General features: G+C 55.4%; 48 protein-coding genes (1 of these 48 cut by a window edge). 5 read left to right on the top strand and 43 right to left on the bottom strand.

The window, feature by feature from the left end; all coding sequences use genetic code 11:
- Positions 1–113: 113 nt before the first annotated feature.
- Entirely contained in the window at positions 114–1007 is an 894-nt protein-coding gene (locus tag AB5Y98_RS03715; RefSeq protein WP_368231363.1) for a DNA replication terminus site-binding protein, read from the top strand.
- Between the two features lie 114 nt (positions 1008–1121).
- On the opposite strand, the gene AB5Y98_RS03710 is transcribed toward AB5Y98_RS03715, so the two are convergent.
- The 36 genes from AB5Y98_RS03710 to AB5Y98_RS03535 form a co-directional block, all read right to left on the bottom strand.
- The gene (locus AB5Y98_RS03710) at positions 1122–4961 is read right to left on the bottom strand and encodes a DEAD/DEAH box helicase (RefSeq protein WP_368231362.1); all 3840 of its coding nucleotides are present in this window, start codon (positions 4959–4961) and stop codon (positions 1122–1124) included.
- A gap of 222 nt (positions 4962–5183) precedes the next feature.
- Positions 5184–5837: a YceH family protein gene (locus tag AB5Y98_RS03705; RefSeq protein WP_042051956.1), complete on the bottom strand. Its 654-nt coding sequence runs from the start codon at positions 5835–5837 to the stop codon at positions 5184–5186.
- A 151-nt stretch (positions 5838–5988) separates the two neighbouring features.
- Positions 5989–7698 (bottom strand): Wzy polymerase domain-containing protein, encoded by a 1710-nt coding sequence (locus AB5Y98_RS03700; RefSeq protein ID WP_368231361.1) that lies wholly within the window; start codon positions 7696–7698, stop codon positions 5989–5991.
- A gap of 17 nt (positions 7699–7715) precedes the next feature.
- On the bottom strand, positions 7716–8996 hold the full coding sequence (locus AB5Y98_RS03695; RefSeq protein WP_336290962.1) for a sugar transferase: 1281 nt from the start codon (positions 8994–8996) through the stop codon (positions 7716–7718).
- A 12-nt stretch (positions 8997–9008) separates the two neighbouring features.
- Entirely contained in the window at positions 9009–10148 is a 1140-nt protein-coding gene (locus AB5Y98_RS03690) for a glycosyltransferase family 4 protein (RefSeq protein ID WP_368231360.1), read from the bottom strand.
- Positions 10145–11239 carry a glycosyltransferase gene (locus tag AB5Y98_RS03685; RefSeq protein ID WP_368231359.1) on the bottom strand — a complete coding sequence of 365 codons (1095 nt, stop codon included), beginning with the start codon at positions 11237–11239 and terminating at the stop codon, positions 10145–10147. The genes AB5Y98_RS03690 and AB5Y98_RS03685 overlap by 4 nt, the downstream gene beginning before the upstream one ends.
- 1 nt (position 11240) lies before the next feature.
- Positions 11241–12008 carry a glycosyltransferase family A protein gene (locus AB5Y98_RS03680; RefSeq protein WP_231504380.1) on the bottom strand — a complete coding sequence of 256 codons (768 nt, stop codon included), beginning with the start codon at positions 12006–12008 and terminating at the stop codon, positions 11241–11243.
- A gap of 8 nt (positions 12009–12016) precedes the next feature.
- Positions 12017–13273, bottom strand: a complete 1257-nt coding sequence (locus AB5Y98_RS03675) for a lipopolysaccharide biosynthesis protein (RefSeq protein WP_368231358.1) — start codon at positions 13271–13273, stop codon at positions 12017–12019.
- A 30-nt stretch (positions 13274–13303) separates the two neighbouring features.
- Positions 13304–15289 (bottom strand): polysaccharide biosynthesis protein, encoded by a 1986-nt coding sequence (locus AB5Y98_RS03670; RefSeq protein ID WP_368231357.1) that lies wholly within the window; start codon positions 15287–15289, stop codon positions 13304–13306.
- Entirely contained in the window at positions 15286–16311 is a 1026-nt protein-coding gene (locus AB5Y98_RS03665) for a glycosyltransferase family 4 protein (RefSeq protein ID WP_368231356.1), read from the bottom strand. The genes AB5Y98_RS03670 and AB5Y98_RS03665 overlap by 4 nt, the downstream gene beginning before the upstream one ends.
- On the bottom strand, positions 16311–17267 hold the full coding sequence (locus AB5Y98_RS03660; RefSeq protein WP_005302830.1) for an NAD-dependent epimerase/dehydratase family protein: 957 nt from the start codon (positions 17265–17267) through the stop codon (positions 16311–16313). Before AB5Y98_RS03660 ends, AB5Y98_RS03665 begins: the two co-directional genes overlap by 1 nt.
- Positions 17267–18073: a glycosyltransferase gene (locus AB5Y98_RS03655; protein ID WP_368231355.1), complete on the bottom strand. Its 807-nt coding sequence runs from the start codon at positions 18071–18073 to the stop codon at positions 17267–17269. Before AB5Y98_RS03655 ends, AB5Y98_RS03660 begins: the two co-directional genes overlap by 1 nt.
- 1 nt (position 18074) lies before the next feature.
- Positions 18075–19136: an acyltransferase gene (locus AB5Y98_RS03650; RefSeq protein ID WP_005302832.1), complete on the bottom strand. Its 1062-nt coding sequence runs from the start codon at positions 19134–19136 to the stop codon at positions 18075–18077.
- A gap of 4 nt (positions 19137–19140) precedes the next feature.
- Positions 19141–22497, bottom strand: a complete 3357-nt coding sequence (locus AB5Y98_RS03645) for a hypothetical protein (RefSeq protein ID WP_368231354.1) — start codon at positions 22495–22497, stop codon at positions 19141–19143.
- A 17-nt stretch (positions 22498–22514) separates the two neighbouring features.
- Positions 22515–23831, bottom strand: a complete 1317-nt coding sequence (locus AB5Y98_RS03640; protein ID WP_017782292.1) for an ABC transporter ATP-binding protein — start codon at positions 23829–23831, stop codon at positions 22515–22517.
- Positions 23821–24639, bottom strand: a complete 819-nt coding sequence (locus tag AB5Y98_RS03635; protein WP_017783935.1) for an ABC transporter permease — start codon at positions 24637–24639, stop codon at positions 23821–23823. The genes AB5Y98_RS03640 and AB5Y98_RS03635 overlap by 11 nt, the downstream gene beginning before the upstream one ends.
- Positions 24640–24840: 201 nt before the next feature.
- Positions 24841–26217 carry a hypothetical protein gene (locus AB5Y98_RS03630; protein WP_017783934.1) on the bottom strand — a complete coding sequence of 459 codons (1377 nt, stop codon included), beginning with the start codon at positions 26215–26217 and terminating at the stop codon, positions 24841–24843.
- A 43-nt stretch (positions 26218–26260) separates the two neighbouring features.
- Positions 26261–26455, bottom strand: a complete 195-nt coding sequence (locus AB5Y98_RS03625; RefSeq protein WP_139397901.1) for a hypothetical protein — start codon at positions 26453–26455, stop codon at positions 26261–26263.
- 665 nt (positions 26456–27120) lie between these two features.
- Positions 27121–29373 carry a secretin N-terminal domain-containing protein gene (locus AB5Y98_RS03620; RefSeq protein WP_368231353.1) on the bottom strand — a complete coding sequence of 751 codons (2253 nt, stop codon included), beginning with the start codon at positions 29371–29373 and terminating at the stop codon, positions 27121–27123.
- Between the two features lie 19 nt (positions 29374–29392).
- Positions 29393–29893 carry a hypothetical protein gene (locus tag AB5Y98_RS03615; RefSeq protein ID WP_368231352.1) on the bottom strand — a complete coding sequence of 167 codons (501 nt, stop codon included), beginning with the start codon at positions 29891–29893 and terminating at the stop codon, positions 29393–29395.
- Positions 29890–30486, bottom strand: a complete 597-nt coding sequence (locus AB5Y98_RS03610; RefSeq protein WP_336290971.1) for a GspMb/PilO family protein — start codon at positions 30484–30486, stop codon at positions 29890–29892. The genes AB5Y98_RS03615 and AB5Y98_RS03610 overlap by 4 nt, the downstream gene beginning before the upstream one ends.
- Positions 30483–31229, bottom strand: coding sequence for a hypothetical protein (locus AB5Y98_RS03605; protein ID WP_240183820.1), 747 nt, complete (start codon positions 31227–31229; stop codon positions 30483–30485). The genes AB5Y98_RS03610 and AB5Y98_RS03605 overlap by 4 nt, the downstream gene beginning before the upstream one ends.
- Before the next feature lie 193 nt (positions 31230–31422).
- Positions 31423–32445, bottom strand: coding sequence for a general secretion pathway protein GspK (locus AB5Y98_RS03600; protein WP_005302850.1), 1023 nt, complete (start codon positions 32443–32445; stop codon positions 31423–31425).
- Positions 32445–33047, bottom strand: coding sequence for a prepilin-type N-terminal cleavage/methylation domain-containing protein (locus tag AB5Y98_RS03595; RefSeq protein ID WP_005302852.1), 603 nt, complete (start codon positions 33045–33047; stop codon positions 32445–32447). Before AB5Y98_RS03595 ends, AB5Y98_RS03600 begins: the two co-directional genes overlap by 1 nt.
- Positions 33037–33450 carry a prepilin-type N-terminal cleavage/methylation domain-containing protein gene (locus AB5Y98_RS03590; RefSeq protein WP_336290972.1) on the bottom strand — a complete coding sequence of 138 codons (414 nt, stop codon included), beginning with the start codon at positions 33448–33450 and terminating at the stop codon, positions 33037–33039. The genes AB5Y98_RS03595 and AB5Y98_RS03590 overlap by 11 nt, the downstream gene beginning before the upstream one ends.
- A complete protein-coding gene (locus AB5Y98_RS03585) occupies positions 33444–33815 on the bottom strand; it encodes a prepilin-type N-terminal cleavage/methylation domain-containing protein (protein ID WP_005302856.1) in 372 nt (123 codons plus the stop codon). The genes AB5Y98_RS03590 and AB5Y98_RS03585 overlap by 7 nt, the downstream gene beginning before the upstream one ends.
- 2 nt (positions 33816–33817) lie before the next feature.
- Complete coding sequence (gene gspG / locus AB5Y98_RS03580) at positions 33818–34252, bottom strand: type II secretion system major pseudopilin GspG (protein WP_005302859.1); 435 nt, start codon at positions 34250–34252, stop codon at positions 33818–33820.
- Between the two features lie 18 nt (positions 34253–34270).
- Positions 34271–35470 (bottom strand): type II secretion system F family protein, encoded by a 1200-nt coding sequence (locus AB5Y98_RS03575; RefSeq protein WP_368231351.1) that lies wholly within the window; start codon positions 35468–35470, stop codon positions 34271–34273.
- A complete protein-coding gene (locus AB5Y98_RS03570) occupies positions 35470–37125 on the bottom strand; it encodes a GspE/PulE family protein (protein WP_368231350.1) in 1656 nt (551 codons plus the stop codon). The genes AB5Y98_RS03575 and AB5Y98_RS03570 overlap by 1 nt, the downstream gene beginning before the upstream one ends.
- Before the next feature lie 270 nt (positions 37126–37395).
- Positions 37396–37944 (bottom strand): dTDP-4-dehydrorhamnose 3,5-epimerase, encoded by a 549-nt coding sequence (rfbC, locus tag AB5Y98_RS03565; RefSeq protein WP_368231349.1) that lies wholly within the window; start codon positions 37942–37944, stop codon positions 37396–37398.
- 59 nt (positions 37945–38003) lie between these two features.
- A complete protein-coding gene (gene rfbA / locus AB5Y98_RS03560; RefSeq protein WP_368231348.1) occupies positions 38004–38882 on the bottom strand; it encodes a glucose-1-phosphate thymidylyltransferase RfbA in 879 nt (292 codons plus the stop codon).
- 112 nt (positions 38883–38994) lie between these two features.
- Complete coding sequence (gene rfbD, locus AB5Y98_RS03555; RefSeq protein ID WP_368231347.1) at positions 38995–39882, bottom strand: dTDP-4-dehydrorhamnose reductase; 888 nt, start codon at positions 39880–39882, stop codon at positions 38995–38997.
- On the bottom strand, positions 39882–40967 hold the full coding sequence (rfbB, locus tag AB5Y98_RS03550; RefSeq protein ID WP_139753527.1) for a dTDP-glucose 4,6-dehydratase: 1086 nt from the start codon (positions 40965–40967) through the stop codon (positions 39882–39884). The genes rfbD and rfbB overlap by 1 nt, the downstream gene beginning before the upstream one ends.
- 780 nt (positions 40968–41747) lie before the next feature.
- Complete coding sequence (locus AB5Y98_RS03545; RefSeq protein WP_368231346.1) at positions 41748–43157, bottom strand: efflux transporter outer membrane subunit; 1410 nt, start codon at positions 43155–43157, stop codon at positions 41748–41750.
- Complete coding sequence (locus AB5Y98_RS03540) at positions 43150–46299, bottom strand: efflux RND transporter permease subunit (protein WP_044800392.1); 3150 nt, start codon at positions 46297–46299, stop codon at positions 43150–43152. Before AB5Y98_RS03540 ends, AB5Y98_RS03545 begins: the two co-directional genes overlap by 8 nt.
- A 17-nt stretch (positions 46300–46316) precedes the next feature.
- Positions 46317–47510, bottom strand: a complete 1194-nt coding sequence (locus AB5Y98_RS03535) for an efflux RND transporter periplasmic adaptor subunit (protein ID WP_005302879.1) — start codon at positions 47508–47510, stop codon at positions 46317–46319.
- Between the two features lie 143 nt (positions 47511–47653).
- Here AB5Y98_RS03535 and AB5Y98_RS03530 point away from each other — a divergent pair, with 143 nt between their 5' ends.
- The 3 genes from AB5Y98_RS03530 to AB5Y98_RS03520 all read left to right on the top strand — a co-directional run bounded on the left by AB5Y98_RS03530 (position 47654) and on the right by AB5Y98_RS03520 (position 50411).
- Entirely contained in the window at positions 47654–48295 is a 642-nt protein-coding gene (locus AB5Y98_RS03530; RefSeq protein ID WP_029305789.1) for a TetR family transcriptional regulator, read from the top strand.
- A 238-nt stretch (positions 48296–48533) separates the two neighbouring features.
- Positions 48534–49037 (top strand): class I SAM-dependent methyltransferase, encoded by a 504-nt coding sequence (locus tag AB5Y98_RS03525; RefSeq protein WP_324039594.1) that lies wholly within the window; start codon positions 48534–48536, stop codon positions 49035–49037.
- A gap of 195 nt (positions 49038–49232) precedes the next feature.
- Positions 49233–50411 carry a dicarboxylate/amino acid:cation symporter gene (locus AB5Y98_RS03520; protein WP_017786286.1) on the top strand — a complete coding sequence of 393 codons (1179 nt, stop codon included), beginning with the start codon at positions 49233–49235 and terminating at the stop codon, positions 50409–50411.
- A gap of 48 nt (positions 50412–50459) precedes the next feature.
- On the opposite strand, the gene AB5Y98_RS03515 is transcribed toward AB5Y98_RS03520, so the two are convergent.
- The 7 genes from AB5Y98_RS03515 to AB5Y98_RS03485 all read right to left on the bottom strand — a co-directional run bounded on the left by AB5Y98_RS03515 (position 50460) and on the right by AB5Y98_RS03485 (position 56051).
- Positions 50460–50828, bottom strand: a complete 369-nt coding sequence (locus AB5Y98_RS03515) for a glyoxalase superfamily protein (RefSeq protein ID WP_043169768.1) — start codon at positions 50826–50828, stop codon at positions 50460–50462.
- Between the two features lie 113 nt (positions 50829–50941).
- Positions 50942–51814: an acyl-CoA thioesterase II gene (gene tesB, locus AB5Y98_RS03510; protein ID WP_139725897.1), complete on the bottom strand. Its 873-nt coding sequence runs from the start codon at positions 51812–51814 to the stop codon at positions 50942–50944.
- Positions 51815–52003: 189 nt separating this feature from the next.
- Positions 52004–52927, bottom strand: coding sequence for a 23S rRNA pseudouridine(2605) synthase RluB (rluB, locus tag AB5Y98_RS03505; protein WP_005302885.1), 924 nt, complete (start codon positions 52925–52927; stop codon positions 52004–52006).
- A complete protein-coding gene (scpB, locus tag AB5Y98_RS03500) occupies positions 52920–53516 on the bottom strand; it encodes an SMC-Scp complex subunit ScpB (protein ID WP_005302888.1) in 597 nt (198 codons plus the stop codon). Before scpB ends, rluB begins: the two co-directional genes overlap by 8 nt.
- Positions 53517–53548: 32 nt before the next feature.
- A complete protein-coding gene (locus tag AB5Y98_RS03495; RefSeq protein ID WP_368231345.1) occupies positions 53549–54439 on the bottom strand; it encodes a ScpA family protein in 891 nt (296 codons plus the stop codon).
- The gene (locus AB5Y98_RS03490; protein ID WP_005302891.1) at positions 54432–55052 is read right to left on the bottom strand and encodes an L-threonylcarbamoyladenylate synthase; all 621 of its coding nucleotides are present in this window, start codon (positions 55050–55052) and stop codon (positions 54432–54434) included. The genes AB5Y98_RS03495 and AB5Y98_RS03490 overlap by 8 nt, the downstream gene beginning before the upstream one ends.
- A gap of 117 nt (positions 55053–55169) precedes the next feature.
- Positions 55170–56051, bottom strand: a complete 882-nt coding sequence (locus AB5Y98_RS03485) for a PHP domain-containing protein (RefSeq protein WP_368231344.1) — start codon at positions 56049–56051, stop codon at positions 55170–55172.
- Between the two features lie 437 nt (positions 56052–56488).
- Here AB5Y98_RS03485 and AB5Y98_RS03480 point away from each other — a divergent pair, with 437 nt between their 5' ends.
- A protein-coding gene (locus AB5Y98_RS03480) for an anthranilate synthase component 1 (protein WP_368231343.1) crosses the window boundary here: on the top strand, positions 56489–57671 show its 5' portion. Its footprint extends 452 nt past the window's final position; the window shows 1183 of its 1635 coding nt (coding positions 1–1183); its start codon is at positions 56489–56491; its stop codon lies beyond the right edge, outside the window.

The following is a 57671-nucleotide window of genomic DNA, read 5'->3' as shown; positions in this document are numbered from 1 at the left end:
CTCTCGCCCCACTTGGCACGCATACACAGGGCTGATATGGTTATTTATACAGTACCTTTACCGCCTTGCCGTTTCCCGCCCCATGGCCGGCAAGGGCGACACAGGATATGCCGATGGAGACATTCACCCCCACCGCCGCCTTGCGCCAACAGATGGAGCGGCTCGAAGAGGCGCTGGCCAGGCTGGCGGATCAATTGACGCAGCTGGAGCTGCTGGAAGCCCACGTCTATCCCCTGCCCGCCGTCGCGCAGGGAGCGGAGCACGAGCCCATCGACACCATCACGGTGGGCTACCTCGATGGTGAAGAGGCGCTGGCCGCCACCCTGGCCGCTTATCGGGATCACAGTGCCCGCGCCGGCTGCTCCACCAAGGCCACCCATCGCCTGCCGGGCTGGCTGCGCTTGCCCGCCGCCAGCGCCCCGCTGCTGCGACCGCTGATCGACGAGATCAATGAGTGCAAGCTCACCTTCAAGGCCCTGGTACAGCAGGCGGGCAGCCGGGACGAGAAGTTCGAGCTGGTGCACAGGGCGCTGCCCGGGGTCATCACCCTGCAGGTCTATCGCAAGCTGACCCTGCTGGAGGGTGACCTGCATTCGCTGGGCTTTACCTGGGCCGACAAGCAGAGCATCAACCGCCTCAGCCGCGAGCAGGTGCTGGAGATGCTGGAGCGCAGCCGCCGCTATGTCCCGGCGCTGTCGGACAACGAGGAGTGGAGCAAGATGGTGGATCAGGAGGTCTACGATATCCGCCGCCTGCCGGCGGATGCAGAGCTTAGGATCCGCCGCCCGGTCAAGACCCACCCCATGATCAACCTGCTCTGGCTGGATCGGGAGCCCCGCAAGCAGCAGATCAAGGCAAGCCTGCCACTGCTGCTCTGCGCGGACAGCCAGCCGGCCGTCACCCATCTTGGCCACTATCCGCCCAAGCTGCGCCAGGCCAGGCGGGATCGCAAGATTGGCGGCGAGCCCATCATAGAGCGGCTCCACCTCTACCTCTATCAGGGCTAAGGGGCCCTTGTCCACCAGGCACAACCCACTCACCTCACAACACGTATCGCCCAACAACAAGGGGGAGCATCACAGGATGCTCCCCCTTGTTTCTTGCGCCGTGTCAGCCCCTCGTCAGCTCATCAGCAGGGCCCGCAGGCTCTCCACATCCAGCCCGCGCACTTCCGACTGGCCGCTCAGCAGGCCATCGGCCAGCGCCCGCTTCTCGTCGTGCAGGGCGACAATCTTCTCCTCCACCGTCTGCTCGCACACCAGGCGATAGACGGTCACCGGCTGGGTCTGCCCCATGCGGTGGGCCCGGTCGCTCGCCTGATCCTCCACCGCCGGGTTCCACCAGGGATCGAGGTGCAGCACGGTATCGGCCTGGGTGAGGTTGAGCCCTGTGCCCCCCGCCTTGAGGCTGATGAGAAACAGCGGCACCGCTTCGTGGCGAAAGCGCAGGATGGAGTCCTGCCGCGCCTTGGCCGAGCAGCCACCATCCAGATAGCAATAATCCCACTGCCGCTGCTCGATGCGGGTGCGCAGCAGGCTCAGCAGATCGACGAACTGGCTGAACACCAGCACCCGATGACCGCCGTCGATGGCCTCCTCCAGCAGCGCCATCGCCTCGTCCAGCTTGCTGCTGGCCTCGGCCCACTCCGGCATCACCAGCTGGGGCGAGCAGCAGAGCCGGCGCAGCCGGGTCAGGCCGCTCAACACGTGCATCAGGGCGCGGCCATCGGCACTTTGCACCTGCTGCACCACTTCGCGCCGGGTCGCCTCGTAGAGCTGGCGCTCCGCCGGGGAGAGGCTGATGTGGTGGATGATCTCGGTCTTGTCCGGCAGCTCGGTCAGCACCTGGTGCTTGAGCCGGCGCAGGATGAAGGGGCTGATCACCGCCCGCAGCAGCGCCATGTGCTGGGGATCCTTGACCGCTTTGCCAAAGCGGCGCTTGAACTCGCCGAGGCTACCCAGCAGCCCCGGATTGATGAAGGTGAAGAGACTCCACAGCTCCCCCAGATGGTTCTCGATGGGGGTGCCGGAGAGGGCGAGCCGAAAATCACCGTCGAGCTGGAACAGCAGCTTGGCCCGCTGGGTACCGGCGTTCTTGATCTGCTGCGCCTCATCCAGCACCATGCTGGACCAGCGGCGCGACTTGAGCGCCTCCGCCAGGCTGCCGAGCATGCCGTAGTTGAGCAGGATGATCTGCCCCGCCTTGGCCTCGCGCACCATCCCCTCCCGCTCGGCGGGGTTGTCGAACACCACCACCTCCAGCTCGGGGGCGAAGCGGGCTACTTCCTCCTGCCAGTTGGTGACCACTGACTTGGGTACCACCACCAGGGCCGGCCCCAGATGCTGGCGCATGCGCAGCACGATGAGGGCCTGCAATGTCTTGCCCAGCCCCATGTCATCGGCCAGACAGGCACCGAAACCGTGATGGGCCAGGGTCGCCAGCCAGCGCACCCCCTCCTTCTGATAGTCCCGCAGCGGCCCCATCAACTCGTCCGGGCACGCCACCTCCTGTTGCCACTCCTGCTGAAGGTTCTGCCAGGCGGCATCCCCCTCGGTGGTGATGACGGAGAGCAGACGGGTGAGCGGATAGGCCAGCTTGTTGTTGATGCGTTGCTCGTCATCCAGCATGGCCCCCAGCATGGTGAGCCGCTCCACCAGCTTGTCGCTCAGCATCAGGCTGGTCTTCTCGTCGAGCTGGACGGTGCGCTGGCCCGGCGTCAGCTGGCGCAGGATCAAGCGCAAATCGAGGATCTGGTGCTCATCGAGGGAGAGGGCCCCCTCCACCTGGAACCAGTCCTGACGCCGCTCGATGCGCAGGCTCAGCGCCGCCTCATCGAGGCTCTTCAAACGCGCGCTGTCCTGATGCCAGTGAATGACCACGCCGGCATCCACCAGCTCCGGCAAGGCGTTGACCAGCGCCAGTGCCTGCTCCCCTTCGAGCCGCCATTCGCTGCCCGGCAGCTCGATGGGCAACTGGTTGCGCAGCAGCTGGGCCTCGCCCCGCTCGGCCGCCAGATCCCGCTGCCAGTAGTGATCATCCTTGATCCCCTGGCGCACGATGGCCTCTCCCTTGCCAAGGGGCAGCGGCGGCAGCTCCTCGAACCGGGTTACCAACCTGACCGCCAGCTGGCCATCCTGCCAGTCGAGCTGCACCGAGGCCACACCGGGCCAGGGCGTCAGCTCGGCGTTGCCATGCAGCCCCGCCACCTGGCTGTGCCAGGGCAGATCCGGGATGGCATCCAGGGTGCGTTGCAGCTCCGCCAGCCCCTCGGCCGGCAGGTCGGGAATGGCCTCCAGCGCCGGCAGGCGATCCTGCAGGGCCTGGGGGGTGAGGATGAGCTGCCACAGATCCTGCGCAAGCGGTAGTATATGCGCCCCTCGCGCGGCCGCGGCCGGGCTCAATACAGCCCCCATGCCCTGCTCGGTGGCCACGATCTGCAGCAGTGGCGCCGTGATGGCGAGCTGCAGCTTCTGCCCTCGGGCATTGAACAAACGGGAGTGGTTGGCCAGCGGCGCCCACACCTCGCGCGGCAGCCGCCCCATGTTGCGCGGCAGAGTGCGCACCAGCGCCCAATCCTCTTCGTCGAGCAGGGCGGCGTACTGGGTGGAGAGCAGGGCGGGATCGACCCTGCGACCGGCGGTCCACTCCCCCTTGGTGCTCTGTTTCTGGATCTTGCACTCGAGCTCGGGCCCTTCGGCGTGAAGCAGCCAGACCAGCCGCTCCTGCGGTTTGCGCACGCCGCTGGAGCGGCCCAGTCCCTGCAGCCAGTTGAGCCAGCTGGCCGAGGCGGGAGCCTTCTCCTCATCTTCAGGCGCACTCCCCTGCTCATCCTGCCCGGCGGCCCGCAGCTGCTGCAGCGGGGCGCGTTCTGCCCCCTGCCCCAGCAGCAGGCGCAGCAGATCCTGGCAGAAGGCCATCAAGCGGTGGCGGGGCGCGGCCTCCAGCACGTGGGAGAGATCCCACTTGTGCAGGATGGCCACCTGGGGACTCTGCTCGCCGTGCCGGGCCAGCGCACAGAGATCGAGCCAGAGGTAACCCCAATGGAGCTCCTCCAGCGGCAGTTGCAGGGTGTCGAACAGCCCGACCGCCTGGCCGTGGCGCTCCCCTGCCCACTGTCCCAGCAGATCGGCCAGCAGGGGGAACTGATTGGCCAAAGTGCGCAGCCACTTCTTGCGCTGCTCGCTGGCCAGCACGGGATCCGCCTGCTGCAGCCAGCCCAGCCAGAGCAGGGCACTGAAGGTGGCAGGCCACTGACCCGCGCCCGTCGCGCCCGCTGACGCCTGCCAGGCCCCCAGCGCAGCCAGCAGGCGCTCTGCCAGCGGCTGCTCGTCTTCCTGCTCCGCCAACTGTTGCAGGGCGGGCCAGTGAGTGGTCGCTTCCCCGCTCGGCTCGCCGCAGAGCCATTGCCACTCGGCGGCAAAGCCCTCGGTCAGGCTGGCCAGCTCGGGCGCACAGTACTGGGCAAGCGGGGTGAGCGGCCACTGCGGTTGGGGCTCGGCATCGAGCAGGGTCTGCAGGGCGAAGTGCTGCATCAGCAACCGCTGCCACTGCGGGCTCGAGCCAGCCAGCAGCAGCTGGGCGTCGGGCAGATCGAGCAGACTCAGCAGGTCGGCCGCCAGATAGTAAGCGGGCACTTGCCCGGCCTCCCCCAGACAGAGCTCGCGCACCAGCGCCTGGGCCATCTCCTGACCGGTGACCGACGGCACCCGTGCCCAGTTCGGCATGGGGCAGTCGCCGCGGCGCACCGCCAGGATCAACGCCAGGGTTCCCTCTGCCGTCAGGCTCCACTGCTGCTCCCCGCGCTGGCGAACCAGCCCCTGCTGCTGCAACTGACCGAGCCGATCCGGCAGGGTCTGTCCAGATGGCAGTTGTTCTTGCAAATAGCGGGTACTGGCGGTGCGCTGCAACTGCAGCTCGCCAAGCAGGGCATAACAATCTGAAGAGAGAGTGGACGCAGACATCGAGACTCACGGGCCGGTGCAAAAGCGGAATTTTAACGGGAAAGCGACTGCGGCTCGACCCTTAAGCGCGAAATAACGCAAAAAAGCTGGCGCCTGCTGGTCGGGCCGACCATGACGACGGGACGCAGACAACCCGTCATTGCCGCCCCCGCGGCCCTGACGGGGAAACGCGGCCATAAAAAAGGCGCCGTAGCGCCTCTTGGAAAAGATCCTGTTCTGACGTCAGCCTTCCAGCCGGGCCAGACGCTCGGCCAGCGCCTGCAGCTGCGCCTTGAGGCTCTCGACCTCCTCTTCCAGCGCGCTCAACCGGTCCGCCGCCGGCGATGCATAGTTGCCGGCGGGGGCCGCCTCGGCCAGCGCCTGCAGATCCACCTCGCCGCTGAACAGGTGGGCGTAACGGGACTCCCGCTTGCCCGGCTCGCGCGGCAGCTTGACCACATAGGGGCCACGCTCGATGAGGGTCGCCAGCACCGCATCCACCTCGGTCACGTCATCGAAGCTGCACAGCCGGTTGGTGCGTGAGCGCAGTTCACCCGGTGTCTGCGGGCCGCGCAGCAGCAGCTCGCAGATAATGCCGAGCTCCTGGGCGGTGAACTTCAGCTCGCCAAATTCGGTGTTGCAGAAGCGGTGTTGGTAACGAGGCACCCGGGCGTTGAAACCGGCGGTATTGACCACCAGCCGCTTGCGGATCAGCTCATCCACCACGGCCCGGATGTCGAGCTCTGACAGCTCGAGCACCGGTTCGCGGTTGCTCTTCTGGTTGCAGGCGTTGACCAGCGCATTGAGAGAGAGGGGGTATTGATCCGGGGTGCAGATCTCTTTTTCGATCAGACAGCCGATCACGCGGGCCTCCAACGGGCCAAGCACTAACTCCATTTCATACTCCCTACTGAACAAGACGTTGAGGCCACTATCTTAGCCATGGCGCCTCTGCCGTCCAGCAGCGGCCGCCATTTTTGCGAGGCGATAGGGCAGTTGATGAAACATCGCGCAGCCTGCCCGCCCGGTATGGCCTCGACAGCCGCTATCAGGCCGAGGGTTTACGCTCCAGCGTCGTGGCCACGGATGTGGCGGCCGAGCCGGTCAGCAAGGGATCTCCCGGGTAGAGCGCCAGCGCCTCGCGGCGCAGGGCCCGCGCCTCCTCTTTGCGTCCCAGCGCATCCAGCGCGATCACCATGTTGGCGTAGATGTTGGCTCGCGGCGTGTGGCGTACAAACGCCTGACCCCACTCTAAATACGCCTCCAGCTCTGCGTGATTGTTGGCCTGCAAGCCCACCATCAGCCGCACCGAGTTGACGTCAAACTCGACCCGGGTCAACCAGGCCATGGGATTGATGACATCCAGCAGCAGGGTCGGCTCCTTGTAGCCGCCGCGCTCGTACTTGGTCACCACCCAGGCGGTGTGCAGCGCCGTCAACATGAAGGGCACCACCAGCAGGGGGATGGCAATGGCGGTAAAACGCAATAACAGCCAGGGGCGGTAGACATGCTCGCGCCAGCTGGCATGCCCCGCCTCCAGTCGCCCCTCCTCCACTTCCGCGTCCAGCACATACACCAGCATCAGCAAGGCCCACCAGAGCGCGATGGCGTGGTAAAGCGGGTATTCGGTCTGGGTGTGCAGCAGGATCGGAGTCACCAGCGCCAGCAGGGCTGTGCCCTTGCGCCAGCCGGCCCGGCTCGCCCGCCACAGCAGGGCAGCGCCCATCAGCAGCATGCCCAGCATGGGAGCTATCCCCCCCTCTACCGCCCAGTAGAGGAACTCGTTGTGGGGGTGATCGAGGTTGTATTCGATCTGCACCATGGCCGGGTTCAGCGCCTTGTCGGCCATGTAGTGGTGCAAAAAGGTGGTTTCAAAGCTGCCATAGCCCCAGCCCACCCAGGGAGACTGGGCAATCAGCTTGGCGGCATAGGGCCAGTAGATGGAGCGCATGCCGCCGGATTGATAGGCCTCCAGCCCACGCCTGAGGCCGTCAATCCAGTATTGGGAGGCAACCCCCAGCAAGATGCCGAACGCGACCAGTGCCAGCACCCTGGCCAGCAGACGATGACGACGCAGCTCGGGTACCAGCAGGAGCAGTGCCAGCAAGCCCCCCAACTGCCCCACCCGGGATTGCAGCACCACCAACAGCAGGCTGGCCGCCAGGATCACCCCGTAGCGCAACCCACGCAGCCAGACATGGGGATTGCCACGCAGCTCCAGCCAGCTGGCCAGAGCAAGCCCGGTCGCCATGAAACTGGCCATCACATTGGGTTGTTGAAAGATACCGTAGGGGCGGTTGACGTGGGTGTCATAGCCGATCCAGTTGCCCGGCACCAGCAGGTAGTACTGCACCAGGCCCAGCAGCGCCTCGATGGCCACCGCCCCCAGCAACAGATAGAGCAGCCGGTCTCGGGATACCCGCGCCAGTTGCCATTGATAGAGACAGAACAGAAACAGCAAACCGGCGAACAACCCCAGCAAACGGGGAATGGCGTAGTCTTTCAGTTCAAAGCCGGGATAGGCCATGGGCAGCAGCAGCAACAATCCCCCGAGCCAGAGCCAGCTCTGCAACGAGGAGAACACTAGCCGCTGCTGCAGCGTTACCCGCCACAGCCCCAACCCGATGACCAGGCTGGCGAAGATCCAGCCCCAGGCATTGAACGGCAGATAGAGCCCGGCCCCACCGGGGTTGTGCATGAAAAAATGCATGCCTAGAAACCAGTACGATGATAATAAAATCCAATATAAACTACCCATATATTATGTCCATATACTCAACGAGCCCCGAACCCTGACAACATTGTTTTAATAGTTTTAATTAATATTAATAGATCAAGCCAAAGAGAAAAATTCCTAATATAATAAAAATCATATTCTAATTTTATACGAGTACTATCTGTATCAGCTGAGTAGCCATGCATCACCTGAGCCCATCCACTTATACCAGGACGGACCATATGACGATACATATAGAATGGTAATTCAGACTCAAACCTCTCCACAAAAAAACGCTGTTCAGGTCGTGGACCAATCAAGCTCATATCCCCTTTAAGAACATTAAAAAATTGCGGGAGTTCATCAATTCTATATTTACGAATGACATGGCCAAAACGAGTAATCCGCTTGTCAACCTCCTGAGCAAAACACGCATTATCTAATAATGAACTGTCATGCATACTACGGAATTTATACATTACAAAATCTTTATTACCAAGCCCAACTCTCTTTTGCTTAAAGAAAACAGGGCCAGGGCTTTCCAGCTTTATTAATATTGCTACTATAAGTAGTACCAGCATTAAAAAGGGGAGTGAAATTATAACAATCAAGAGATCGGCAAGTCTTTTTAGAAAGAAATAAAACAACGATGGGATAGCGGAACCCAAGTCATTTTCATATAATTGTTCAACGCTCACTCGGCCTGTTAATGACGTATATATAGTTTTGCTATGATAGATTGGTATTCCTAACAAAACGAAATCTGTTAATAACTTTTGCCATTCACTTGTCAAATCAGATGAGTGAAAGTCAGCAACTACTGCATTACCACAAAACAGAGAAAAATTAGGTTTTTGAAGAATATTCCATTCAACATCAGTCAAGGCACACAGTTTCTGATAATTGCCAACAGGGATGATCGAATACTTAACCTTACCAGATCGTTCCCCTAAGTAATAAATAAGCCAGCAAAATACTAGAGCCAATATATACGAGCTTATAATTACTGGCCTACTATACTCAAGGCGGAACAGCAGCAACACACTAAATAATATCCCATACACTGCGGTTACTGTTGGAATCATATAAGATAAGGCATTAACTCCAGGATAGCAAAGTACTCGACTCAGGCAAAAACCAGCAGTAATGCATGTTATAAAGATGCCTAAAAGTGAGTTTATTTTTACATCATCAAGGAAACCCCAAAAGCCCCCTCCCCAAAACAAAAATGCAGGTAGTAATGTTGATACCAAGGATGTAAAAAAGAACATTATTTTATAATTAAACCGTACAAGGTCATACCAACGACCACCATATGGATAATAGCTATTATTCATCATGAAAAACTCATTTTAGTTCTCAACCACGGGGGGAGCACCATCGATATGCTGAGCCAATATATCAAAGTATATGCCAATAATTTTTTTTTCATCGAATCTGGCACTGACTAATTGCCTCCCAGCATTACCCATCAAGGTTCTTTGAGCTTTAGTCATCCGTATGAATGTCATCATTGCATCAGTCAATGATGACACATTTCTAACTTGACAGAGTAATCCGGTTTTCTCATGTAGCAGTACATCTCTACATCCAGGAACATCGGTAACAATAATAGGCTTTGCCATTGCAGCAGCTTCGATCATAGTTCTTGGCAGTCCTTCCCGATAAGAAGGTAACACAATACAATCACTTTCCATTATTATAGGCCTAACATCATGTGTAGTACCGAGATATTCCAGCACGCCTTCATTGATCCATTCATGCAACTGTGCATATCCAATCGCTCGTGGATTATCAGTCAGAACATCGCCTAACAATTTAAACTTTATGTTTGGATGACTAATGTGAATCTGCTTTGCGGCCGCTACATATTCTCCAACCCCCTTATCCCATAACAACCGCGCAATGAGCAAAAAACTAACCGAGTCATCTTCAGCAAGTTTTTTTGAAGGATGAAAAAAACTCAAATCAACACCCTCGCTAGGCAGCAATAAAGTCTTTTTTTCATCTACCAACTGTCTTGATACAAATTCAAGACGATCATCTTCATTTAAGAAAATGACTAGCTTAGGATATTTAAAAGCGAATTTATAAAGCAACCTTACTACTTTAGGCACCCAACCATCATTCATAAAGGCATATCCTAACCCAGTGGTTATAGCCAAGGTAGGTGTGCGACAAAGACGTGCTGCAAAAGAACCATATACATTTGGTTTTACCGTATAATGGATAATTAAATCCGCATTAACTCTCCTATATATCCTCACGAAATCAAATATTAATTTTAGCTCAATCATTGGGTTGACTCCTTTAGGAGATAGTACCAATGGAATAAATGAACACCCCAAATCACAGAGCGAAAAAACTGTATTATCAGGTGGAGCAACAATCGTTATTCGATATCCATGTTGTATAAGTGCAGATAATAACCCGCGGCGAAAATTCCACATTGACCACGCTGTATTACTCACCATACAAAGATGTTTGCTCATGTGTAGTCCTGGTACAAATTTAACCAACGCTGACAGATAGTCTCGATTGAATAATGGTTAATAACCCGAGTCCGAGCTTCTTTGGTCATCACCTCTCTCTCAAGCGGCGAGAGCATCATAGCCTGCTCAATCGCGGTAAATAGCTGCTGACTATTTTTAGAGGGGACAAGAAATCCAGCAGAGTCAACCACTTCCCTCACTCCACCACAATCGGTGGCAACCACTACCCGCTCAGTAGCCATAGCCTCAGCCACAACTAAACCAAACCCCTCCCAAGCTGATGACAACACAAATATATCTGCTGCACTCATCCAATCTTCAACATCATAGCGCAGCCCCAAGAAATGAACTCGCTCGCCAATCCCCTGTGCGCTAGCAATTGTGGTTAAGTATTCTTTTTCCTCACCCTCACCTATAATGACCAACTTAATATTATTGAATCTCGAAGATAACATCGCAAATGCAACAAGCAAATTTTTATAGTCCTTGGCAGCGGTCAGTCTGCCTACCGAAATTAACAATATGTTATTGTCATCAATCCCAAGCTGAGAGCGTAATTTATTTCTGACTGTAGCGTTAAAATAAAAGCGCTCCGTGTTAATACCGTTATACATGACTTTCATTCGCCCTGCAGATACCGCACCTTGTTTAATAAAAGCCTCAACTGCCTCTTGGCTTACATTTGTGCTAAGATCACACAATATTTCGGTAAGCCGGTATGCCAATATCCGCCACCCTCTCCCCTCATTAACACTATGCGCAGAGCAGATAAGCTTCGGAAATGACACAAATAACCGTAATAATCGAGCAAAAATATTTGCATGCACCATATGACTGTGCACCACATCCGGTTTATATTGATTAAGGAACCTGATCGCCTGCCAGTATGCTTTGAAAACACTAAATGGAGTTTTCCTCATCTGTAGTGAAACAATGTCTGCTGCTGTCGAATGTGGGCGATTTCTAATTTCACCAGTCATTGAGATAATTAATATATGGTGGCCCAACCTAATAAATTGATCTGCCAAATCGCACACTTGTCGTTCAGCGCCCCCCATACCAAGACCTGTGATTATCATCGCAATTTTCATGCTATTTCTTCAACCAACAGTAAAGAATACACTGGAGACTTCTGATACATGCTTTGACCTTGCCGAACAATCGAGTATCTCGGATCACTTGGTCTCGATAAAACAAACCAAAACCACATGGATTACTTCTTATATTTTTTTTAAAATTTGAGGTGTAGCCATCAGGAAGATATTCACACAAGTATATTACCTGGTCTAAATAAAAAATTATCTTACCGATATCAGCAATTTTACTCCATATATATAACTCTGGTACAAACTTTTCGTTCGGGAACTCTGGAAAAGGACACTCGCGCATAACATTAGTGCGAAAAACATAAGCCAAGTCACCTTTTAATATATGCCCTGCCATGATGGGCTGCATTACCATTGACTTGCTCCATGCTGTGCCGGAGATACCAATTATGTTGCCAGATAATGTTGCTCTTCTAAAACACATCCCAACAAATTCCGAGCCTATATGATTCATAACATCATATAGCTTGGCAACAGCATCACCAGTTAATAAGTCATCACTATCTACAATAATAATCCAATCACCGGTCGCATGAACCACACCTTCATTTATAGCGCGATGTTTCCCTCCATTTTCTTTATAAAAATAATTGATTGAAAAGTCAGATTTAACTCTATAATCAAAAATAAGCTTGGCGGTACCATCAGTGCTACCGTCATCGATTACGAGCCATTCAAAGTCCCGCCTTGTTTGCTGACACAAACTGTCATATAACCTTGGTAAAACATATGCTCTGTTATAAGTTGGCGTCATTATTGTTATCATTGCACGACCTTACACACGTAACCTTTATATTGATGAGTGAAGTATATAAACATCGTCGCTGCCATCATCAGAAAAGCATTAACTATATAAACGATGTATATGTCACCGGAACAAAATACTTTTAGTAATAGCCAATAGTTGAATATGCTTATAATTAATAGAAATACCCACTTGCACATTATCAAAAAATATTTTTTGTCACGGTATAATCGTTGCATTAAAACGCTATCCACAGCGAAAAAATAAAGCGCAGGTAACATCATAATGGCTAATTCTGCAGCTGGTTTATAATGTTTGCCAAATATAAAATTGACAATTTCATGTAGCCATAACCAACCCATTAATTGCAAGGCACATGCAACTAGTAACAACCCTAAACAGATCGTATGTATTTTTTTTACTCTGCGCCCATATAACATCATTGGCGCTATCGACTGCACAACTATACCAAGTACAAGTACGCCCTGCTCGAGCATTTGACTAGCTACGCCATACATGGCTAGTTGTTCATACCCTAAGTAATGCTCGATGAAGAAACGATCAATCCTCATATAAATCAGCATCAGCATTAATGGTACCCATAGCGCCCCACCTCGACTTAGCATTACTACTGCCACTTTTTTATTCCAGTCCCAGATTCCACCGCTAAAATAAATGACGCAACTCAGAGAGATAGCTAAAAACAGTGCTTCTATTGCCCTGCTTGAATAGATAATGAAAAAAGATGAAAATAAAAAAGCGAGGCTTACCAAAAGCACCCTTAATAATAAAATTGCAAGACGAATCGCAACAACAATGCCTATATTTGTGGTGGCTTGATAGTAGTTGGCGATTACTGAAAATGGTTCATTAAAAATGAGCACCAGTGCCAATAGCATCAGCATTAATCTTACATCTTGATCTACGATAATAAAATTTGCGTAAACTAATGTGACAAGCAAAGCAACCAAAGCGAAAAGTAGACGAAAAACAAATACTGAAGATAGTATCTTCCAACGCAAATGAGGGTGCCGAACTAATGCCGGAACAACAACTTCCGAGCCAGCAATCAATGTAACTGATGACAATAAAATGACGGCGTTGAGCGAATATAGCCATTTCCCATATAATGACACACCGAGTAAATGACTAATTACCCCCTCGCAAAAAAAAACAAACCCAATGGTCACCATTTTTTCAAATAATAGAATACTAACATTAGTAATAATTGCAGCATATTCTCGGTAAAATGCCACAACCTGGCCTAATCGCATCCAAGTTGCCTCATTATAGAAACAGGTAACTCAATTTCTAGCCAGCAAAAAATGAACATTGTGTACTGGTAGCTTTACAATGTTCTCCGTCATCGTATGCTGCTGCCTCGCTAACCACACAAGATCACAAATACCATCCGTTGGCTCAAAGGCTGCAGGGGCATACATAAGAATGTCACGTACTTGTTGGTGATCAAAACGGTGACAGGCCTCATCCAGCGAAGCTAGCAAGGGGCGCAATCGTAACCAGGGCAGCCAGCTCTCTTGCGCCACCATGATCCTGGGATGTTCGGTGCCTCTGGCATCGTCACCAATCAGTAACTCTTCGTAGAGCTTTTCACCCGGCCGCAAACCCGTCACCTCAATGGCAATATCACCATCGGGCCGCTGCTCATCACGCAGTGTCAGACCGCTAAGGCGTATCATGCGTTTGGCCAGCTCCATGATCCGCACCGGTTGACCCATATCGAGAACAAAGACGTCCCCCCCCTCCCCCATTGCACCCGCCTGGATTACCAGCTGAGCAGCCTCAGGTATCGTCATAAAATAACGGATGATATCGGGATGAGTCAGGGTAATGGGCCCTCCCTTATCTATCTGCTGCCTGAATAACGGCACCACAGAGCCCGAAGATCCAAGGACATTGCCAAAACGCACCATACAAAAACGGGTTTGATGCTTTTCACGGGTCAAGGCTTGCAAGATCAGTTCGGCCATTCGTTTGCTAGCCCCCATTGTATTGGTCGGCCGCACGGCTTTGTCGGTGGAAATAAGCACAAATGTCTCCACCCCAGCCTCAATGGCAGCCTGTGCAGCATACAGTGTTCCAAATACGTTGTTGCGCACTCCTTCAATGATGTTGAACTCGACTAGCGGGACATGTTTATAAGCTGCCGCATGGTAGACCGTTTGGATCCGAAAACTCTGCATCACCATCTTTAGGCGATGCTGCCGCTGTACTGACCCCAGTAACGGCACCAGCTCTGTTTTGATCTGCTCACGCTGACACTGTTCACGCAGATTCTTATTTAAGGCATAGAGAGCATATTCAGATAGCTCGAACAGAACCAGAGTAGACGGTCGGCACCGCAAGATCTGGCGACATAACTCAGACCCAATGGAACCACCGGCACCGGTCACCATGACCGCTTTGTTTGTGATATTGGCTTCCATTAACTTTGTCACCGGCTCTACCGGATCTCTGCCCAATAGATCATCGATGGATACCTCATCAAGCTGATCTATGCGGGCCGAGCCATTGACAAGATCGGCCATCCCCGGGATAGAGAGCACTTCGCAAGAGAGGGGCTCAAGTGCATTGATTACTTCCTGACGACGAGCCCTAGTACTGCTCGGCATAGCCAGCAAAATTTTCTGTACCCCATGGTGGTCAATCAGGGTTGGTAATTGGGTACTGTTATAAACGGTACACCCTTGGATAACGCACCCTTGTTTGGCATGATCATCATCGACAAAGGCGACGGGATAAAACTCATTCCCTTGCAACAGTGCCATTTGCAGCTGCCTCCCTGAAGAGCCAGCTCCATATATCAACACTTGGGTACGTGCCAAACGCGTAGTATTAAGCAACGCCCGGAAAAATAGCCGCACACCACCAACCAGTAACACCAGAAAGGAGAGATAGATAACCGATACCGTTCTCGGCAGGAAGATATCGAAGTAAAACGCAGAAATAACGAAGAAACAGGTTGAAAGAAACGCCCCCAGCAAGATTGTCCAGAGCACTCGAAAACTAACATATCGTAACACCGCGCGATATAGCCCCAAGCGCACAAACACGCTGATACTGACTATGATAATTGCCCCCAATAGAGCCCAATGATGGGGATTATCGATTGGCCAGCTATGTTCAAGCCGGATCCAGTACGCCCCCCAATAGGTAATTGTGATAAGAATCATATCCACAGCGACAGATATGGCACGTTTGCTAGCTCGTGATAGTGAACCCAAGCAGGTTAATAGCCAACTACTACCGGGTAAAAACTCATTTTTCATTCTGGTACTCCTGCATTCAGGTGATACGCAAGAAAAGCTAATGGCAAGTAGGCAATGATCAGACCGATCACACCATCAAGCTGGCCCAATACAATCATGACAGCGATCGGCGCAAGCCAGAGGCAATTTACAAGAAGTGCCGCCAATGTCACCTTTCGATGACTTTGCCAACGTCTTGCCAGATATTGATAGCCATGAGTACGATGAGCCTCGCTCAGACGACATTTCAGACGATAACGATTCAGTAACGTCCAGGTAGCATCAACCACAAATACCCCGAGCATGACGAGCCAGGCCCACAGGAATTGGGGGGCAGAAGCGGCATCCAGCAGCATAAGGGAAGCCAGCATCAAACCAAGAAAACCACTGCCACCATCCCCCATAAAGATCCTGGCGGGCGGAAAATTCCAACACAAAAAGCCCGCAGCCGAAATCCCCAGTAACGGGGTCAAGCCGGCAGAAAACCAATCATCCCCAACCAGATAATGCAATGACGCCATGAGCAGGCAGACGACAACGGCCTCACCGGCCGCCAAGCCATCGATGCCATCCATAAAATTGTACAGATTGATAAACCAAACCACCCCCAGCCAGACCAGTAGATAACCAAACCAAGCAAGATCCAGCTGCCAACCAAAGAAGATCAGCTCTGGCAAACCATCAACAGCAGATACCACCAAAGTTGCCGCTATGCTTTGTACTATCAGGCGGGTTTTGGGCTTGAGAGAGATGTGATCATCGATAAAACCAACCAGTGCAATGCCAAAGGCAGCAACCCATATCAATGCGAAGCTGCTCTGGGATATGCCATAGGGCAGTGGGAACAGGGCGATAAACAAAGGGGCCGCCAGCAGAAAGGTCGCTACGATAGCCATGCCACCGCCTCTAGGGGTGGGCGCCTGATGTGAACTGCGATGATTGGGTTGGTCAAGCAAACGGGTTTGGGCGTAGCGCCTAAGCAGGCCGGTCATGGTGATTGAAAGAAACAGACAAAATATCGACAACAAAACAAATGCCAGCATCAAGACGACTCACTATGGGAAGATGCCATCAGAGATAGGGTCTGAGAGAGCGAATAGGGTGCCGACCATTGTAATCGGCTCTGAGCCTTGCGGGTATCAATTTCCAGAGAGCCATAAATCCGTTGTAGCTTGGCATCAATCCCCAAACAACGACCAAACCCTCTTATCACTCCAGGCGGGAGATAAAAGAGACGACAGGCAACCCCTTCTGCATCAGCAATCGCCGCCAACAACTGCGACGTTGATACAGGAACAGAATCTGCGACCAGAAAGATCTGGTTCACTGCGGCAGGGTGCGCCATCGCATGGGCAATGAAGTCACACAGATTAGGTAACGCCAACAGGCTACGCGCATTGTTCAAACGGGCAAAAGGGAGCGGGATCCCTTTGCGCACCCACGCCATCATGCTGGCAAAGTTAGCCTTCACTCCTTCCCCATAAATAAGAGGAGGACGAATGATAGTGACAGCCATACCGCACTCTTTCGCGAGCGCCATCAGACCGTGCTCAGCCTCATACTTAGAGCGTCCATAGGGATCTTCCGGCGGACTTTGCACATTCTCATCAAATGGTTTGCCTGGTTCGGTGTGCTCACCATTCACTTTGATCGAACTGATAAAGATGAAGCGCTTTACTCCAGCGGCGGATGCCTGCCTGGCAAGACTTAGCGTGCCCTCTGTATTCACCGCTCGAAAAGCCGCCAGGGGATCTGTCTCGGTATCCGACATCACATGCACCCTGGCTGCACAGTGAACAACCACATCCACCTGTTGCAATTGGACCGTCCAGTCGGCATCAGCAGTCATAGAGGGAGCCTGAACATGGTAAGACGCAAGCGGGTGACTTCGCACCGCACCTTTCACATTCGCCCCACATCTAATCAGGTGTTCACAAACCGCCTTACCTACAAATCCGTTGGCTCCTGTGACCAAGACTGCACTTTTGATATCTGCCATTACAACCAACGCCAACCGTGAATATTGAAGAAAGTCACCATAGAACGCCCAAACATCCAGATATGGCGCCAGCCTTTGCGGGATGCATGACCACCGTGATGAACGACCTTCACCTGAGGAACATAAGCAATCCGGCTAATCTTTCCTGCCCGCAAACTGATATCAAAATCTTCAAAATAGAGGAAAAAGCGAGGGTCAAACCCTTCGAGCTGCTGCAATATATCTGTGCGAAATAGCATAAAACAACCACTGACAATGGGTGGGTCCCACAGCACGTCATGATTATTGAGCTGATCTGCCATCTCATATTTTGCCAAGCGCGTCTGGAAAAACCTCTTCACGAACGCAGGAGCGAAACCGCGCAACAGTAAATCAAAGACGGTTGGATAGCGTTTGCAAAGCCGTTGTACTTCACCATCTTCCCATGTAGCAAAAGGTGTCAATAAACCGCATTCCGGATGTTGCTCCATAAATTCAAACGCATTTCTCAGTGCATCTGGAGCAACTTCAAGGTCTGGGTTCAGGATAAGATGATATTTAGCATCAGTCTGTAATGCACGGTTATGGCCAGCACCAAATCCAGGATTTGACTGTGCAAAAATCAAGTCATGATCACCTATAAAACTCTTGCTTATATCTTCATTTTGAATAGCAAAATCACTCGATGGAGAGTGGTCTACAACTATCAAGAAACTAGCAACTCCAGCATCAGTTACTGCTCTTTGTAATTTCTTGATAGTGCTTGTTATCATTGACTTTTCAGTGCAATAAGTAACCACGGAAATAGATAAATAAGATTGAAACATGCTATTTAATCCAGTGGTCACGCCACAGTAAAACATTGCGTTCAAAAAAGTTATAAATAACCGCAGAGACAATTAGCGTAGTAAATATAAAACCAAGCCAATATAAAATAGCGGTATCCTCAGTCACATTAGGTAAATAGAAGCCCATAGCACTTAATACTAATAGATTTACGAGATAGGCAGAATATGACCATCTAGCCACTGGCTTTACAAATCTATATAATAAATTATTCACTCTTAAATTCATACCCAAAACAAGCAGACCGGCAGCAGCGAGATTCGCTATTGGAAATAATAAAACCTTTAATAATAGGCTGTCATCCATAACTTCATCTGGCTGCATCGAGATAATAATAACGGGTATTAGCAACAAAGCTAAGAAAGGTGCAACCTTAATTGTTATATCTCGCCACAGTTTGCCATGATAATAAAGATAAGAGGTTAAGACCCCAATCATAATTGAATCAAGACGTAATAATGCTGTCGATCTGACTTGATTAAATGTTAAACTAGGATCTAAACACACAAATATTATGCGCATTATCAAAGAAAACACTAGCAATATAAAGAGAGTAATCAACAATGTCCGCACAGCCGAACCTTGCCAAGTAAAAAGCATTATTATTGGTATAAAAAAATAAAAAATCTCTTCAATTACCAAACTCCAAGCCTCACCAAAAAAACCTGGATGGGGCGACAATAAGCTTTGCGTAAATATCATATAGCGCCATAATTCTGGTGCCGATTCAGGTCGCCATGTGTCAATAATCAGCCAATTCAAGAGTAAGAATAATAAATAATTAGGATAGGTCCGTAAAAAACGACGCCCCCAAAATTTAGGAATCCAGCGCCAACGGCTATCACTTTTAGAACTCTTTTCTATAAGAATTGAGCCTATTAAAAAACCAGATAACACAAAGAATATCTCAACCCCGAGAAAACCACCAAACTTGAAAAGTTGAGCATTTGGAAAAATGGGAAGCAACAAGCGCCTGCCATGTGATAATAGAACCAGCAGGATAGCACTGGCTCGACAAACATCGAGCCAGTGATTGCTTTTCATACTATCACGATTGCTTAGAGCTGAATTCATCTAACTTTAGCCCCAAAAGCCTTTCACTTTCCGCGATCATTTCACGGTATGTGCTGTTATTAAAGCCCCACAATGTGGAATCCAGCTCTTCTTTATGTCCTACTAAAAATTTTGGTGTAGTAATTACATGTAGATCACTGCGGCTTTCAATATAACGATCTATTGTATTGGTTTTTGCATCATGATTTCGATCATCCCAGCCCAAGAGCTTTTCATAGAAAGCTCTTGAATAGATATTCATTACAGTACTAGTCATTTTGTCAATCGTGACATATTTTTGGTCATTATAGTCCGTACACGCCAAGATATTAGTATCTTGATGCAAATTAGCTATCAGTCCCGAGAAAAGATCCCAATCTTTTCGTTCATTGAGATACTCATTTACACTTTTCAGACGAGATAAAAAATGCTCAGGAAATTCAATATCATCTTCGCAAATCATTATACGCTCAAGCCCTATATCTTTTGCGCGATGCAAGAGAAATTTATAACTCAAACCACAGCCAACCCATCCAAGACGATGTCTTAGACCAGGGAAATACTGAATTCCATAATGATTGTCATTATCAAAATCCGCACGTCGGGAAACTGTTTCAGGGAGTCCTAAACATACCATATCTGAATCAAAATTAATGGAATCTCCCACAGCAGTATAAAATTGCTCATAGGTAATAAGATCGTGAGCTAAAAATGCTCTCAAAAAATAATATGAAAAAACATCCGGAGTCTCTGCACATGCCTTTCTTAATCGAACGCAGTGTTCACTCCTTCTCACATCATCGTTAACCCAATGGCGAACTCGCTCTACCATTTCATCAATATCATTGATTGATACAAAATCGACAAGGGGCAACAATGCCGAATGCTCATCCATATCTGCACTTTCTTCAGATACAATAATTTTATTTTGCGACAAACACTCGTATATTCTGGTTGTTTCCAGTAGCGCGCCTTCATAATAATGAATATTAACTATCACCTTTGCTTTTGACATTTCAGCATACAGCGCATCACCAAAAAGATTATTGATGATTTTCACTGAAAAATGCTTTTTTAGCTCCGCAACATAGGCTCTACGTCTATCATTATTAATGTCACCATAAAATAACACATCAACCGTCTCAGGAACCGAGTCGGCAAGCGCGCGCGGAAGAAAACCCACTGGCAGATGATAGATCTGGCGATAGCTCAATCCTTTATCTTGCAAAAAGGCAATATTCTTTAAAGAGTAATCAAAAATGGCTAGGGAATTCTCCAGACGAGCAAGGTAATCGTCAGTGAACCAACGAGAACTGACTGATTGCTCAAGTTGATAAGCGATATATTGCCCAGGTAAAACAGGGAACATCTGTGGACAGATGACGATATGCAAGATATCCAAGTAACCTTCTTCAGGCATTTGATATTGAACTACAGCCTGAATATTCACTTTCTTCAAACTTGCACACATCAATTCAGCAAGATAACCACAATGCGTAGTCGTTAAAATAACTAACTCAGCAGTATCTTTATCTCCCAGAGAAATAACCTCAGGCATGACATAGTGAGACTGATGACCCAATACATGGCTAATGCGATGTAACGTCTCTCTGACTCCATGATGTCGCAAACTGCGCCACCCTTTCATTAATAACGATGGGTCTCTGGCAAGCATAACCAAAGGACGCAGTAACGGGCGGATCATTCGCGCCAGTTTGCCGCGCCGGCCACCTTCGCTGCATACTTGTCGCCAGCCATGTTGTAATGCAACAACATCACCACGCATCAACCGGCCCATCACTCGAAAAGGCATTGTTATCCGCCAGGACAAACTGGTTGTCACTTGTTGTTGCCAAGCGTGAAGAAGATCCTCCTGATGCTGGAGTTGATGTTCAAGAGCGTGGACCTGACGGAATGAAAGCTGAGCCTGCTCAGATGCAATTGCTGCTTGCTGTTGTGTCTCATCAAGACTTTTCTGCTGACTCTCAATGACGGAAAGAGATTCCTGATGCTGACGGGCGATCTCTATTTCATAATCAGATATATGCTTGGCATGTAGCGCAGCTTGTTCAGATAACGCGGTCACCAATTCAGTATTACGCTCTTGCCAAGCTCGCGCATCAGCCTGATGCTCGCGAACAAGATTGGCAAACTGTATAGAAACAGCAGCTTGAATCGAAGAGGGTAAACCATCAAATATTTTTGGATCAAGGTGATCTTGTTGCATGTATTCACTCACATGACAAAGGATTATATCGTGCTGTTCAGGTTGGCCCAATCGAAAGCGTAAATATGCAGGTTTTAGTTGCAATGAGAGGGGCACCAAATATCCAAATAGATAGAAACCGAGACGGTTTATACGTTCAGCATCATCATGCGCTTCCAATATAAAATTGTAAGAATTATCACCCCAGACCGTTATTGACTTGTCAAGTAAAAGCGCCTCCAACCCGACGCTCGAGTTGATAGTTAATATCTGTCGACACAAAGCAACAAAATATAGGCTATTAGGTGAGTTATCGAGATTAATCTGTGAAGCTTTAAGTGCAAATGGACTGCCAGGATGGGCGCGAACAAGCAGATCATGTGCAGCCACTTTCTGACGTGCGGCAGCAAGCAGTGCGAGATTGCTCATTCCATTGCCATAAGCAACCAGATTCGAGTCGTCTTCGACTTGCAACACAGCCCCACATTCATAAGTGGTCTGCGCTGGCAATTTTTGGCAAGTTTCGGGATGAATCAAGAAAAAATGCAATAGCTCTCGTGTTGTGAGTGACAATTGCCAATCATCACAGAGGGAATAGCGTTGTGCTGACTCAGAGTTGCCATTGACACCGCGAAAATCGACATAGCCCGTCTCGCGATACAGCGGCCCACGCAGTGGGCCCAATTCAATATGGATAACAGGAATACCACGGGCAGCACAGACCGCCTCAAGTGAAGCAACATTACAAATAGTGACGATGGCTTCAAGGTGAGCCGGAGCAGCGTCCAGTAACACCTCAAGTTCACGCTCAAAAGCAGCATCACGCTCACACAAGAAGCGCCGAAACGCCTCTATCGGATTCCCATTAAGCTTATTCAGCCAATTATCAAATCTATTCTCATCCAGCCATGCATAGTGATGTTGCTCAGGCATGGCGTTAACTGGCAAAGAATAACCCAACCGAGATTGTACCGCCTGATCGCATTCCCAACGACCTTCCCAATCAGTGGGAGCTCGGACATAATCGCGCCCGGTGATAAAGAAAGCTGATTCATCTGCCCATTCACACAGTAAACGGTAATAGCACCAAAGATAAGGTGCAGCTTGGGCACGAAAAGGATAAGGAGGTAGAAAAGCAGCCAGCATTGATAACTCCGAATAATTCAGGCCAGAACGGTAATAGGCGCGTGAACGACGCCACCCAGCTCTCTGGAAGACCAGAACTTTATCGCCTGCATCGGCCGACGTTGATCAAGTTCTTCACGCTCCCCTCCCTTGAGAGAAGCCAAACCACAGTGCAACAAGTAATCGCCGCTATTGATTGGCAAGGTCACTTGATAAGTCACCAGTTGGCGACCGGGTTTCAAGGTTATGGGGTGACCAGCGGCGATATTGCTATCACCCCAAATATCACCACCTTGGGCCCGACTCAATGAAAGTCCTAATGCTACATCTTCAATACTCTGGCTCGACCAGAGTTCAAAACGCAGCGTCAGAGTTTCTCCTGATTTCACAAGGGGTTCTTCATGAAAAGGTGTGCCATCCGCCTTGACAATGGTCAGACCGGCGATAATCGCGCGGGCAGAACCAAATCGCTTCTCACCCAGCGCCAGATTGGCCTCATTCTTTTGCTTTTCAAGTAGAACTAGCTGCGATGGGCAATCACCATCATTCTCGATATCTGGTAATGCTAACGTATCAGCTTGCTCCTGAGACAGGATCATGCCTTTCTCATACGCCATCACTGCGGCCAGCACATCAGTAGTATCACCAATAAGGCGTCCCCCTTCCATCACTAGACAGCGATCGGCATACTCCAGAATACTGCCTGTTGAGTGGGTCACCATCAAAATGGTTACCCCCTTCGCTTTCAGGGCTTCCATACGCTTGAAACACTTGTATTGGAAACCAATATCGCCAACTGCCAGCGCCTCATCTACGATCAAAATTTCAGGGTCAATGCACGCCTGTACAGCAAAAGCAAGACGCACGTACATGCCACTGGAATAGGTCTTAACTGGTTGATCCATAAAATCGCCAATATCGGCAAAACGGGCAATTTCATCAAACCGTACATCAATAGCCTCTTTGCTCAACCCCAATACACTTGCATTGAGATAGACATTGTCACGACCACTGAACTCCGGATTAAAGCCGGCGCCCAACTCAAGTAACGCCGCAATACGGCCATTGACGTTGACTTCGCCATGAGAAGGATTGAGGGTACCGCAGATCAGCTGGAGCAGCGTGGATTTCCCGGCCCCGTTATGGCCGATAATCCCAACTGTCTCACCCTTTTTAATCGTGAAATCAATTTCCCGCAGCGCCCAAAATTCGCGAAAATACTGTCTGGCAGCACGGCTAAACAACCGGGATAAGCGGGGAATCACAAACTGCTTGAGTCGGTCGACCGGTTGCTCATAAACCTGATAACACTTGCTCAAACCACGCACTTCAATCGCGACTTTGTCAGAGCACATCGGCAAACCCCTTACGCGTTTTCTGGAACAAGGCAAATCCTGCGTACATCACAGCAATTCCAGCAATCAATGTCGCGCCATATAACTCCCAAGAAGGCAATTTTCCCCAGTAGAGTACATCACGCACCTGTGCAATCACTGGAGTAAGCGGATTGACATTCAGCCAATGACGATACTCTTCCGGCAGTGCTTCCACAGGGTAGAAAATCGGCGAGAGGAACATCAGGATGGTACTGATCACGCCCACCAACTGTGAGAGATCACGCAAGTAGACCCCCATGGCGGCCAGCGCCCATGAAATGCCCATGACTAATAATACGAGCGGTAAGATGACGATAGGGAATAGTAATGCGGTGGCAGGTGGCATGCCAAAGGCAATCGTATAAAAAGCAATCCACACCAAAAAACTGATCAGCAGGTTGGTCATCGCGCTGCCCAATGCAACCCAGGGCAGGATGTCGAGAGGGAATACGACCTTCTTGACGTAGTTGACATTCTCCAAGATCAGACGAGGGGCACGGTTAAAACACTCGGAAAAGAGGTTGAAAACCATCAAGCCGGCAAACAACACCAGAGCAAACTCACTGCGAGAATCACTGCCACCACTCCAGCGGGCCTTGAATACCACGCTGAAAATAAAGGTATAAACAGCCAGCATAAAGAGTGGAGTAAACAACGCCCACAAATTGCCAAACAGTGAACCACGATATCGGCTGGCAACCTCGCGTCGCACCAAGGTAGCGATAAGATGGCGTTGGGACCAGCAGGCAAGTAAACGACGCGGATGAATGCTGTCATCTCGGATCATGAGGACTCCTTTAAAAAACTTCGCCCCGGCTGAAACCGAGGCGGCGCGATAATAACATAACCAGCCAGATGAGACTATCCATCCTTGCGCAGCATCCCCCTACCTATAACGGGGTGCGACATCCACTGACGACGGTTGAAAATCGCCCAAAAAAAACGGGCAGCTTACGCTGCCCGCTCGACGCTTTGGCATCAAGAACGATTAGAATGCGTTCATGGTGTTCAGAGCGTTGCCGTCTTTGGAGACGGTGTAGTTCTGCAGGCTCAGGGAACCTACTTCACCTTCTACTTTCAGGCGCAGTTTCTTGTCGCCAGTCAGAGCCAGGCCTTTGGCTTGTGCAGCAGCATAGATATCAGCCACTTTCATCTGCTGGGTGGAAGCACCGGCATCCAGAGAAGCAGGTTGACCCGCTACGTCAGACAGAGCGAAGGTCACGTTCTTGCCGTCATCAGCGATAGCGGTGATGAAGAACTTGCCAGCGATACCGGAGGTGTTGGAGATACGTACCAGGTTGGTGTAGGAGGTATCCGGAGCCAGTACCAAGTTAGCGATGGCGCTGGAACCGTTCTTGGTCAGAGAACCAATCACACCCATATCCACAGCAGACACGGTGTAACCAGACTTGGCAACCGGTACAAACTTAACAGTCATGTCCTGAGCTTCGATGGCAGTTTTGCCATCAACAGTGAAGGTCAGAGCACCGGCATAGTCGGCAGCCGGGTCAAACTTGAATTCAGCCTTGCTTGCAGCAACGGTAGTGTCACCAGCAGCGATACCAGCAAAAGCGGTAGCACCAGCAACCAGTTTGCCATCAGCATCTTTCAGACCGGCAGAGAAGTCACCAGCAACTTCCAGTTTAGCGGTATCAACCAGCTTAGCCAGAGTAACTGCAGTACCGTCTTGAGCCAAGACAGCAGCAGTAGCTGCAACGGAGATGGAGCCAACGTCAGTGGCAGCATCAGCAGCGGCGCCGTTGAAGTACTTGGACTCTTGGGTCACGTCAATCTTGTTGTCAGCACCTTTGACGGTGACTTTGGCAGTCAGACCAGACTTGAAGCCGAACAGCTTGCCGGATTTGGCAGCCAGGGTGTTTGCACTACCAGCAGCGGCATCAACACCGGTCTCGTACAGACGATATTGAACGGTAGCGTCACCACCCAGAGCTTTAACGTCAGCCAGAGCCAGAGTCAGCTTGGTGTCGTTAGCCAGGTTTTTCAGCGGGCTGATTTCGATAACAACATAGTTGTCACCCTTGGCGCCGCCAACGGATACAGAGTTGGTAGCCGGATCCAGAGAAAGTGCATCAGCAACAGTCAGGTCCAGGTCGCCCTTAACAACTGCGGTTTCGAAAACAGCATTGGTCAGGTCAACACGAACATAACGCTTAACACCAGCAGTAGCAGAGAAGCCCAGCTTGAAAGTTACGTCCAGGTCCTTAGCAGCTGAGTCAGTCAGAACTGCCGGCAGGGTGATTTCAGAAGCGTAGGTAGCCGGTACAGATGCTGCATCGGACAGATCAACAGCTGCAGCATTGAAGCTCAGACCAGCAACGGCCAGTGCAATCAGTGTCTTTTTCATTAGAATCATTCTCCAAAATTAAACTAGTTTAACCCGAGCTCCCTCAGGTAAGACTAAAACCTGTTTTCCAGCCTGATGCCCTTTTTCCGGAAAGAAGAATCAAGCACAGGAAAAATGAGGCTCTATTGCTTAAAAGCCTGTTGATCATATCTGTCGCAGCAAAATAATCAAGCGCTGTCAGCGGCTTGGCTGCGCAGAAAAGCGCCAAACGCACCAAAGCGTGGGAAAAATCACACAAAGTTAACCTCTTTTGACACCCTTCCTGATTACTAAATCAGCAGCAAGGTTTCAATGCGATCCGGGCCATCTCATGCGAGTATTCAATAGAAACCATGCGCCATCTCTCTACACAGACTCGCACGCCCACCATTATTGAGACTTCTATCACGATAATTAATTAACTTGGTTGCAAAATGACAAAAAAGTAACTAAGAGCAAAAAAGCCGCATTTTTCTTCTCCCCCTCAAGTTGGCTTGCCTTAGCCACCCCAAACGAAACCAACAATACTTTAACCTGCATTTTTTTGTATCAAACCGCACCATGGCCCCCAATGCGGCTTGCATCACGCCGTTCAATCAACAGGTAACCTTTGGAGAATACCCGCAGATGAGTAATCCAAGAGGCCGCATCTGTAGCAAGCCGCTGAGGCAACCACCCGACACAAGCGCGAAATGACAATACATATCGCGTCTCAGCACACTCGACGCACGCCAAGGAGGTACTGCGTCACCTGGAAACCCTTCCTATATAAAGCTGCTCTCCTGGACATGCCTATAACAGTCTCTATAGCAACATCAGCAACATCAGCAACATCCATACCTTGCAAATTGGGCGATGAGAGATAAAAAAAGACCCCCTCCAATCCTGGAGGGGGTCTTTGGTCATGAACAAGCTCGGGCGGGATTACTGTGCCGGTGATGTCACATCAAGCGGCATGGTTATATTTACTGACCTACCGGCTGCTCTCTCTTTCGGCGCCATGCCGGGCAAGAAACGGCGCTTCAGTGTCGGAGCGTTGTTCAGTTCAAGTTGCTGTTGATAACGTTCAGTCAGGCTTTGTGCCTCATGAAAATCACGAAGAACATAAGGGATGATCATCACTACCAGCTCGGTGCGATTCTGACTGTTGCTTTTCGATTTGAACAAGCTACCTATCCAGGGGATATCCCCTAACAAGGGGACCCCGGTATCCCCCTCCCCCTTAGTACTGGAGATCAGTCCCGCCAACATCACCGACCCCCCATCACGCAGGGTCAAAGCAGTATTGACCTTACGATTCATGATCGTTGGGCTCAACGCATCGGTGCTGGTTGAGGTATCCGCCTGTTCAGACAGCTCCTGACTAATTGTCAGATCAACAACCCCACTTGCCTGTACCGTTGGTTTAATGGTCAGGATCACACCGGTCTTACGATATTGCACTGTCTTGTTGATGGGGGCGTCGGGGTTATCTGTTGACTGGCTGGTACCTGTGACAACCGGAATTTCATTGCCCACCTCAATACGAGCCTCTTCACCGCTTCGTACCATCAACTTGGGACTTGATCGGATAACAGCTTGTTTGTTCTCATAAAATGCATTGAGCTTGGCACGAGTCTGGCCAGCGCTATTAAGCGTCAGATTAAGGCCAGTGTTACCAATTCCATTGGCAGTACCCATAATCAAATCTTTAGCGCCCAAATCGGTATGAATGTTACTCCAATCGACACCTAGCCCTTCTTTATCATTCAGATTCACTTCAGCCAACAACACATCGATCATCACAGAAGGTACTGGCTTGTCCAACTCATCCAATAATGGACGCAACGTTACCCACTCACGACCACTGCCCTTAAAGATAAGGGCATTGCGATTGCCATCTACCACAACGCTCCCCTGCTCTCCCTTGGGGGCTATGCTAGTCGGTGCAGACGTGGCCGGTGAGGCGGCAGTAAGGCTACCAGTTCCACTCTGCTCGCCAGTTGCAGTCACGGTATTGCTACTGTTGACCCCCGCAGCCGGAATGTTTGCCCCATAACCGAGCGCCCCCAGCATGGTGGCGATAGAAGCGGCCTGGGTGTTGCGGACTTGGTAGATGAAGAGCCCATTCTCTACCTTCTCTTGTGATTCGCGATCCAGCACCTCAACCCACTGGCGGACATGGCTGAGCACGCGAGGCTCGGCGGCAAAGACGATGATGCGCTGCAGCTCTTTCATCTTCAGTACCAAGACCCCACCGAATGGTGGTGAGTCAGAGACATCATACCCTTCTGATTGCAGCACCTTCATGAGGGCATTACCCAGTTGCTCGGCATCTGAATAAACTGGGCTGATTGCTAAGCTGTGGCTACTTTTGAGCGCGGGTTGATCGAACAGAGATATGGCCTCGCTCGCCTGTTTGACTAGCTCCACTGGACCTCGCAGCATCAACGCATTGATGACGCGATCATCCTTTATCTTCAACTGCGAATTCTCAAACATCTCCGCGAGCCATGCTGCCATCTGATCGCTGCGTACTACCTTCATCGGCACTATTTGAAACACCGGACGATGGGACATGGGAACATCAGGCAATGCACCACCACTCACCATAATTGGTAAGGCATCATTAGCAACGGTTTGGGCCACACTAAAGGTGTAGAGGCCATCGCGCAACTTCACTTCCACCCCATAATCAGCAAGTACATTGCGTGCCGTATTGAATAGCACGGCTGGCGGCTGGGGATCACTCATGCGAAGTGTCACCAGATCGTTCTTCTTCTGCAGCTCAGGAGTCATAGTGAACGAAAGACCCAAACGATTCCCAAAAACTTCATTAATAAAGGCAGGCAGAGGAAAATTGTTCACATTCATGCTGATGGCATCCCCCTGAAGACCTTCCCCCAGAGCTGAGTCATCAGGGGTGATGACCCGCACACTCTGGCGTTGGTTAGGGGTAGCACCGAAGCGATCTCGCTTACGTTGAGCAGGGTCTTGAGCCTGCTCATTCTGCAGTGTCTCATTTATCACCGACTGCGACTGCGGCTCACGAATCGGCTTGGGCAGCGCCGTCGGGTCGGTATTGATCGTGCAGCCTGCCAACATACCTAAAGAAAATGCGAGCAGTGTGAATCGAGGCGCAACTGCCGTCAGGGAATAATCCCCGGCACGGGATTCGGATTTAAACAGAAGATCCATATTATTTTTATGCCATGAATTAGGGTTGTGTTGTATTAGCCTGAGCTGCCTGTGCCTTGGGGTAGAGCACCAAGGTCCCCTGCTTGCCCGTACTGGTTGTCCATCTCACGAGATCCGGCTCGATGCGGGTGACCTGCTGCTGTGGGTCAAGCTCGGCCCCCACCGACACCGTCAACAACGTGTTTTTCGGACTCAGCACTAGGGCCTGAGGGTGACTCCCCTGACGGATCACAGCGATCAAGCGCCATTCGGTCACCTCTGCTCCCAAAGCGCGTTCCTGGCGCTCTTTTTGCGCGCCATCGGCGGTGCCTGAGGAAGGTTCGACAGGCCAAAATCGCGCTACGCGCTGTGGATCGGGTTGAACCAAGGCGAGCTCGGGCAATGCCGTGGGTAACTGCCAGCGCGTGGCGGCCACATTGCTTTCTATTGCCGCTTCCGGTGCCGTGAAATAACCCAGCGGCAAGGCGGAAAACAGAGTGGTCAGGCCCAATGCGATGAGCTGCTTTTGCCTGACTATCATGGTGTTGCTCCGAAGGGATGGAACCAAACGGTGGCAATGAGGTTATAAATCAGTTCGTCCCCCACCTGATTGCTAATGGTTAGATTTTCCACACGCAATACCGGATCCGCGCGTTCGAGCCGGTTGATCACCTTGAGCAGCCCCAACGCCTTGGCCCTGCCACTGATCCGAAGCTGGAGCGGCGTCAGCGCCGTTGCCGCATCAGAGGCTGGCGCGCTCGAGACCTCAATCTGGCCCTGGACCAAACCATTCTCCTTGAGCAGGGCGGCAATGCGACTCTGCAAATCGGCACGGGCCAACGCTTCGCTCTGGGCACGGCCAAAGTGGTGGGCAGTGGCGTCCAGCCCCTGACGCACTTGAGCGAGCCGATCGGGCCAGCTTTCTTTACCGGAACTTTGCTGATATTCAGCCAGCTGGTTGAGAGCCGAGGCTTCACGACTCAGCAAGTCTGCACGCAGATCGCTCATCACCAGATTAAGCCACAGCAAAAAAATCAAGCCGATCGCCAAGGTGCCATAACGCACCCTGGCGTTGGTATGCCACTGCTCTTTACTCTCGGCCAAAAGCTGGCGCCATTGTTGCTGCAGGCTCATGAGCGTGTTCTCCCCGCCGGGGTGACTCTGTCTATCTCTGCGATAAAGCGAACGCCTTGCCCATTGCTATTGAGTTGGATCTGCACATTACGCAGCACCATGGCCCCCGCCTGCAGCCCATCAAATCGCGTTACATAGCCCCTCGGATCCGGTTGGCTGTCATTTAATGTCATCTCGATACGACCTGGCTGGATCGTCAGTTGCTGGAGACTACTTACCGTCGCCGGCATCTGCCCCAAGATCCGATTGAGCAGCGGGGTATTCTCTTGCTGCAGCCACGCTCGTTGCGCCAGTAACCGCTGGCGCAGCCGCTCGGCTCTCAGACGCGCTTGCTGCTCCATAACGGCGGACTCATCCTGAGCAGAAAGCTGCTGTTCCAGCTGTGTCAACGCCTGCCAATGGCGCAGTGCCATGCCCCCTTGCAGCATGAGGCCCGCAAGCAGCAACATGGCCACAGCCGCCGCCGCACACATCACCAACCATGTGCGTTCGGCCCCTTGTAACGGCAGGCGCCGAGTGTAATCACAAGTGATAGCCGTATCATCATGGCATTCGCTCAGGCGGCTCTCGACCAGAACGCCATCACGCCATCGCTGCCATTCACATCCATCGATGCCCTGCAACCAGCGATCGCCATCTTCGGCGGCTGGAGAGAGCAGGCTTTCTGGGATAATGCTGCCCTGAAAATGAGGCGGCAAGCGAGGCTGTAGGCGTTCTTGATCCCAGATCCAGGTTTGAGCCATCCCCCGTTTCCAACGCACCTGATAGCCAGGTGACAAGAAGGGTGAGTGTAGCGACACCTGTTGCTGCAACGCTTTAGGACGACGGCTGAGAGGGACTGAGTTGAGATCCCAGCAGTAATAGAGACACAGAGAGCGAGCGACGATAACGCGTGGTCGCCAGCCTGGATATCGTTCGGTAGTGACAGTAAGGCGATCAACCCGCCACTGGGGCTGGGAATAACGGTGCCACCACCAACGACTGAGGCGCTCCACAACTCTGCTCATGGTCAAAGGTAAAGGCATAATCTATTTCCCAAGGCGCCTGTGTTGAAGAGGGCGACAATGATATCCCAATCCATTTTTGCTGTCTGCACTCGTTATCACCGCTCCACACCATCAACCGGGTATAAATAGAAACGATACTTGGAACCTGCTCATCAGTGAGGGGAAGAAGTTTACCAACTCTAGTATTGGCATCGGCCAGAGATGAAAAAGGCCGCTGTTGACGCAGTGACACCAACGTTGCAGCCGTCTCTCTATCAATGCCATTCAATGACCCAAGTAACTCAAGAGGCATAGAGTTAAGATTGAGCAATTGGCCACTTCGGGTCGTTAACACAGGCAACAGTGATGGAGCCCAAGACCACTGATTTGCTTCCAGTAAATTGAAAAACTCCCCTGGCCCAACCATCAGTCGATGAGTGGGCTTAAGTAAACCTCTAGCCAGATAGTCCGCATCGTTTGCGCCGTTGAGTCGTCGCAAGTCATCCTGATCCGTGTAGTCAAGAAGCAAGTCGAGCACGCGATCGGCTTCGAGGGGGGCAAGCCCTCTGCCTTTGAGCAGGGCGTGCCAACGGTCACGATCCGGGTCGAGCAGGCTAAGCAGCGCCCCTTCATCCTGAATCGCGAACCGGCTCTTGCCGATCCCCTGATAGACTCGGCTGTCGGCAGCGAGCGCCGGCACATTTCGCTCGGCCAGACGCAGATCTCCGGGCGAGGAAAGCGCATAACCCTGGGCGACTCTTGGGCGGGTAGCCACCAGATGCAGCAGGGTTGCAATGGTTGACTGCTGGTCCAGCCTGTCCTGCCAGCTTTGACGCAACACGATGGCTTGTCGTGTACGCTGCTCGGCGTATGCCGCGACAAAGGCCGCAACAAGACTCATGACCATGAGCAGACCAAGCACAGCGATCAGCACAAAGCCCCGCTCTTTTTTGTTGATGGGCCGATGCGACATCACAAGTCTCGATAATCCATTCTGGGAAGACGTCTTCCTGTAAGAGAGACGTACCAACGTAAAGAAGGGCGAGAAGGCGGCGCCACTTCCAGTAGCACGGCAGAGGGTATTCGGCCATCGGGTACCAGAGAAGCCAGCTTCTCGGAGGGGGGCCAGAGTGTCTGCGGAGTGCCATCGTGATCGCGATAGAGAAACTGCGCCTTGGTACCCGCTGGCCACTGCGCCAAGGTCCAGACAATGCCCGGCTGTTCATATTGAAGCGCGACCCTGCCATCGGGCATCTGATTGATTCGCCACGTAACAGGCTGTACCTGGCCATTACGACTTACCAGAGCGGAGTGTGACATTCCACTCATGCTCGACGCATTCCCTTTAAACTGAGAGTCTGCATCCAACCTGGCCTCCATCGCCGCGACCGACTGAACAAACCAGGAGGAGGCCAACATGCGTGGCACGCCTTCATACTGCCGTCGCTGGACCTTCTCATAGGTCGACAGCGCAACGGCCAGGCCTTGCATTAGCAGGGTCGAGATGACGGCCAGCAAAACCATCACCACGAGCAACTCTAGCAGGGTCATCCCCCGTTGGTGGCTAATTGACATCTTGGCTCTCGGCCACACCGGGCAGGCGATGATAATTGACAAGACGGGTCTTCAGGGGCGGTAGGCTCTGTTGCCCCTTGCGGACCTCTAACTCGACATCATAGAGCGAGAGCAAGAAGTTACTGCCCTGAACGCCGGCAACATCCTTTTCAATCGCAACCGCCTGCCAATGCACCAACAGATCGCCACTGACAAAATCACCCGAAGGTCTTGAGGCCAAGTCTTGAAACTTCAGGTATTCAAGTGCGCTGGTCAGAGCTGGCGTTGACTCGATATAGAACTCCGAGCGGTTGAGTTGCCTGAGGCTTCCCCCAATCCACCCAAACAGCGCCATCGATGCACCGGCCAGTATGGTCAAGGCGACAATGGCCTCGAGCAACGAAAAACCTTGCTGCTTCACCATGCCCGCCCCTCCCATTGGCAATAAGGAGGAGTGAGCGCGATCCGGCGCTTAACCTCGTCGCCTTGCAACAGCTGCAATTGCCCGCCGAGGCAAACGCCATTGGGCAGATAACGTACCGGTCGCTCCGTTTTGAGCTGCCATCCAGCCGGTAGTGTCAATGGCATCTCATGCAGCGTCATGGGGTGTCCGGTCAGTTGCACTTCCATTGGAAAACCATTGATGCGTTGCTGCAGTGTCTGCCACTCATTGCGATGACGCAGACGTTCGGCGAGATCGATAAAACGGGGACCGACCATCCCCGCTATCATGCCCACCAGCACCAGTACCACAAGCAGCTCAAGCAGGGTAAAACCCCGTTGCGGCATGCTTATTTCTCCAATATGCCGACTTCTGCATCCATACCGTCCCCCCCTTCCTTGCCATCGGCACCGAGGGAATAGAGGGCAAAACCTTGCAGGTTGCTGACCGGGCTCTTGTAGACGTAATCACGGCCCCAAGGGTCCTTGGGCAGTTGATCTTCCAGATAGGGACCCTGCCAGCTCGGCACATCGGCAGGAGCCTTCATCAGAGAGACGAGCCCCTGCTCGGTAGTGGGATAACTACCCACATCCAGGCGATAGGTTTGTAAGGCCCCACGCAGCATCTTGACCTGGGTCTCTGCCGTCTTGACTTTGGATTTATCCACATTGGAGAAGAGGCGCGGGCCCACCAAACCGGCCAGCATGCCCAGAATGACCAGCACGACCAAGAGTTCGATGAGGGTAAAACCGCCTTGATGGCGGGAGAAACGTTGTGATTGCATGGAGAGTCCTCAGATTGACTAGACGGCCATCTCATTCACGCTGGTGATGGCCAAGATGATGCCAAGAATAATGACGCCGATGATAGAGCCAATCAGCAGAATGGCAAGAGGCTCGATCAACGCAAGCACTTTCTTGATGCGGTTCTTGCTGTTCTCTTCATACATGGCGGCCAGCGAGGAGAACATCTCGGCAAGGCGGCCACTCTTCTCGCCGACCCGCACCAGATTGACCCCGGAGCGAGCGATCAGCCGGGTTTCGGCGAGGGATTCCGACAGGCTCTTGCCCGAGCGCACCAGGCGGATCACCTCCCCCATCCCACGCTGGCGAAACGGGATGCGAAACGAACCGCGCGATAACTCAAGTGCCTGCAGTAACTCGACCCGGGATCCCAGCATGGCGGCCAGAGTATAAGACCAGCTTGCCACATCACTCTGGTAGAGCCATTCACCCACTACGGGTAGCCGTGACACACCGTTGAGCAGACGCTGGCGCACATCGCGCGAGCGCAGTGCCAAGGCTAGGCCCGCCACACAGAGAGTGAGTGCGATGAGCAATAGATCCCAGTTGGCGTTAAACCACTCCCCCGTCGAGAGCACCATGTCAGCCAACCAGGGCAGCGACACCTTACCGTGGCCCAACATACCGGTGAATTTCGGCACCACCACGGCAAACATCAGCACGACCGCCGACAGGCCTGCCAGCACCAGCACGATAGGATAGGTCAGGGCATTACGCAGTTCATTGCCGGTGCGTTGGTCAAACTGCATTTTCTCCAAGGCTCGGCTCAACGCCTCACCCAACTCGCCGGTGGCTTCACCCGCCCTCACCAGATGAAACAGGTAGTCGGGCAGCGGTAGCTTGCTCTGGGCAAGGGCGGCGGAAAAACTCTCCCCCTGCTGCAAAGCTCTGCCCATGGTGCGAAATGCCTGCTCAATTTGAGGATGGTGTCCCCCTTCAATCAGCGCATCGATCCCCTCTGAGAGGGTCACCCCTGAGGTGATCAGGGTGGTCAACTCATGCAGAGCCTGCAGCAACTGAGCGCGCGTCAGGCGAGGAGTAAACCAGGGCGCGCGAGCCACGGCCGCCTGCTCGCAGAGCTCAATGACGATGACGCCCTTGTCACTAAGCTGGCGCAGTGCCGCATGACGATGGACTGCGTCCAGCTCTCCCTTCAGGCTGTTGCCCTGCGTGTCTACGCCTTCATATTGGAAAATCATCAGTCGTGTTCCACATAGGCGACCCGCATCACCTCTTCAATGCTGGTTAATCCCCTACTGGCCTTGATCAGACCATCTTCAAACAGTGTCCGCTGGCCTTGTTGCCGGATCAGCGACTTGATCTCCTGCAAGGGGGCCTGCCGGTTGACCAGCTGTTGCAACTCACCGTCCAGGGCAACGAGCTCATAGATCCCCAACCGCCCGCGATAGCCGGTGTGATGACAGTGCGAGCATCCTACCGCCTTCTTCCAATTGGCGGCAGCAAACGCCGGTTGGCTGCTTGACCACCCCTGTGGCAAGAGCGGGTGGTCGTCCTCGGCGGCACACTGCCCACAGAGGCGACGGACCAGCCGCTGCGCCTGAACACCACGCACCGACGCCGCCACCAGAAAGGGCTCGAGCCCCATGTCAACCAATCGGGTAAAGGCAGAAGCGGCATCGTTGGTGTGCAGGGTAGAGAGCACCAAGTGACCCGTCAGGGCTGACTGGATGGCAATCTGCGCCGTATCCAGGTCCCGGATCTCACCGATCATGATGGTGTCGGGGTCTTGACGTAAGATGGCACGCAGTGCACGGGAAAAGGTGTACCCAATCTCGTTGTGCGCCTGGATCTGGGTCACACCCGAGACTTGATACTCAACAGGGTCTTCTACCGTGATGATCTTGTTGCTACCATCGCGCATGGCTTCGAGTGCGGCATAGAGCGTGGTGGATTTACCGGAGCCCGTCGGGCCTGTGACCAGCACGATCCCGTTGGGACACGCCAACCAGCTGTGCAGCAAACTGAGATGGTCAGGCTCAAACCCGAGTTTTTCCAACGACAGCGTTCCCCTGTTCTTGGGCAGCAGACGCATCACGATCGACTCACCATGAACACCCGGTGCCGTCGAGACACGGATATCCATATCCTGACCACTCAGGCGCAAGGTAATACGGCCATCTTGTGGCAAGCGCTTCTCGGCAATATCCAATCCGGCAATCAGCTTGATCCGTGACCCTATCGCCGGGTAACGCTCGGCCGGTTGCACCATATGAGTATGAAGCACGCCGTCGACCCGCATGCGTACCGTGAAGCGCAGCTCTTCGGGCTCAACGTGAATATCGGATGCACCGCTGTCGACAGCCTGTGCCAGCAGGTTATTGACCAGCTCCACGACCGGCGCCTCTTCGATCAACGCCTGTAACGAATGCTCGCTGTTACTGAACAGGTCGGTGACGGCACTCTCACGCCTGACTTGGTCCACCAGGGTGTCGATGTCCTGGGTTCGAGCCAGCCAGTACTGCACCGGGCGCCCCACAAACAGGTAGGCGATGAGATCCTGCAGCTGCATCTCTAACGGGTCTTTTGCAACCAGCTGCAGCTGACCGTCCACCTCCCACAACAGGGCATCGTTATCGAGCCACCACTCCAGCCTGACTGGCAGAGGCAGCAGGCATTGATAGATATCCAAGGGGGCCGGCATGTGGGCAGGCTCGACACAGGGATAACCCAACTGCTCTGACAGCGATCGCAATACCGCATCTTCAGAGACAGCCCCCATCCTGACCAGGATGGAGCCCAGACGTCCACCGGCCTGACGTTGTACCTCCAGGGCTCGCTCTAAGTCTTCGCGCCCGATCGCCCCTTTGGCGATCAGTCTCTCACCAATCTTCATGACACGTCCTACAAAACATCGGCAAATCCGGCCTTGGATTTATTACAGTACTCATCATTCACAAAGGAAGCTATTGTATCTAAGGGGTTCTGAGCAAGTCATAAAACCTGACCCATTTATTTAACAAATTGAATAAATGGAGATTTTCATTTAAAAACGGCTTATCCCCTTCTCTAACCCTGTTTCCTGATAACGAGAAAGTGCCTTATTGGATCACCAAATAATGGATAAGATACCTATGTTCAAGAGCAGATCCGAAGAGCGCGATCATCAACAGTGTTCCGCATCATTAAACGCAGCAGCAAGCGCATCTTTTGACGACAGGGTTGTAGACGTCGCGAGCTCTGGCCACACAATGGCCAAGGTGGCATCGTTCCACAAGATGCTGCGTTCAGCAGTGGGTTGATAGTAATTGGTAGTCTTGTAGAGAAACTCTGCGTGTTCACTCAGGGTGAGAAAACCATGGGCAAACCCTTCCGGGATCCACAACTGTCGTTTGTTTTGTGCACTGAGGTTGACGCCTACCCATTGCCCAAAGGTCGGCGAGCCTTTTCGGATATCCACCGCGACATCAAACACTTCACCAACGACACAACGCACCAATTTCCCTTGTGCATGCGGAGCCAGCTGATAATGGAGCCCACGTAGTACACCCTGACTCGAGCGTGAATGGTTATCCTGGACAAACTCAATCGCTCGCCCCACCGCTTCTTCAAAGATTTTTTGATTAAAACTTTCGAAGAAGAAACCTCTGTCATCACCAAACACGCGTGGCTCAAAGATGAGCACGTCAGGAATAGAGGTTTTAATTACATTCATTGGATTACCCACACCTTGTGATGCTAGAGAGGAAAAAACTGAGCCTACTTATGAATACATTAAGCTCTGGCGATGAGCTTCAGCAGATACTGGCCATAGGCATTCTTCGCAAGTGGCGCCGCCAGACTTTTCACTTGTTCTACGTCAATGAACTTCTTTCGATAGGCAATCTCTTCCGGGCAGGCCACTTTCAGCCCCTGACGGGTCTCGATGGTCTGAATAAAGTTACTCGCTTCAATCAGGCTTTCATGGGTGCCGGTATCAAGCCAGGCATAACCACGGCCCATCATGGCCACCGACAGATTGCCTTGTTCCAGGTAGATACGGTTCACATCGGTAATTTCCAGCTCACCACGCGGCGACGGCTTCAAGCTCTTGGCGAGCTCCACCACGCTGTTGTCGTAGAAATAGAGGCCGGTCACCGCATAGTTGCTCTTGGGCTCCAACGGTTTCTCTTCCAGAGAGATAGCGGTACCCTCTTTATCAAATTCCACCACCCCATAACGCTCAGGGTCATACACATGGTAGGCAAAGACGGTGGCGCCACTCTCTTTGGCTGCGGCCGTCTCCAGCTGTTTCTGCAGGTCGTGGCCATAGAAGATGTTGTCACCCAGCACCAGCGCACAGGGGTCTGAGCCGATAAACTCTTCGCCAAGAATAAAGGCTTGCGCCAACCCATCCGGGCTTGGCTGTACCTTGTATTGCAAATTCAGGCCCCATTGGCTGCCATCCCCCAGCAGTTGCTCAAAACGGGGGGTATCTTGCGGGGTGCTGATGATCAAAATGTCGCGAATGCCCGCCAGCATCAGAGTGCTGAGCGGATAGTAGATCATCGGTTTGTCATAAATGGGCAGTAGTTGCTTGCTCACTGCCATGGTGACTGGATAGAGACGGGTGCCGGAGCCACCGGCCAGAATAATGCCTTTACGTTTGGTCATGATGTTTGTTTCTTATTTTTAAATTGCAAAAGAAAAGGGTGGATTGCGGCCACTCCTTTCTGTTTTATCCCTGCCAGCCAGGGAGGTGTTCAATACATCCCTGGCCGGTGATTTACTTGCTGAGAATCTCGGTCAACATCCGCTCCACACCGACCGTCCAGTCCGGCAGCACCAGATCGAAGGTGCGCTGGAATTTGCTGGTATCCAGGCGGGAGTTATGTGGGCGTTTGGCCGGGGTTGGGAAGGCGCTGGTCGGCACGGCATTGAGTTGCGTGACCGCCAGTTCAACCCCCGCCTCTCTGGCGTTGGCAAACACCAGCTGGGCGTAGTCAAACCAGGTGGTGGTGCCGGAGGCAATCAGATGATACAGCCCGGCGACCTCGGGTTTGAGCAGCGCTACACGGATCGCGTGGGCGGTACAATCGGCCAGCAACTCGGCGCCGGTCGGGGCGCCAAACTGGTCATTGATGACCGACATTTCGCTGCGCTCCTTGCCAAAACGCAGCATGGTCTTGGCAAAATTGGCGCCGCGGGCGGCATAGACCCAGCTGGTGCGGAAGATTAGATGACGGGAGCAGAGTGCTGCCCCTTGTTCCCCTGCCAGCTTGGTTTCGCCGTACACATTCAGCGGTGCGGTCGCATCGGTTTCAAGCCAGGGGCGCTCACCACTGCCATCGAACACATAATCCGTGGAGTAGTGCACCAACCATGCCCCCAATGCCTCCGCTTCTTTGGCGATAGCGGCCACGCTGGTCGCATTGAGCAGCTCGGCAAACTCCCGCTCGCTCTCGGCTTTGTCTACCGCAGTGTGGGCTGCTGCGTTCACGATGACATCCGGCTTCACCAGGCGCACAGTCTCCGCTACGCCGGCCGGCTTGCTGAAGTCACCGCAATAATCGGTCGAGTCAAAATCGACGGCTGTGATACGGCCCAGCGGTGCTAGTGCACGTTGCAGCTCCCAGCCAACCTGGCCATTTTTGCCAAACAGCAAAATATGCATCAGGCACGCTCCCCGTAGTTTTGCTCGATCCAGGATTGATAGGACCCGCTCTTCACGTTGTTGACCCACTGCTGGTTATCCAGATACCACTGCACTGTCTTGCGGATACCTGATTCAAAGGTCTCTTGCGGCTGCCAGGCGAGCTCGGCGCTCATCTTGCTGGCATCGATGGCATAACGGCGATCGTGACCGGGGCGGTCAGCCACATAGGTGATTTGATCGCGATAGGAGCCGGCCTTGGGCACCATCTCGTCAAGCAGATCGCAGATGGTATGAACGACGTCCAGGTTCTGCTTCTCGTTGTGGCCGCCGATGTTGTAGGTCTCGCCGATGGCACCAGTGGTGACCACGGTATAGAGCGCGCGGGCATGATCTTCCACATAGAGCCAGTCACGGATCTGATCGCCCTTGCCATAGACAGGCAGCGGCTTGCCATCCAGCGCATTGAGGATGACCAGCGGGATCAGCTTCTCGGGGAAGTGGAACGGGCCGTAGTTGTTGGAACAGTTGGTGACGATGGTCGGCAGGCCGTAAGTACGGCGCCAGGCGCGCACCAGATGGTCACTGGAGGCCTTGGAGGCAGAATAGGGGCTGCTGGGGGCATAGGGAGTGGTTTCGGTAAAGAGCGGCAGCGCTACACCGGGGGCGACTTCATCCGGATGGGGCAGGTCGCCATATACCTCGTCGGTGGAGATGTGGTGGAAACGGAAGGCCGCCTTGCGTACCTCGTCCAGACCGTTCCAGTAGGCGCGAGCCGCCTCCAGCAGCATGTAGGTGCCGACAATATTGGTCTCGATGAAGTCGGCAGGGCCTGTGATGGAGCGATCGACGTGGCTCTCGGCCGCCAGGTGCATCACGGCATCCGGTTGATGCTGGGCAAACACCCGATCCAGTTCGGCGCGGTTGCAGATATCCACCTGCTCAAAGGCATAACGTTCACTGTTTGCGACACTGGCCAAGGATTCCAGGTTGCCCGCATAGGTGAGTTTATCGAGGTTGATAACTGAATCGTTGGTATCCCGAATGATATGACGAACAACCGCCGAGCCGATAAAGCCTGCGCCACCAGTGACAAGAATCTTCATAGTTATGCTCTTGAAAAGTAATAGAAATTCGGTTCTTTTTGAACCAGTTACCATTGTTCATAGTGGTGAAAATGCTCGCTCAAATGGCGGATTTCTGACACCAACCACGAAAAAGACAATAGCTACCGCCCCTGGGTTACAGCCCCCAGATTGCTGCTTTTGACCGGATTGTGTGTGCTGTTGGCCATAGCGCCCTCCAGCTTGGGAAAACTCTGTCACCGCTCCCTGATGACAAAAGTGCGATTTCTCTTGCACATTGAACATGCCAGTTTACAAAAAAACCGCCGTCAATCATTGCCATGCCCCAAGGGCAAAGTCCGGATTTTAGCGCCTTTCCTGGCCGCTTGAACAGCCATAACAACCCTTCTTAAAGTAAGCGATTTACGCCCTCTCCCGTAGCGGTTCTCTGCTCTCCAGCAGAAGGAGATGAGCTGCCAACCACCAGCAAAGCCTCCTTTGAGACCAAAAAGGTCGTTGCCAGCCGGATTCAAAAGTAAAAATAGTGACAAGCGACGCATCAGTGCGGAGCGCGCTCACAAGACCGCCACTTTTTGCCAATCCGGATGGAGACACGTAACACTTTCTTACAATTGCCCCCCGCCGCACACGTAAAAATTCAGCTCTTCCACCAGAGTCTGATACCGATCACAACGCTGTCTACACGACGTATTATGTCACTTGAGCTTCATATGTATATGTTTTTGCAGCAAACAAACAGGGCGAACCTGATGGTTCGCCCTGTTACGGTAAGATAACGCAAGGAGGAAAGTGTGGCTACTGTCAGCTTTTTCCTTTGCCACCCTCGCTATCGGCAGCTTGCCAGCCACCGCCGACGGCCTTGTAGAGCGCGACCTGGTTGCTGAGCTGCGCCAGACGGGTACTGATCAGCCCCTGTTTGGCACTGAACAGCGAGCGTTGGGCATCGAGTCGGGTGAGATAGCTGTCCACCCCCTTCTCGTAGCGTACCTCCGCCAGCTTGAAGTAGGTCTGACTCGCCTCCACCAGTGCCTGTTGGGCCTGCAGTTGCTGCTGATAGTCAGCCTGGGCGCCGAGCGTATCCGCCACTTCCTTGAAAGCGGTCTGGATGCTCTTCTCGTAGCTCGCCACCGCCTGCTTGGTGCTCACCTCGGCTACATCCAGATCCGCGATGCGCTTGCCACCGTCAAAGATCGGCAGATTGATCTGCGGCATGAAGGTCCAGGTACCGGTGCCACCGTCAAACAGCCCACTCAACTGGTTGCTGGCGGTGCCCGCCGTCGCGGTCAGCGAGATAGTCGGGAAGAAGGCCGCACGGGCGGCGCCGATATTGGCATTGGCCGCTTTCAGGCTGTGCTCGGCCGCCAGGATGTCCGGGCGCTGTTGCAGCAGGCTGGAGGGGGCACCCACCGGGATGGCCGCCAGCTGCACCTCGGCCAGGGTCGCCGGCTCGGTCATCAGTACAGGGACGCCTGTCCCGAGCAGCAGCGCCAGGCCATTTCTGTCCTGTTTCACCTGCCGTTGATACTGGGCCAGGCTCACCTTGGCGCTCTCTAGCGCGGTACGGCCCTGAGCCAGCTCCATCTCGGAGGCGGCCCCCAGCCGGTACTTGTGCTCGGTCAGACTATAGCTCTCCTGCTCGGTGGCCAGGGTCGCCTCGCTCAGCGCCAGCAACTCCTGATCCGCCAGCAGGGTGAGATAGGCGTTGGCCACCGAGGCCACCAAGGCTATCTGGGTGCTGCGCTGGGTCTCGATTTGCGCCAGATAGGTCTCCAGCGCCTGATCTTTGAGGCTCTGGATCCGGCCGAACAGGTCCAGCTCGTAGGCGGTGATGCCGATGTTGGCGCCGTACTGGCTGCTGATGGTGCCCTGCCCCGTGCTGCTGAGATCGTCCGATCCCTGCTGGCGGGTACCCGAGCCATTGGCAGCCAGGGTCGGCAGCTGTGCCGCCCGCTGGATCCGGTATCTGGCCTCGTAGGCCTCCACGTTGAGGGCCGCGATACGCAGATCCCGGTTGTTCTCGAGGGCCGTGGCGATCAACTGCTGCAGGGCGGGATCGAGGAACTGCTGGCGCCAGGAGGAGACGGCCGCCTCCCCCGTCTGGTTGCTCTGCCAGGTGGCGCCTTGCGGCAGCTCGGGGCGCTGGTAATCGGGGGCCATGGAACAGCCCCCCAACAGCAGAGTCACGCTCAAGGCGATCAGAGTCTTAGTCATGTTTGATCTCCTCGGCATGGGCCAGACGCGCTTGCTTGGTACTGTGCTTGGTGAAATAGCGCATCACCAGCACGAAGAACAGCGGCACGAAGAAGATGGCCAGCACGGTGGCACTGATCATCCCCCCCATCACGCCGGTACCGATGGCGTTGCGGCTGCTGGCGCCGGCGCCGGTACTGATCACCAGCGGCAATACGCCGAGGATGAAGGCGAGCGAGGTCATCAGGATCGGACGCAGGCGCAGGCGCGCCGCCTCCACCACGGCTTCACTCAGCCCCATGCCCCTGTCATAGAGCTCCTTGGCGAACTCGACGATGAGGATCGCGTTCTTGGCCGACAGGCCTATGGTGGTGAGCAGGCCCACCTGGAAGTAGACGTCGTTCTCCAGCCCGCGCAGGGTGGCGGCCACAATGGCCCCCAACACCCCGAGCGGCACCACCAACATCACCGAGAACGGAATGCTCCAGCTCTCGTAGAGGGCGGCCAGACAGAGGAACACCACCAGCAGGGAGATGGCGTAGAGGGCCGGCGCCTGGGAGCCCGCCTGCCGCTCCTGATAGGAGAGACCGGTCCACTCGATGCCGATGCCTTCCGGCAGCTGCTTCACCATCTGCTCGATGGCGGCCATGGCGTCACCGGTACTCTTGCCCGGCGCCGCTTCCCCGACGATCTCCATCGCCGGCACGCCGTTGTAACGCTCCAGTCGTGGCGAGCCGAAGCTCCAGTCGGTGCTGGCAAAGGCGGAGAAAGGCACCATCTGACCGGCGCTGTTGCGCACGTACCAGAGCTTGAGATCTTCCGGGTTCATCCGGAAGGGGGCATCCGCCTGCAGATACACCTTCTTGACCCGGCCTCTGTCGACAAAGTCGTTCACATAGGCAGAACCCCAGGCACTGGAGAGCGTGCTGTTGATGTCGCTGATGGAGAGCCCCTGCGCCAGCGCCTTCTCGTAGTCGATCTTGATGTCGAGCTGGGGGGTGTCTTCCATCCCGTTCGGGCGCACCCGCACCAGGTTCGGGTCCTGCGCCGCCATGCCGAGCAGCTGGTTGCGCGCCGCCATCAGCTTGTCGTGGCCCACGCCGGCCCGATCCTGCAGGAAGAAGTCAAAGCCGGTCGCCGTCCCCAGCTCCGGGATCGGAGGCAGGTTGAAGGCGAACACCTGGGCTTCCTTGATGCTGAACAGGTAGCCCATGGCACGGCCGATGATGGCATTGGCGCTGCGATCCGGCGTGTTGCGCTCCTTCCAGTCTTTCAGCTTGATGAACGCCATGCCGCTGTTCTGACCGCTACCGGCGAAGCTGAAGCCCGCCACCGTCAGCACGGAGTCGACGTTATCCTTCTCGTTCTTCATGAAGTAGTCGCGCATGTCGGCCAGCACCACCTCGGTGCGCTGCTTGGTCGCCCCGACCGGCAGTTGCACCATGGACATGATGACCCCCTGATCCTCTTCCGGCAGGAAGGAGGTGGGCATGCGCATGAACAGGATGGCCAGTACCGCCAGCATGGCGGCGTAGATGATGCCGTAGCGCACCCCTTGCTTGACCACCTTGCGCACCCCGCTCTGGTAGCGGTTGGCGCTGGCGTCGAAGGCCCGGTTGAACCAGCCGAAGAAACCGCGCTTGGCACCGAACTCGCCATGCTTGATGGGCTTGAGCAGGGTGGCGCACAGGGCCGGGGTCAGGATCAGCGCCACCATCACCGACAGCACCATGGCTGAGACGATGGTGAGGGAGAACTGGCGATAGATGGCACCGGTGGAGCCGCCGAAGAAGGCCATCGGCACGAACACCGCCGAGAGCACCAGGGCGATCCCTACCAGGGCGCCGGTGATCTGGGTCATGGACTTGCGGGTCGCCTCGAGCGGAGAGAGATCCTCCTCGCTCATCAGGCGCTCCACGTTCTCCACCACCACGATGGCGTCATCCACCAGCAAACCGATGGCCAGCACCAGACCGAACATGGTCAGGGTGTTGATGGAGAAGCCGAACGCCGCCATGACGCCGAAGGTCCCCAGCAGCACCACGGGCACGGCGATGGTCGGGATCAGAGTGGCGCGGAAGTTCTGCAGGAACAGATACATGACGCAGAACACCAGGAAGATCGCCTCCACCAGAGTCTGCACCACCTCCTCGATGGAGATCTTCACGAACGGCGTGGTGTCGTAGGGGTAGACGATCTCCATGTTGGCCGGGAAGTAGGCTGAGAGCTCGCCCAGCTTGCCACGCACCTTCTCGGCGGTATCCAGCGCATTGGCACCGGTCGCCAGCTTGATGGCCACCGCCGCGGTGGGTTGCCCGTTGTAGAGCGCCTCGGCATCGTAGCTTTCACCGGCCAGCTCGACCCGGGCCACGTCTTTGAGCCGTACCTTGGAGCCGTCCTGGTTCACCCGCAGCAGGATGTCGTTGAACTGCGCCACGGTGGAGAGCCGGGTCTGCCCCATGATGGTGGCGGTGAACTGCTGATCGGTCACCGCCGGGGTGCCCCCCAGCTTGCCAAAGGCCACCTGGGTGTTTTGCGCCTTGATGGCGGTCTGCACGTCACCCGGGGTCATCTGCACCCGGTTTAGCTTGTTGGGATCGAGCCAGACCCGCATGGAGTACTGGCTGCCGAACAAGGTGATGTCCCCTACCCCGTCCAGACGACTGAGCGGCTCCTTGATGTTGGCCACCACATAGTCGGCCAGGTCATCGTTGGTCATGGCGCCATCTTTGGAGATGAAGGCGGCCACCATCAGGAAGCTGCTGGAGGTCTTCTGGACCCGGATCCCCTGCTGCTGCACCTCTTGCGGCAACAGCGACATGGCTTGCTGCAGCTTGTTCTGCACCTGCACCTGGGCGATGTCGGGGTCGGTCCCCGGCTGGAAGGTGAGGGTGACCGATACCCGGCCGGAGGAGTCCGACTGGGAGGACATGTAGAGCAGGTGATCCAGCCCGGTCATGTTCTGCTCGATGATCTGGGTCACCGAGTCTTCCACCGTCTTGGCGGAGGCGCCCGGGTAGCTGGCGGAGATGCCCACCGCCGGCGGCGCAATGCTCGGATACTGGGCAACCGGCAGGCCTATGATGGCCAGGCTGCCCGCCAGCATGATCACCAGGGCGATCACCCAGGCGAAAATGGGTCTGTCTATGAAAAATCGTGCCATGAGGCGACTACTCCATCCTACTTGTTGGCCGGGGCATTGGCCGGCGCCTGGGCAGACGGCGCAGCGGCGCCCTGTTCAGCCGGCGCCACGACAACCCCGGGTTTTACCTTTTGCAGGCCGGCGACGATAACCCGTTCGCCGGCCTTGAGACCGGATTCCACCACCCAGTCACTGCCGACAATGCGGCCCAGCTGCACTTCACGCAGCTCCACCTTGTTGTCCGCCGTCACCACCATCACGGTAGCGCCGCCTTTCGGGGTACGGGTCACCGCGGTCTGCGGCACCAACAGCCCTTCGGCGCGCTCGCCCTCCTGCAGGGTGGCACGCATGAACATGCCGGGCAGCAGCAGCTGATGAGGGTTGGGGACGATCACCCGCAGGGTCACCATGCCGGTGGTCTCATCCACGGTCACGTCGGAGAACTGCAGCGAGCCCTCTTCCCCGTAGGTGGAGCCATCTTCCAGCTGGAAGCTCACCCGGGCGCCTTTCTGCTCGTCCTGGGTCAGCTTGCCGGCCGCCACCTGGCGCTTGAGGCGCAGCAGATCGGCGGTGGACTGGCGCACGTCCACATACATGGGATCGAGCTGCTGGATGGAGGTGAGGCTGTCGGCCTGCTGGGCCGTCACCAGCGCCCCCTCGGTCACCGCAGACTTGCCGATGCGACCGCTGATGGGGGCCGTGATGCGGGTGTAGGCGAGGTTGATGTTGGCGCTCTGCAGCGCCGCCTTGGCGGCACCGATTTCGGCCAGCTGCTGCTTCCAGGCCGCGTCGGCGTCGTCATACTCCTGGCTGCTGATGGCCTTCACCTTTACCAGCTCGGCATAGCGCTTGGCCTTGAGGCGGGCGCTCTGCTCGTTGGCCTGCGCCTTGGCCAGGTTGGCCTTGGCACTGGCCACCGCAGCCTGATAGACGGCGGGGTCGATCTGGTACAGCAGTTGACCGGCCTTGACGTCGCTGCCCTCGGTAAAGAGGCGCTTGAGAATGATGCCGCTCACCTGGGGGCGCACCTCGGCGACCCGCAGCGGGGCGCTGCGGCCGGTCAGCTCGGTGGTGAGCTGCAACGGCGCCGTGTGCAGGGTGACGACATCCACCGCGGCCGGCGGCATCGCACCGGGTCCTTGCTGGGCGGGGCCCTGTTCGCCGCAAGCGGTCAGCAGACCGCTCGCCAGCAGCGCAAGGCCGACTGAACGTGCGAGAATATGTTTATGCATGAAAAACCTGAGCCTCTGTCTATCAATGAAAAACCACAGGGTTTATAGGACCCGGTTGGTAAAATAGGAAAGATGAGGCAATATACATACATTCATAAATGTATGTAAGTGACTTTTTTTACTTTTACAAGGTGCGCAGAGAGATGGCCAGAAGAACCAAAGAAGAGGCGCAGCAGACCCGCTGCCACATCATGAGTACGGCCCTGGATCTGTTCTGCTCACAAGGCCTGGCCAAGACCAGCCTGACCGACATCGCCAGGGCCGCCGAGCTGACCCGGGGCGCCATTTACTGGCATTTCAAGAACAAGGAAGAGCTGTTCGTCTCCCTCTGGGAGGAGCTCTGCCAGCCCCTCTCCCACCAGCTCGATGCCTGCGTCTCCGAGCAGGAGCCCGACCCCCTCGGCAAGCTGCGCAGCTTCCTCAAGGGGGTGATCATCAAGATAAGCACCGAGCCCGCCCATCAGCAGATGTTCACCATACTGTTCAACCTGGAGTCGCTGGAGGGAGAAGCCATCTCACTGCGCGAGCACATGCGCAGCCAGTCCAACAACTTCTTCCGGGATCTGGAGATCACCCTGGGCAATGCGGTGCGCCTCGGCCAGCTGCCGCAGGAGCTGGATCTGCAGCGGGCCGCCACCCTGCTGCACTGCACCCTGGATGGCTACATCATCAACTGGCTGCACTTCCCGGATCGCATCGACTTGCGCCAGGAGGCCGACTTTGTGCTGGACAACCTGTTCGCCCTGATCGCCCAGTCCGGCGGCCCGGCCACCCGCCGCACCTGACTCACAGTCGCTCAGCACAGGTCCATTGTGCCGGCGCAGACACTCTCCAGTTTCCTCCCCTTCCTTTGGCGCCCCGGCGCCAAATTGGCTCAAATTTGCTATAGTCACGCCCCCGAAACAGAGTAGCGTCCCCGAAAAAGTGCCCGCCATGTCCCGTTCGTCTCCCCATTGCCCGCCGATGTCCCTTGCCACCCCCTCAGCCGACCCACTGTCCGTCGCGCGTCAGCAGTTTCTGGCCTTGCTCCATTGTGGTGCCCATCTGCTGGAGGCGGGCTGCGGCGAAGGCGACGATCTCTGCTTCTTTCGCCAGCAGGGGCTGGTGGTGACGGCCTTCGATGCCCGCCTGGCACAGGCCAGGGTAGCCTCGCGGCGCAGCGGCCAGCCGGTGCGGGTCTGCCGCATCGATCAGCTGCGCAGCGTGGTGCCCTATGACGGCATCTGGGCGCGCGGGGCATTGCCGCTGCTCGCGGCCAGCGAGCTCAGCGAGGCGCTGGCGCACCTGGCTGGCCTGCTCAAGCCTGCCGGGCCGCTCTACTGCGCCTTTCCCCACCCCAGTGGCCAGCCGGCCTCCAGCGACGGCACGCCTGAAGCCGCCTCTCCCTTAGCCGAAGCTCGCCTCTCCCGACTCGATGAGGAGGACCTGCGCCGGCTCATCGCCCCGCTGCCGCTGCAACTGCAGCAGTGCTGGGAGAGCGAGCAGACGGATGGCCGCTGGCTGCACGCCCTGCTGCTTCGCAGCTGAAGGGCCGCACCAAATTAATCACCCGCAGCACTTCGCGCTCACCTGGCCAGTGGCTATCACCACCACGATCACATTTAACAATATTTAACTCGACATTAACGCACCTACGACAGACATGATGCGGATTTTGTGTTAAAAAGCGGCATTAAAATCAAAATTAAATAACAAATCAGACACTAACACCTGGATTTACTTATGAAACTTGTCCTCAAACTGGTTGCCGGCATCCTCGCCGGTCTCTTGCTCGGTCTCTACGCCCCTGAATGGGTCGCACGCGTGCTGTTTACGGCCAAGACAGTCATAGGTCAGCTGATCACCTTCACCATTCCGCTCATCATTCTCTTCTTCATCATGAGCGGCATCGCCAGCCTGCCGAAGAACTCCGGCAAGCTGCTGGGCAAGACGGTCGCCCTCTCCTACTGCTCCACCATACTGGCCGGCCTGTTCGCCTTTACCGTGGCCAGCAACCTGATCCCGCGTCTGACCAGCGCCGCCGAGTCCACCGCCGAGAGCGCCATCAAGCTCACCTCCTACATCAATCTGGAGATCCCGCCGCTGTTCGGGGTGATGTCGGCACTGGCCGCCGCCTTCGTGTTCGGCATCGGCATCAGCGCCACCCAGGCCACCGATCTGCGCCGGGTCGCCGATCAGGGCCGCGACATTATCGACCGCCTGCTGGCCAAGGTGATCATCCCGCTGCTGCCGTTCTACATCGCCGGCGTCTTCGTCGAGATGACGGTGGAAGGCACCGTGTTTGCCACCCTGAAGACCTTTGGCGTGGTGCTGGTGATGGCCATCATCATGCACTGGCTCTGGCTCTCCGTGCTGTTCGTTGGCACCGGTCTGGCCTTGGGCCGCTCCCCGGCCCAGCTCATCAAGAACATGCTGCCGGCCTACTTCACCGCCCTTGGCACCATGTCCAGCGCCGCCACCATCCCGGTCGCCCTGCAGGCCAGCAAGAACAACGGCGTGAGCGCCGGCATCGCCAACTTCACCGTGCCGCTGTGCGCCACCATTCACCTGTGTGGCTCCACCATCACCCTGGTGACCTGTGCCACCGCCGTGATGTTCCTCTCCGAGCATCTGGCCATTCCGGGCATCGGCACCATGCTGCCCTTCATCATGATGCTGGGCGTCATCATGATTGCCGCCCCGGGTGCCCCGGGTGGTGGCGTCATGTCCGCGCTGGGTCTGCTCACCTCCATGCTGGGGTTCGGTGAGGCCTCCATCGCCCTGATGATCGCCCTCTACCTGGCCCAGGACAGCTTCGGTACCGCCTGCAACGTCACCGGCGACGGCGTCATCGCCCTGTGGGCCGACCGTTTCGCCCAGAGCGGCGAACCAGCCCTCAGCGCCGAGCAAGACGCGGCCTGATAGTGCAAGCAGATAAAAAAACGGGAGCCATCGGCTCCCGTCTTTTTATTAGGCGTTTTCTTCCGGCGGCAGCGGCTCGGTAAACACCAGCCGGTTACCGAAGGGATCCCGGACCTGTAGCTCGCGGCAGCCCCAGGGCATGGTCTCAATGGCGGGGTTCGCATAGGCATAACCCTTCGCCCGCCACTCGGCCAGCAATGCATCGAGCTTGTCGGTCGAGAGCCGCAGGGCCGCCCCCGGGCAGGCATCCCCGTGATGCTCGGAGAGGTGGATGATCCAGTCTCCCCGTGAGACCTGCAGGTAGAGCGGCATACCCGGGCCAAACCTGTGTTCCCAGTCGATGAGAAATCCCAGGTAATCGAGGTAGAAAGCGCGCAACTTGCCTTCATCGAAGCTGCGCAGGATGGGTATGATCATGATGTTTCTCCTCTGCCGTTTGGGTAGTCGGGGTAAAGCCCCAAAGTCTGACCTGCGCAAAACTGCGCAGGTCAGACACTATCATGGCGTTCCTCTTCGGCCATGTTGCCTGCTCATGGGTTACTGCCCCGGCGGCGGATCACCCCCTCCTGGGCCGTGCTCGCCACCAGCACCCCATCGCGGGTAAAGAACTGGCCACGCACCAGGCCACGACCGGCGCTGGCGCTCGGGCTGTCCACCACGTAGAGCAGCCAGTCGTCCAGCCGGAAATCCCGGTGGAACCACATGGAGTGGTCGATGGTGGCCACCTGCATGTCCGGCTCCCAGTACGACACCCCGTGGGGTTGCAGGGCGGTGAACAGGAAGTGGAAGTCGGAGGCGTAGGCCAGCAGGTATTTGTGCACCCGCTGATCGTCCGGCATCTGGCCATTGGCCTTGAACCAGACGTGGCGCACCGGCTCGTGCACGTCGGGGCGGATCGGGTCGACCAGGGTCACCGGGCGAATTTCGATGGGCTTCTCGCACATGATCTTGTCGCGCAGGGCGGGCGGGATCTGCTGCTCGTAGGGGCGCACCAGCTCCAGTTCGCTCTTGAGCTGCTCGGGGGGCGTGACCCCCGCCGGCATGGCGATCTGGTGTTCAAAGCCGTTCGCCTCGACCTGGAAGGAGGCGTTGAGATAGAAGATGGGCTTGCCGCCCTGAATGGCCTTGACCCGACGGGTGGAGACGGTCTGGCCGTCGCGGATGTTCTCCACGTCGTAGACGATGGGACGGTTGGCATCGCCGGGGCGCAGGAAGTAGGAGTGGAAGCTGTGCACCTGGCGATCGCTGGCCACCGTCTGCTTGGCGGCTGACAAGGCCTGCCCCATTACCTGTCCACCAAACACGGCCCGCAGACCGAGATCCTGGCTCTGGCCCCGAAACAGGCCCTCCTCGATTTTTTCGAGCGCCAGCAACGCCAGCAGCTCATCAAGTACCTTGCTCATTATTATCTCCTGTGTCAGTGCCGGAAGGCTAACAAGCCCGCCCCCGCCGGGCAACCACCCCGGCCTCCACCAGCCGCCTGCCTGGCCCCATTAATTCAGCAATCTTGCTCATTGAACAATAACGGACGCAGCAGGCGCCAACGAAAAGGCCCGCCGAAGAGGCGGGCCTTTTACAGTGCGACGCGGCGCTTACTTGCTGCCGGTGCCGGAGTTGCGGGTCGAGGCTTGCGGCTTGCGACGGGCGGTAGTAGCACGGGCGCGCGGCTCCTTGCCCTGCATCTCCTTGTGACGCTTGACGGCGCGACGGATCTGGGCGGCCTGCTTGTGGCGGCTGGCCTTGCCATCCTGCTGCAGATCGACCTTGGACTCGGTCTCCGGCGGCAGGTTGACCAGGCCGCGCAGGTAGTTCACCTCGGGCAGTTTGAGCTCCTGCCAGCCGCCGCGCGGGATGCCGCGATCCAGCTTCACATCGCCGTAGCGAATACGCATCAGGCGGCTCACCTGCACTTCCTGGGACTCCCACAGGCGGCGCACTTCACGGTTGCGGCCCTCGGTCAAGGTAACGTTGAACCACTGGTTCAGACCCTCGCCGCCGGCCGGCTTGATCTTGTTGAACTTGGCCATGCCGTCTTCCAGCTGCACGCCCTTGCGCAGGCGCTGCAGCATGGCCTCGGTGATCTCGCCAAACACGCGCACCGCGTATTCCCGCTCCACTTCGTGGCTCGGGTGCATCAGCCGGTTGGCCAGCTCACCGTCGGTGGTGAACAGCAAGAGACCTGAGGTGTTGACGTCGAGGCGGCCGACCGCGATCCAGCGGGCCCCTTCCATCTTGGGCAGACGATCAAACACGGTGGGACGACCTTCCGGATCGTGACGGGTACACATCTCCCCTTCCGGCTTGTGGTAAGCCAGCACGCGGCAGATCACTTCCTCTGCGGCGCGGGTCTTGACCTGGTGACCATCCACCCGGATCACGGCGTTCACTTCGACGCGATCCCCCAGCGTGGCGACCTTGCCATCCACACTGACCCGACCTGCGGTGATCAGGGCCTCCATCTCACGACGGGAGCCGTGACCCGCGCGGGCCAACACTTTTTGCAGTTTTTCACTCATCGGGGTTACCTGATTGTTGATCGCTGCCCGTCTCTGCCAACGTCAGAGTGGACAACGAGGGTTGCAGTTCGGGATCAAGCTCGGGGAGCTGCTCCAGACTCTGCAGATTAAAATAATCCAGAAATTCTCGGGTGGTGGCGAGCAGCTCCGGGCGACCCACCACCTCTTTGTGACCTATGCTGCGCACCCAGCCACGTTCTTTCAGGGTATTCACTATCTGGCTCGAGACCGCCACCCCACGGATGGCTTCGATCTCGGCCCGGGTGATGGGCTGACGATAGGCGATCAACGTCAGCGTCTCCATCACGGCGCGCGAATAGCGCGGGGCCCGCTCGCTCCAGAGCCGCGAGAGCTCCTCGGCGTAATCCTGGCGGGCCTGAAAGCGCCAGCCGGAGGCGACCTCCTTGAGCTCCACCCCCCGCTCGCTGTAATCCTGTTTGAGCTCCGCCAGCAGCAGCTGCACGTAACGGCTGGTGACCGGGTAGTCCGCCAGCACGCTGTTCTTGAGCTCGCTGACGTTGAGCGGGCGACCGGCAACAAACAGCGCCGCTTCGATCAGCGTCTTGAGTCGTTCAGCCGGCAGCGCCATGGTCCGCTCCTCGCATTATCGGCCGCAACCGTTCAGTGGGCAGCGCCACGCTCGCTCTCCTCATGCTGGCTGGCCAGGGCAAAGTGAATGGGCCCCAGGGGTTCCGCCTGCAGGATCCAGATCAGCTGCTCCTTGCAGAGCTCCAGCAGCGCCAGAAACGTCACCAACACGCCCATGCGCCCCTCTTCGGCGCGCAGCACCTGCTCCAGGCGCAGGGTCTGACCCAGCGAGAGCATGGCGAGGATCTCCGCCATGCGCACCCGGGTCGGGATCTGCTCGCGGCGGATCTGATGATGTTCAAAATGAGTCGCGCGTTTTACCACACTTTGCATGTAAAGGGCGAGCTCAACCAGCGAAACATCGGGTGCCAGTGGTTTGAGATCGCCAAAATCCGGCGCCATGGCGCTGGCGACAAAGATCTCCCGCTCCAGCCGCGGCAACTCGTTGACCCGCTCCGCCCCCACCTTGAAGCGCTCGTACTCCTGCAACCGGCGGATGAGGGTGACACGGGGGTCTTCCCCCTCCTCTTCGTCCTCCAGCTCCGGCGCCTTGGGCAGCAGCATGCGGGATTTGATCTCCGCCAGCCAGGCCGCCATCAGCAGGTACTCGGCTGCCAGCTCCAGATTGAGCCCCTGCATCAGCTCCACGTACTCCATGTACTGGGCGGTGATCTGCAGGATCGGCAGGTTGAGGATGTCGAGCTGCTGACGCCGGATGAGGTAGAGCAACAGATCGAGCGGCCCCTCGAAGGTATCGAGAAACACCTCTAGCGCATCGGGTGGGATAAACAAATCCTGGGGCAGCTCGTGATAGGGCTGCCCCAGCACCCGGGCAATGGGAGAGAGCGCCGACGGCCCCCCCTCGCCAGCCCCTGCGGGCGGCTGGGCGGCCGTCATGGCGACCGGTTCGACCGTATCACTCAAACGGGGTCGGATCCCCGGCACCGCGCCGACGCAGCACGGGTTCGTCGTCGGAGAAGTCCACCACGGTGGTGGGCTGCTCGCCCAGATAACCGCCGTTGACCACCAGATCCAGCTGTTTGCCCAGCTTGTCGAAGATCTCCTCCGGGTCAAACTCCGCCATGTCAGATTCCGGCAGGATCAATGTGGTGGAGAGCAGCGGCTCACCGAGGGCCTCCAGCAGCGCCTGGGCAATCTTGTTGTCCGGTACCCGGATGCCGATGCTCTTCTTCTTCTCGTTCATCAGGCGACGCGGCACCTCTTTGGTGGCCTTGAAGATGAAGGTGTAGGGGCCAGGGGTGTTGTTCTTGATCAGGCGAAACGCACTGTTGTCCACCTTGGCGTAGGTGGAGATCTCGGAGAGATCGCGGCACACCAGGGTGAAGTCGTGGTTGGGATCGATGCGGCGGATGCGGCAGATGCGCTCCAGCGCGCCCTTGTCACCCATCTGGCAACCCAGCGCATAACCCGAATCGGTGGGATAGACGATGACGCCGCCATTCTGGATGATCTGCACCGCCTGGCTGATCAGACGGGCCTGGGGGTTTTCCGGGTGTACGTAAAAGTGCTGACTCATGACTCGTTCTCGCAATGGGGGCAGCAATCTCTGCCCGCTTGATGGCCGCGAAGCCGGGCTTCACGACACTACCTTACTCTGTTTGGCGCCCGTTGGCGCCCTGCAACTCCGGGGCGGTTACCGGCTCGCCAGCAACTCTGCATGTTGCTCAGTGGTAAGCCCAAAATGACCGGGATACGCCAACCAGACCGGCATCCCCTCCTTGGGCAACCAGAGGTGGCGCCCCAGCTCGGTCCAGTTGGAGGGGAAGTGAAAATCCGATCCCACCGAGATATAGAGGTCGTGCTCTTTGGCCCACTGGCCGAGATTCGCCCGCTCCTGGGGGCTCTGCTGGGGCAGCGAGACCTCCATGGCATCGCCACCGGCCGCCTTGAAGGCCACCAGCAGCCGCTTGATCCACTTGGCGGTGAGATCGTAGCGGCTCGGGTGGGCCAGCACAGCCAGGCCACCGGCGCCGTGAATGGCGCTGATCGCCTCGCCCATCTCGGGCCACTCTGCCGGCACATAGCCCTTGTTGCCCCGGCTCAGGTACTTTTTGAATACCTTCTGCATGTTGTCGGCCACCCCGCGCGCCACCAGCACCCGGGCAAAGTGGGCCCGGGTCACGGCTGCGTCGCCAGCCAGCTGCTTGGCCTCTTCATAGGTGCCGGGAATGAGACACTTCTCCAGACGACGCCCTATTTCCTGGGCGCGTGCTTCGCGGCGAGCCTGTTGGCCGACCAAAAAATCGGTGAGCGCCACATTTTTTTCATCCACCCCCAGCGCCACGATATGGATCTCGTGATGCTCCCAGCCGGTGGAGATCTCGACCCCGCTCACCAGCCGCAGCGGCAGTTGCTCGTTCTCTATGGTGCGGCGCACCTCATCAAGCCCGGCAAGGGTATCGTGGTCAGTAACTGCTAACACCTCGACCTGTTTTTCGGCGGCGCGGCGCACCAGTTCGGCGGGGCTCAGCACCCCATCCGAGGCCGAGGTATGGCAGTGTAGATCGAATCTCATCAGATTATTCCGCTCTCGTGGTCAGGTCACCATGGGTACACATTCGGTGAAAGAAGGCTAAAAAGCGACTTGACTTGGCCGCGGCTTTATCGTTTTCTGTAGGCACTTCATTGCAAACATCTTTTTACAGGACTTTATCATGCAAACGACTTCCATCCTGACCATCTGGTGGTGGCACACTCCCTGACATGCGGGCGTGTGGTCGTTGCTGTACCTGTAAATCTGACAGCAAATAAAGAACCCAAAGAAAAAGCCCGCTGACCCCAGCGGGCTTTTTTATTATCCGGCAAATGGACCTGTGATGAAACCGAGAATTCAGACAAGCAAGCTGACCTGGCGATGGCGCCCCTGAACCAACCACCCCGGACCTATTAAATTTTCAAGGAATTCAACGTCATGAACATCGGTAAACAGCATCACACGCAAGGGAACGCACTATGACAGCCAGCCATCGCCTTCCTCTGGGTGAATTCGATACCCTCACCCTCAACGCCCCCTACGTGACCGACCCGCTGGCGCTCTACAGCGAGCTCTGCCAGGGTCGCCCCAACAACCTGCTGCTGGAATCGGTGGAGATCGACTCCAAGGCCGGCAAACAGAGTCTGCTGCTGGTGGACGCCTGCCTGCGCATCGAGTGCCGTGGCCGCACCGTGCGGGTGCGCAGCCTGAACGACAACGGCGCCCAGCTGCAGAGCCTGCTGGCCGAGCGCCTGCCGGCCGCCGTTGCCCAAAGCCTGGTGGCCGGCGAGCTGCAGCTCGACTTCCCGGCCTCAGATCGGGCGCTCGATGAAGACAGCCGCCTCAAGGGGATCAGCGTGCTGGACGTGCTGCGCACCCTGCAGCGAGAGCTTGATTGCCAGCTCGGCAAAGAGGCGCTGTTTATGGCGGGCAGCTTCGCCTACGACCTCATCGCCTCTTTTGAAGATCTGCCCGTAGTGCCAGAGGGGAGCAACGACTGCCCCGACTACTGCTTCTACGTGGCCGAGACCCTGATCACCATCGACCACATCGCGCGCTCCACTGCGCTGCTCGCCTGCATCTTTGGCGGTGACAGCGACGAGAGCCAGGTGGAGGACAGATACCACCGCCTGAGCGAGCGCCTCGCCCAGTTCAAGCAGGCCTGCCAGCAAGCCCCTGCGCAGGCACCGGCCACACCGGCCCTCGTCGGCGGCATGAACGTGGACAAGAGCGACAAGCAGTTCTGCGCCGAGGTGGAGAAGCTCAAGGGCTTTATCCGCCGCGGTGACATCTTCCAGGTGGTACCGTCCCGCTGCTTCTCCCTGCCCTGCCCCAGCCCCGTCGCCGCCTATCGCCGCCTCAAGCAGACCAACCCCAGCCCCTACATGTTCTACGTGCAGGACGAGGGCTTCACCCTGTTTGGCGCCTCGCCCGAGAGCGCGGTGAAATTCTGCGCTACCAGCCGCGACGTGGAGATGTACCCCATCGCCGGTACCCGCCGCCGCGGCTTCAACCCCGATGGCAGCATCAACCGGGATCTCGACGGCCGCATCGAGCTGGAACTGCGTCAGGACGAGAAAGAGGTGGCCGAACACCTGATGCTGGTGGATCTGGGTCGCAACGACATCGCCCGCATCTCGGAGCCCGGCACCCGCTACGTCA

This window comes from Aeromonas sp. s3, from assembly GCF_040907805.1.
Lineage (GTDB): Bacteria > Pseudomonadota > Gammaproteobacteria > Enterobacterales > Aeromonadaceae > Aeromonas > Aeromonas dhakensis.
Note: the sequence above shows the minus strand (reverse complement) of the source record. Positions and strands in the feature narration are given on the sequence as shown.

Excerpts from the sequence above, each read along its gene's own strand:
- AB5Y98_RS03715 (WP_368231363.1), top strand. The coding sequence starts at position 114 with ATGGAGACATTCACCCCCACCGCCGCCTTGCGCCAACAGATGGAGCGG.
- AB5Y98_RS03710 (WP_368231362.1), bottom strand. The coding sequence starts at position 4,961 with ATGTCTGCGTCCACTCTCTCTTCAGATTGTTATGCCCTGCTTGGCGAG.
- AB5Y98_RS03705 (WP_042051956.1), bottom strand. The coding sequence starts at position 5,837 with ATGGAGTTAGTGCTTGGCCCGTTGGAGGCCCGCGTGATCGGCTGTCTG.
- AB5Y98_RS03700 (WP_368231361.1), bottom strand. The coding sequence starts at position 7,698 with ATGGGTAGTTTATATTGGATTTTATTATCATCGTACTGGTTTCTAGGC.
- AB5Y98_RS03695 (WP_336290962.1), bottom strand. The coding sequence starts at position 8,996 with ATGATGAATAATAGCTATTATCCATATGGTGGTCGTTGGTATGACCTT.
- AB5Y98_RS03690 (WP_368231360.1), bottom strand. The coding sequence starts at position 10,148 with ATGAGCAAACATCTTTGTATGGTGAGTAATACAGCGTGGTCAATGTGG.
- AB5Y98_RS03685 (WP_368231359.1), bottom strand. The coding sequence starts at position 11,239 with ATGAAAATTGCGATGATAATCACAGGTCTTGGTATGGGGGGCGCTGAA.
- AB5Y98_RS03680 (WP_231504380.1), bottom strand. The coding sequence starts at position 12,008 with ATGACGCCAACTTATAACAGAGCATATGTTTTACCAAGGTTATATGAC.
- AB5Y98_RS03675 (WP_368231358.1), bottom strand. The coding sequence starts at position 13,273 with ATGCGATTAGGCCAGGTTGTGGCATTTTACCGAGAATATGCTGCAATT.
- AB5Y98_RS03670 (WP_368231357.1), bottom strand. The coding sequence starts at position 15,289 with ATGAAAAATGAGTTTTTACCCGGTAGTAGTTGGCTATTAACCTGCTTG.
- AB5Y98_RS03665 (WP_368231356.1), bottom strand. The coding sequence starts at position 16,311 with ATGCTGGCATTTGTTTTGTTGTCGATATTTTGTCTGTTTCTTTCAATC.
- AB5Y98_RS03660 (WP_005302830.1), bottom strand. The coding sequence starts at position 17,267 with ATGGCAGATATCAAAAGTGCAGTCTTGGTCACAGGAGCCAACGGATTT.
- AB5Y98_RS03655 (WP_368231355.1), bottom strand. The coding sequence starts at position 18,073 with ATGTTTCAATCTTATTTATCTATTTCCGTGGTTACTTATTGCACTGAA.
- AB5Y98_RS03650 (WP_005302832.1), bottom strand. The coding sequence starts at position 19,136 with ATGAAAAGCAATCACTGGCTCGATGTTTGTCGAGCCAGTGCTATCCTG.
- AB5Y98_RS03645 (WP_368231354.1), bottom strand. The coding sequence starts at position 22,497 with ATGCTGGCTGCTTTTCTACCTCCTTATCCTTTTCGTGCCCAAGCTGCA.
- AB5Y98_RS03640 (WP_017782292.1), bottom strand. The coding sequence starts at position 23,831 with ATGTGCTCTGACAAAGTCGCGATTGAAGTGCGTGGTTTGAGCAAGTGT.
- AB5Y98_RS03635 (WP_017783935.1), bottom strand. The coding sequence starts at position 24,639 with ATGATCCGAGATGACAGCATTCATCCGCGTCGTTTACTTGCCTGCTGG.
- AB5Y98_RS03630 (WP_017783934.1), bottom strand. The coding sequence starts at position 26,217 with ATGAAAAAGACACTGATTGCACTGGCCGTTGCTGGTCTGAGCTTCAAT.
- AB5Y98_RS03620 (WP_368231353.1), bottom strand. The coding sequence starts at position 29,373 with ATGGATCTTCTGTTTAAATCCGAATCCCGTGCCGGGGATTATTCCCTG.
- AB5Y98_RS03615 (WP_368231352.1), bottom strand. The coding sequence starts at position 29,893 with ATGATAGTCAGGCAAAAGCAGCTCATCGCATTGGGCCTGACCACTCTG.
- AB5Y98_RS03610 (WP_336290971.1), bottom strand. The coding sequence starts at position 30,486 with ATGAGCCTGCAGCAACAATGGCGCCAGCTTTTGGCCGAGAGTAAAGAG.
- AB5Y98_RS03605 (WP_240183820.1), bottom strand. The coding sequence starts at position 31,229 with ATGGCTCAAACCTGGATCTGGGATCAAGAACGCCTACAGCCTCGCTTG.
- AB5Y98_RS03600 (WP_005302850.1), bottom strand. The coding sequence starts at position 32,445 with ATGTCGCATCGGCCCATCAACAAAAAAGAGCGGGGCTTTGTGCTGATC.
- AB5Y98_RS03595 (WP_005302852.1), bottom strand. The coding sequence starts at position 33,047 with ATGTCAATTAGCCACCAACGGGGGATGACCCTGCTAGAGTTGCTCGTG.
- AB5Y98_RS03590 (WP_336290972.1), bottom strand. The coding sequence starts at position 33,450 with ATGGTGAAGCAGCAAGGTTTTTCGTTGCTCGAGGCCATTGTCGCCTTG.
- AB5Y98_RS03585 (WP_005302856.1), bottom strand. The coding sequence starts at position 33,815 with ATGCCGCAACGGGGTTTTACCCTGCTTGAGCTGCTTGTGGTACTGGTG.
- gspG (WP_005302859.1), bottom strand. The coding sequence starts at position 34,252 with ATGCAATCACAACGTTTCTCCCGCCATCAAGGCGGTTTTACCCTCATC.
- AB5Y98_RS03575 (WP_368231351.1), bottom strand. The coding sequence starts at position 35,470 with ATGATTTTCCAATATGAAGGCGTAGACACGCAGGGCAACAGCCTGAAG.
- AB5Y98_RS03570 (WP_368231350.1), bottom strand. The coding sequence starts at position 37,125 with ATGAAGATTGGTGAGAGACTGATCGCCAAAGGGGCGATCGGGCGCGAA.
- rfbC (WP_368231349.1), bottom strand. The coding sequence starts at position 37,944 with ATGAATGTAATTAAAACCTCTATTCCTGACGTGCTCATCTTTGAGCCA.
- rfbA (WP_368231348.1), bottom strand. The coding sequence starts at position 38,882 with ATGACCAAACGTAAAGGCATTATTCTGGCCGGTGGCTCCGGCACCCGT.
- rfbD (WP_368231347.1), bottom strand. The coding sequence starts at position 39,882 with ATGCATATTTTGCTGTTTGGCAAAAATGGCCAGGTTGGCTGGGAGCTG.
- rfbB (WP_139753527.1), bottom strand. The coding sequence starts at position 40,967 with ATGAAGATTCTTGTCACTGGTGGCGCAGGCTTTATCGGCTCGGCGGTT.
- AB5Y98_RS03545 (WP_368231346.1), bottom strand. The coding sequence starts at position 43,157 with ATGACTAAGACTCTGATCGCCTTGAGCGTGACTCTGCTGTTGGGGGGC.
- AB5Y98_RS03540 (WP_044800392.1), bottom strand. The coding sequence starts at position 46,299 with ATGGCACGATTTTTCATAGACAGACCCATTTTCGCCTGGGTGATCGCC.
- AB5Y98_RS03535 (WP_005302879.1), bottom strand. The coding sequence starts at position 47,510 with ATGCATAAACATATTCTCGCACGTTCAGTCGGCCTTGCGCTGCTGGCG.
- AB5Y98_RS03530 (WP_029305789.1), top strand. The coding sequence starts at position 47,654 with ATGGCCAGAAGAACCAAAGAAGAGGCGCAGCAGACCCGCTGCCACATC.
- AB5Y98_RS03520 (WP_017786286.1), top strand. The coding sequence starts at position 49,233 with ATGAAACTTGTCCTCAAACTGGTTGCCGGCATCCTCGCCGGTCTCTTG.
- AB5Y98_RS03515 (WP_043169768.1), bottom strand. The coding sequence starts at position 50,828 with ATGATCATACCCATCCTGCGCAGCTTCGATGAAGGCAAGTTGCGCGCT.
- tesB (WP_139725897.1), bottom strand. The coding sequence starts at position 51,814 with ATGAGCAAGGTACTTGATGAGCTGCTGGCGTTGCTGGCGCTCGAAAAA.
- rluB (WP_005302885.1), bottom strand. The coding sequence starts at position 52,927 with ATGAGTGAAAAACTGCAAAAAGTGTTGGCCCGCGCGGGTCACGGCTCC.
- scpB (WP_005302888.1), bottom strand. The coding sequence starts at position 53,516 with ATGGCGCTGCCGGCTGAACGACTCAAGACGCTGATCGAAGCGGCGCTG.
- AB5Y98_RS03490 (WP_005302891.1), bottom strand. The coding sequence starts at position 55,052 with ATGAGTCAGCACTTTTACGTACACCCGGAAAACCCCCAGGCCCGTCTG.
- AB5Y98_RS03485 (WP_368231344.1), bottom strand. The coding sequence starts at position 56,051 with ATGAGATTCGATCTACACTGCCATACCTCGGCCTCGGATGGGGTGCTG.